Source organism: Streptomyces sp. NBC_00178 (assembly GCF_036206005.1).
In the GTDB taxonomy this organism is placed as follows: domain Bacteria; phylum Actinomycetota; class Actinomycetes; order Streptomycetales; family Streptomycetaceae; genus Streptomyces.
Map to the genome: position 1 here is coordinate 3,105,056 of NZ_CP108143.1, position 56,491 is coordinate 3,161,546.

The 56,491-nt window shown below is 71.3% G+C and carries 52 protein-coding genes, 1 tRNA gene and 1 pseudogene (2 of these 54 cut by a window edge); 24 read left to right on the plus strand and 30 right to left on the minus strand.

Annotated elements, in window-relative coordinates:
• Together OHT61_RS13275 and OHT61_RS13280 are read right to left on the minus strand one after the other, a co-directional pair.
• Positions 1-211: the 5' portion of an SUKH-4 family immunity protein gene (locus OHT61_RS13275; RefSeq protein ID WP_443049427.1), read on the minus strand. It extends 2,177 nt beyond the left edge of the window; the window shows 211 of its 2,388 coding nt (coding positions 1-211); the start codon lies at positions 209-211; its stop codon lies beyond the left edge, outside the window.
• Positions 212-216: 5 nt separating this feature from the next.
• Positions 217-1,194 (minus strand): SMI1/KNR4 family protein, encoded by a 978-nt coding sequence (locus OHT61_RS13280; protein WP_329038091.1) that lies wholly within the window; start codon positions 1,192-1,194, stop codon positions 217-219.
• 239 nt (positions 1,195-1,433) lie between these two features.
• On the opposite strand from OHT61_RS13280, the gene OHT61_RS13285 reads away from it, so the two are divergent.
• The gene (locus tag OHT61_RS13285; protein ID WP_329038093.1) at positions 1,434-1,958 is read left to right on the plus strand and encodes a YwqJ-related putative deaminase; all 525 of its coding nucleotides are present in this window, start codon (positions 1,434-1,436) and stop codon (positions 1,956-1,958) included.
• 10 nt (positions 1,959-1,968) lie between these two features.
• Positions 1,969-2,487 carry an SUKH-3 domain-containing protein gene (locus OHT61_RS13290; RefSeq protein ID WP_329038096.1) on the plus strand — a complete coding sequence of 173 codons (519 nt, stop codon included), beginning with the start codon at positions 1,969-1,971 and terminating at the stop codon, positions 2,485-2,487.
• 48 nt (positions 2,488-2,535) lie between these two features.
• On the opposite strand, the gene OHT61_RS13295 is transcribed toward OHT61_RS13290, so the two are convergent.
• Positions 2,536-3,852: a sensor histidine kinase gene (locus tag OHT61_RS13295; protein ID WP_329038099.1), complete on the minus strand. Its 1,317-nt coding sequence runs from the start codon at positions 3,850-3,852 to the stop codon at positions 2,536-2,538.
• A 155-nt stretch (positions 3,853-4,007) separates the two neighbouring features.
• Between OHT61_RS13295 and OHT61_RS13300 the strand changes: the two genes are divergently transcribed.
• From OHT61_RS13300 to OHT61_RS13330, 7 genes are all read left to right on the plus strand, one after another.
• On the plus strand, positions 4,008-4,889 hold the full coding sequence (locus OHT61_RS13300) for a hypothetical protein (protein WP_329038101.1): 882 nt from the start codon (positions 4,008-4,010) through the stop codon (positions 4,887-4,889).
• 4 nt (positions 4,890-4,893) lie between these two features.
• Positions 4,894-4,964 (plus strand) — tRNA-Gln (locus tag OHT61_RS13305).
• Positions 4,965-5,072: 108 nt separating this feature from the next.
• Positions 5,073-6,518, plus strand: a complete 1,446-nt coding sequence (gene glmU, locus OHT61_RS13310) for a bifunctional UDP-N-acetylglucosamine diphosphorylase/glucosamine-1-phosphate N-acetyltransferase GlmU (protein ID WP_329038103.1) — start codon at positions 5,073-5,075, stop codon at positions 6,516-6,518.
• 120 nt (positions 6,519-6,638) lie between these two features.
• Positions 6,639-7,616 (plus strand): ribose-phosphate diphosphokinase, encoded by a 978-nt coding sequence (locus OHT61_RS13315; RefSeq protein WP_327117747.1) that lies wholly within the window; start codon positions 6,639-6,641, stop codon positions 7,614-7,616.
• Between the two features lie 210 nt (positions 7,617-7,826).
• Positions 7,827-8,414 (plus strand): 50S ribosomal protein L25/general stress protein Ctc, encoded by a 588-nt coding sequence (locus tag OHT61_RS13320; protein WP_329038106.1) that lies wholly within the window; start codon positions 7,827-7,829, stop codon positions 8,412-8,414.
• Between the two features lie 124 nt (positions 8,415-8,538).
• Positions 8,539-9,132 (plus strand): aminoacyl-tRNA hydrolase, encoded by a 594-nt coding sequence (gene pth, locus OHT61_RS13325; RefSeq protein ID WP_329038109.1) that lies wholly within the window; start codon positions 8,539-8,541, stop codon positions 9,130-9,132.
• Positions 9,133-9,207: 75 nt separating this feature from the next.
• Positions 9,208-9,678, plus strand: a complete 471-nt coding sequence (locus OHT61_RS13330) for a hypothetical protein (RefSeq protein ID WP_329038111.1) — start codon at positions 9,208-9,210, stop codon at positions 9,676-9,678.
• 34 nt (positions 9,679-9,712) lie between these two features.
• On the opposite strand, the gene ppc is transcribed toward OHT61_RS13330, so the two are convergent.
• Positions 9,713-12,442 (minus strand): phosphoenolpyruvate carboxylase, encoded by a 2,730-nt coding sequence (gene ppc, locus OHT61_RS13335; protein WP_329038114.1) that lies wholly within the window; start codon positions 12,440-12,442, stop codon positions 9,713-9,715.
• Positions 12,443-12,769: 327 nt separating this feature from the next.
• On the opposite strand from ppc, the gene OHT61_RS13340 reads away from it, so the two are divergent.
• The 3 genes from OHT61_RS13340 (at position 12,770) to OHT61_RS13350 (ending at position 15,144) form a co-directional block, all read left to right on the plus strand.
• Positions 12,770-13,756 carry an acyl-CoA desaturase gene (locus tag OHT61_RS13340; RefSeq protein ID WP_329038117.1) on the plus strand — a complete coding sequence of 329 codons (987 nt, stop codon included), beginning with the start codon at positions 12,770-12,772 and terminating at the stop codon, positions 13,754-13,756.
• Positions 13,753-14,439: a TetR/AcrR family transcriptional regulator gene (locus OHT61_RS13345; RefSeq protein ID WP_329038119.1), complete on the plus strand. Its 687-nt coding sequence runs from the start codon at positions 13,753-13,755 to the stop codon at positions 14,437-14,439. Before OHT61_RS13340 ends, OHT61_RS13345 begins: the two co-directional genes overlap by 4 nt.
• Before the next feature lie 102 nt (positions 14,440-14,541).
• Positions 14,542-15,144 carry a Uma2 family endonuclease gene (locus tag OHT61_RS13350; protein ID WP_329043240.1) on the plus strand — a complete coding sequence of 201 codons (603 nt, stop codon included), beginning with the start codon at positions 14,542-14,544 and terminating at the stop codon, positions 15,142-15,144.
• Positions 15,145-15,160: 16 nt separating this feature from the next.
• Here the strand turns inward: OHT61_RS13350 and OHT61_RS13355 are convergent, their stop codons facing one another.
• Positions 15,161-15,958 carry a trans-aconitate 2-methyltransferase gene (locus tag OHT61_RS13355; RefSeq protein ID WP_329038121.1) on the minus strand — a complete coding sequence of 266 codons (798 nt, stop codon included), beginning with the start codon at positions 15,956-15,958 and terminating at the stop codon, positions 15,161-15,163.
• An 88-nt stretch (positions 15,959-16,046) separates the two neighbouring features.
• On the opposite strand from OHT61_RS13355, the gene OHT61_RS13360 reads away from it, so the two are divergent.
• Positions 16,047-16,544 carry a MarR family winged helix-turn-helix transcriptional regulator gene (locus OHT61_RS13360; RefSeq protein WP_327117731.1) on the plus strand — a complete coding sequence of 166 codons (498 nt, stop codon included), beginning with the start codon at positions 16,047-16,049 and terminating at the stop codon, positions 16,542-16,544.
• Here the strand turns inward: OHT61_RS13360 and OHT61_RS13365 are convergent.
• Positions 16,500-17,291, minus strand: a complete 792-nt coding sequence (locus OHT61_RS13365) for a response regulator transcription factor (protein WP_329038124.1) — start codon at positions 17,289-17,291, stop codon at positions 16,500-16,502. The two genes, OHT61_RS13360 and OHT61_RS13365, sit on opposite strands and share 45 nt — an antisense overlap.
• Before the next feature lie 270 nt (positions 17,292-17,561).
• Between OHT61_RS13365 and OHT61_RS13370 the strand changes: the two are divergent.
• A pseudogene (locus OHT61_RS13370) lies at positions 17,562-17,999 on the plus strand (GNAT family N-acetyltransferase); the annotation flags it as partial.
• Here the strand turns inward: OHT61_RS13370 and galK are convergent.
• The 3 genes from galK to galT are packed head-to-tail and all read right to left on the minus strand — an operon-like array spanning position 17,989 to position 21,199.
• Entirely contained in the window at positions 17,989-19,182 is a 1,194-nt protein-coding gene (galK, locus tag OHT61_RS13375; protein ID WP_329038129.1) for a galactokinase, read from the minus strand. The pseudogene OHT61_RS13370 and the gene galK sit on opposite strands and share 11 nt — an antisense overlap.
• The gene (galE, locus tag OHT61_RS13380; protein ID WP_329038131.1) at positions 19,179-20,159 is read right to left on the minus strand and encodes a UDP-glucose 4-epimerase GalE; all 981 of its coding nucleotides are present in this window, start codon (positions 20,157-20,159) and stop codon (positions 19,179-19,181) included. Before galE ends, galK begins: the two co-directional genes overlap by 4 nt.
• A complete protein-coding gene (galT, locus tag OHT61_RS13385; RefSeq protein WP_329038133.1) occupies positions 20,156-21,199 on the minus strand; it encodes a galactose-1-phosphate uridylyltransferase in 1,044 nt (347 codons plus the stop codon). Before galT ends, galE begins: the two co-directional genes overlap by 4 nt.
• Positions 21,200-21,437: 238 nt before the next feature.
• On the opposite strand from galT, the gene OHT61_RS13390 reads away from it, so the two are divergent.
• Both OHT61_RS13390 and OHT61_RS13395 read left to right on the plus strand, forming a co-directional pair.
• Positions 21,438-23,111, plus strand: a complete 1,674-nt coding sequence (locus tag OHT61_RS13390; protein ID WP_329038135.1) for a sodium:solute symporter family protein — start codon at positions 21,438-21,440, stop codon at positions 23,109-23,111.
• Between the two features lie 15 nt (positions 23,112-23,126).
• Positions 23,127-23,423, plus strand: a complete 297-nt coding sequence (locus OHT61_RS13395) for a hypothetical protein (RefSeq protein ID WP_329038138.1) — start codon at positions 23,127-23,129, stop codon at positions 23,421-23,423.
• Positions 23,424-23,474: 51 nt separating this feature from the next.
• Here OHT61_RS13395 and OHT61_RS13400 read toward each other — a convergent pair whose 3' ends face one another.
• The 4 genes from OHT61_RS13400 to OHT61_RS13415 form a co-directional block, all read right to left on the minus strand.
• Entirely contained in the window at positions 23,475-24,167 is a 693-nt protein-coding gene (locus OHT61_RS13400) for a helix-turn-helix transcriptional regulator (protein WP_329038139.1), read from the minus strand.
• A 234-nt stretch (positions 24,168-24,401) separates the two neighbouring features.
• On the minus strand, positions 24,402-26,300 hold the full coding sequence (locus tag OHT61_RS13405; protein ID WP_329038141.1) for an outer membrane protein assembly factor BamB family protein: 1,899 nt from the start codon (positions 26,298-26,300) through the stop codon (positions 24,402-24,404).
• Positions 26,301-26,358: 58 nt separating this feature from the next.
• Positions 26,359-28,212 (minus strand): outer membrane protein assembly factor BamB family protein, encoded by a 1,854-nt coding sequence (locus OHT61_RS13410; protein ID WP_329038143.1) that lies wholly within the window; start codon positions 28,210-28,212, stop codon positions 26,359-26,361.
• A gap of 620 nt (positions 28,213-28,832) precedes the next feature.
• Positions 28,833-30,650, minus strand: coding sequence for an ABC-F family ATP-binding cassette domain-containing protein (locus tag OHT61_RS13415; RefSeq protein WP_329038145.1), 1,818 nt, complete (start codon positions 30,648-30,650; stop codon positions 28,833-28,835).
• Positions 30,651-30,800: 150 nt separating this feature from the next.
• Here OHT61_RS13415 and OHT61_RS13420 point away from each other — a divergent pair, with 150 nt between their 5' ends.
• A complete protein-coding gene (locus tag OHT61_RS13420; protein ID WP_329038147.1) occupies positions 30,801-31,451 on the plus strand; it encodes a lipoprotein in 651 nt (216 codons plus the stop codon).
• A gap of 21 nt (positions 31,452-31,472) precedes the next feature.
• Positions 31,473-31,733 (plus strand): Txe/YoeB family addiction module toxin, encoded by a 261-nt coding sequence (locus OHT61_RS13425; protein WP_329038149.1) that lies wholly within the window; start codon positions 31,473-31,475, stop codon positions 31,731-31,733.
• Between the two features lie 66 nt (positions 31,734-31,799).
• On the opposite strand, the gene OHT61_RS13430 is transcribed toward OHT61_RS13425, so the two are convergent.
• The 6 genes from OHT61_RS13430 to rsmI form a co-directional block, all read right to left on the minus strand.
• A complete protein-coding gene (locus OHT61_RS13430) occupies positions 31,800-32,708 on the minus strand; it encodes a 4-(cytidine 5'-diphospho)-2-C-methyl-D-erythritol kinase (protein WP_329038152.1) in 909 nt (302 codons plus the stop codon).
• Positions 32,705-33,640, minus strand: a complete 936-nt coding sequence (gene rsmA / locus OHT61_RS13435; RefSeq protein ID WP_329038155.1) for a 16S rRNA (adenine(1518)-N(6)/adenine(1519)-N(6))-dimethyltransferase RsmA — start codon at positions 33,638-33,640, stop codon at positions 32,705-32,707. The genes OHT61_RS13430 and rsmA overlap by 4 nt, the downstream gene beginning before the upstream one ends.
• 9 nt (positions 33,641-33,649) lie before the next feature.
• Positions 33,650-34,231, minus strand: a complete 582-nt coding sequence (locus tag OHT61_RS32515; RefSeq protein WP_443049428.1) for a ubiquitin-like domain-containing protein — start codon at positions 34,229-34,231, stop codon at positions 33,650-33,652.
• Between the two features lie 148 nt (positions 34,232-34,379).
• Entirely contained in the window at positions 34,380-35,246 is an 867-nt protein-coding gene (locus OHT61_RS13445) for a TatD family hydrolase (protein WP_329038157.1), read from the minus strand.
• Between the two features lie 33 nt (positions 35,247-35,279).
• A complete protein-coding gene (locus OHT61_RS13450; protein ID WP_329038161.1) occupies positions 35,280-35,669 on the minus strand; it encodes a hypothetical protein in 390 nt (129 codons plus the stop codon).
• A 170-nt stretch (positions 35,670-35,839) separates the two neighbouring features.
• Positions 35,840-36,736 (minus strand): 16S rRNA (cytidine(1402)-2'-O)-methyltransferase, encoded by an 897-nt coding sequence (gene rsmI, locus OHT61_RS13455; protein WP_329038164.1) that lies wholly within the window; start codon positions 36,734-36,736, stop codon positions 35,840-35,842.
• A 53-nt stretch (positions 36,737-36,789) separates the two neighbouring features.
• On the opposite strand from rsmI, the gene OHT61_RS13460 reads away from it, so the two are divergent.
• Positions 36,790-38,556: a dolichyl-phosphate-mannose--protein mannosyltransferase gene (locus tag OHT61_RS13460; RefSeq protein WP_329038166.1), complete on the plus strand. Its 1,767-nt coding sequence runs from the start codon at positions 36,790-36,792 to the stop codon at positions 38,554-38,556.
• Between the two features lie 159 nt (positions 38,557-38,715).
• Here the strand turns inward: OHT61_RS13460 and OHT61_RS13465 are convergent, their stop codons facing one another.
• On the minus strand, positions 38,716-39,864 hold the full coding sequence (locus OHT61_RS13465) for a glycosyltransferase (protein WP_329038168.1): 1,149 nt from the start codon (positions 39,862-39,864) through the stop codon (positions 38,716-38,718).
• A 240-nt stretch (positions 39,865-40,104) separates the two neighbouring features.
• Here OHT61_RS13465 and OHT61_RS13470 point away from each other — a divergent pair, with 240 nt between their 5' ends.
• From OHT61_RS13470 to OHT61_RS13480, 3 genes are all read left to right on the plus strand, one after another.
• Complete coding sequence (locus tag OHT61_RS13470; protein WP_329038169.1) at positions 40,105-41,730, plus strand: penicillin-binding transpeptidase domain-containing protein; 1,626 nt, start codon at positions 40,105-40,107, stop codon at positions 41,728-41,730.
• Between the two features lie 156 nt (positions 41,731-41,886).
• Positions 41,887-42,396, plus strand: a complete 510-nt coding sequence (locus OHT61_RS13475) for a YbaK/EbsC family protein (RefSeq protein ID WP_329038171.1) — start codon at positions 41,887-41,889, stop codon at positions 42,394-42,396.
• Entirely contained in the window at positions 42,393-43,244 is an 852-nt protein-coding gene (locus tag OHT61_RS13480) for a DMT family transporter (RefSeq protein ID WP_329038173.1), read from the plus strand. The genes OHT61_RS13475 and OHT61_RS13480 overlap by 4 nt, the downstream gene beginning before the upstream one ends.
• 84 nt (positions 43,245-43,328) lie before the next feature.
• Here the strand turns inward: OHT61_RS13480 and OHT61_RS13485 are convergent, their stop codons facing one another.
• The 6 genes from OHT61_RS13485 to OHT61_RS13510 all read right to left on the minus strand — a co-directional run bounded on the left by OHT61_RS13485 (position 43,329) and on the right by OHT61_RS13510 (position 48,478).
• Positions 43,329-43,829: a GNAT family N-acetyltransferase gene (locus tag OHT61_RS13485; protein WP_329038175.1), complete on the minus strand. Its 501-nt coding sequence runs from the start codon at positions 43,827-43,829 to the stop codon at positions 43,329-43,331.
• Positions 43,830-43,869: 40 nt separating this feature from the next.
• Positions 43,870-44,658, minus strand: coding sequence for an SDR family NAD(P)-dependent oxidoreductase (locus OHT61_RS13490; RefSeq protein ID WP_329038177.1), 789 nt, complete (start codon positions 44,656-44,658; stop codon positions 43,870-43,872).
• Positions 44,655-45,815: a serine hydrolase domain-containing protein gene (locus OHT61_RS13495; protein WP_329043241.1), complete on the minus strand. Its 1,161-nt coding sequence runs from the start codon at positions 45,813-45,815 to the stop codon at positions 44,655-44,657. The genes OHT61_RS13490 and OHT61_RS13495 overlap by 4 nt, the downstream gene beginning before the upstream one ends.
• A gap of 77 nt (positions 45,816-45,892) precedes the next feature.
• Complete coding sequence (locus tag OHT61_RS13500) at positions 45,893-46,663, minus strand: energy-coupling factor ABC transporter ATP-binding protein (RefSeq protein ID WP_443049429.1); 771 nt, start codon at positions 46,661-46,663, stop codon at positions 45,893-45,895.
• Complete coding sequence (gene cbiQ / locus OHT61_RS13505; RefSeq protein WP_329038181.1) at positions 46,660-47,421, minus strand: cobalt ECF transporter T component CbiQ; 762 nt, start codon at positions 47,419-47,421, stop codon at positions 46,660-46,662. The genes OHT61_RS13500 and cbiQ overlap by 4 nt, the downstream gene beginning before the upstream one ends.
• Before the next feature lies 1 nt (position 47,422).
• On the minus strand, positions 47,423-48,478 hold the full coding sequence (locus OHT61_RS13510) for an energy-coupling factor ABC transporter permease (protein ID WP_329038183.1): 1,056 nt from the start codon (positions 48,476-48,478) through the stop codon (positions 47,423-47,425).
• 177 nt (positions 48,479-48,655) lie between these two features.
• Between OHT61_RS13510 and OHT61_RS13515 the strand changes: the two genes are divergently transcribed.
• On the plus strand, positions 48,656-49,030 hold the full coding sequence (locus tag OHT61_RS13515) for an SsgA family sporulation/cell division regulator (protein WP_329038185.1): 375 nt from the start codon (positions 48,656-48,658) through the stop codon (positions 49,028-49,030).
• 169 nt (positions 49,031-49,199) lie between these two features.
• On the opposite strand, the gene OHT61_RS13520 is transcribed toward OHT61_RS13515, so the two are convergent.
• Both OHT61_RS13520 and OHT61_RS13525 read right to left on the minus strand, forming a co-directional pair.
• Positions 49,200-51,413 carry an MMPL family transporter gene (locus OHT61_RS13520; RefSeq protein ID WP_329038186.1) on the minus strand — a complete coding sequence of 738 codons (2,214 nt, stop codon included), beginning with the start codon at positions 51,411-51,413 and terminating at the stop codon, positions 49,200-49,202.
• Between the two features lie 119 nt (positions 51,414-51,532).
• Entirely contained in the window at positions 51,533-52,105 is a 573-nt protein-coding gene (locus OHT61_RS13525; protein ID WP_329038187.1) for a TetR/AcrR family transcriptional regulator, read from the minus strand.
• A 180-nt stretch (positions 52,106-52,285) separates the two neighbouring features.
• Here OHT61_RS13525 and OHT61_RS13530 point away from each other — a divergent pair, with 180 nt between their 5' ends.
• Entirely contained in the window at positions 52,286-55,783 is a 3,498-nt protein-coding gene (locus OHT61_RS13530) for a S41 family peptidase (protein ID WP_329038190.1), read from the plus strand.
• 156 nt (positions 55,784-55,939) lie between these two features.
• Here OHT61_RS13530 and OHT61_RS13535 read toward each other — a convergent pair whose 3' ends face one another.
• Complete coding sequence (locus OHT61_RS13535) at positions 55,940-56,152, minus strand: hypothetical protein (protein ID WP_329038192.1); 213 nt, start codon at positions 56,150-56,152, stop codon at positions 55,940-55,942.
• 89 nt (positions 56,153-56,241) lie between these two features.
• Positions 56,242-56,491 carry the 3' portion of an SDR family oxidoreductase gene (locus tag OHT61_RS13540; RefSeq protein WP_329038194.1) on the minus strand. The gene runs 632 nt beyond the window's last position, so 250 of the gene's 882 nt are visible here — the last part of the coding sequence; its start codon lies beyond the right edge, outside the window; it ends in the stop codon at positions 56,242-56,244.

Here is a 56,491-nt window from a genome sequence, read left to right on the forward strand (position 1 = left end):
GCCCCGGCCACAACGTCGCCTCACCACTGTCCCGGGCGATCACCAGCCGCTGACGGCCACCGTCCGACACCGGACCCTCGGCCCGGTCCTCGGCCCACACCACGAAACCCAGCTCGAACTCACGGACCCGGACCTCGCGGTGCTGATACGCGGGCACATCACCGTTGACCCACTCATCCGCACGCTCCTGCGCCTGCGCGAACGTCACCACCGCGCTCACCCCTCCACCGGGACGGACCGCGCGAAGCCGCCGTCCACCATCAGGTTCGCCACCGTCTCCAACTCCGGCGGGCTGCCCGCAAGACGCTGGAGGAAGGCGTCGAAGTCCTCACCGCACGGCAGCAGAAGCCGGTCCACCCGCTCCTGCACACCCCAGCCGTCCCGGTCCCGCGCATCGTCGTACGGACAGAACCACACCGAACCCACGCCGGTGCCACGCACCTTCAGCGCCAGAATGCCGCCCTGCACGAAACCCACGCCCAGGAAATCCTTCGTGAAGTGGTCCCGCAGGCACTTGTTCACGTACACCAGGTCGTTCACGGCCGCCTCCTCGCGCACCGTGAAGAACGGCTGATCCACCAGAAGACCCAGCTCCGCGTCCAGCGCCACCCCCACCGGGGCCGACCCGCCGGCCGCCTTCAGGAACGACCGGTACGCACCCGGAAGCCGGTAGCCCAGATCCTCCTCGACACCCAGGATCTGCTGCTCGCCCACCGCCACCGACCCCTTGGGAAGCCGGAAATGAGCAGGACGCGTCTCCTGCAGCGGCCGCGTACCCCGACGCTCCTGATCCACCGAAGCCGTCGCCAGACCACCGTGATGACGCAGCAGCGCCTTCACCTCGATCGGCACCAGCTCCATCCGCCGGCCACCCGCCACGTGATGCCACGTCCAGCCGTGCGGCGTCGCCACCGACGGAATGGTCTCCCACAACTCGTGACCGCTCGCCGCCGACGCCGCGTTCGCCGACACGTAGTCCGTCAGCCGCAACTCGTCGACACCGAACCCCGGAGGCGGATCCGCGATCTCCGCGGCCGCCCGCGCATAGGGCGAAAGCACCGGATAGCCGTCCCCGTCCACACGAACACCCCTCGGGTGACGGGACGCCCGGACAGGATCCGGGAAATGAACGACCTGCCCCGCATAAGCCGCGTTCGGTGGCGCGGCTTGCTGCCCGAGCCGACCTGTCGTCATGGCGGTTGCCCCCTGCTGCGTCCGGTGTTCCGCACAGCCTATGCCGTGACGCAACAAGGCCCCCCGCCCCCGCATCCCCACTCACCGAACGTCACCACCGCGTGACGGACGCGCGACAACACGGCCACCGGGCCGCGACACGCAGACACGTTTCCCCGCCCCAGCTTCCCCAGCACCCTGCACATTTGGCAGGCTGTCCCCCGCAACTCGGGGGATTGCACGGGAGGGACACGATCGTCATGCACACAGCACAAACAGTCACATCCGGAGATCCGCGACTCAGTTGGAGCACCACCGAACCCAGCCGGACGCCCAGACTCCACCACCGCCGCGACGGAATCCTGCCCGCGGTGGCCGCAGCCCTGTCCGTACGCGGAGAGACCCTCACCTGCACCGCGGGCAAGGGCGACCAGCCACCGGCCCTCCACGCACTCGTACAGGACTTCCTCGACACCCTCACCAGCAACCAGCGCGAACGCTTCACCGGACGCTGCCCCGAGGCCATACTCCTGTCACGGCAACTCAACGCCGCAGACGAGAACCGCTCCAAAAGAGCCCAGCGCAAACCCCTCACCAACGGTGAGGCCCGCCGCGCACTCAAACACGCCCGCCTCACCGCCCGCCACATCCGCGAGGACGGCGACCCCCTCCACGGCAGCTACGCACCCCCCTGCCGCTCCTGCACGGCGATGCTCGCCCACTTCGGCGTGCGCCCCGTCGACCTCGCCGGCACGGGCACGGCGACCACGGCCGAGAAGGGCTGACCACACCACCATGCACGACAGCACCGGACTGCCCGCCCAACAGCACCACACCCCCGCCACCCGCTTCTCGCTCAACGTCGACACGGCACTCCGCAACGCCGGATGGGCACCCGGACGCTGGGACATCCGCCAGGCCGAGGAATGGGCCGACGCCCTCCGCTCCCACGCCTCCCCCGCAGGCCACCAGCACGCCGTCTTCCCCGCCGCCGTCGAAGCCTGGGCCGAATTCGGCGGCCTCCGCATCACCGCCATCGCCCCCGGCCGGCAGATCGCCACCACCACCGTGGCCATCGACCCGCTCGGCGGACTCCACCTCGCCCGCACCCTCGCCGACCTCGGCCGCGCCCTGGACACCGAAGTCGCGCCCCTCGGCGAAGAGGGCGACGGCCAGGCGGTCCTCGCCATCGACAGCGAAGGACGCGTCTACTCCATCGACCACACCGGCGACTGGTACCTCGGCTCCGACATCGACCGGGCCCTCGAAGCCCTCATGACCGGCGCCCAGCCCACCCGGCTCACCTCCGGCTGAACCCCGGACACCCCACCGGGCCCCGGCCCCGCCCCCGCACGACACGCCTCAGACCGCCCCGGCATCCGGCAGCACCGCCGACACCCGGAAACCCCCCGCATCCGTCGGACCCGACACGAACACACCACCGAGCCCCAGCACCCGCTCCCGCATCCCCACCAGGCCGTTGCCCCCGCTCGGCAGCCCCGCATCCGCCGCCGCCCCGTCCGACGGACCGTTCTCCACCTGCATCGCCACCTCCGCGCCCCGATGCGCCAGCCGCACCCACGTCCTCGCACCCGCCGCATGCTTGTGCACGTTCGTCAGCGCCTCCTGCACCACCCGGTACGCCGTCTGCTCCACCTCCGGCGCGTAATCCCGCAGCTCCCCCTCCACCGACAGCTCCACCGTCATCCCCGCCTCACGGGACTGCGCCACCAGCGCCTCCACCTCGCACAGCCGCGGCCCCTCATCCACCACCACGGCCGCGGCGGCCGCCGCCGCCCGCCCCACCGAAGCCAGCGGCACCAGCCCCGCGGGCGGCGCGACCAGCGCGTCACCGCTCCGCAGCACCCCGAGCATCTCCCGCAGCTCCGTCAGCGCCTGCCGGCCCATGTCACCCACCAGCGCCGCGTTCCGCACCGCCTTCGCCGGATCCTTCGGAGCCACCGCCTGCAACGCCGCAGCGTGCACCACCATCAGACTCACCCGGTGCGCCACCACGTCGTGCATCTCCCGGGCGATCCGCGTCCGCTCCTCCGTACGCGCCCACTCCGCCCGCTCCTCGGCCCGGTCCGCCAGCAGCGACAGCTCCCGCTCCAGCGAGTCGGCCCGCTCCCGCAGGCTCTCCATCAGCCTGCGCCGGGCCCCGATGTACAGGCCGAAGAGCACCGACGGCGCCGTCAGCCCCAGCGACATGAAGAGCGAGACGACCGGGACGTACCAGACCCCCGGCCCGAAGTCCGCGTCGGCGTCCACCGTCTGCCGCAGCCGCACGTACGACACGATGAAGGTGCCGACCAGGGTCATCCCCGTCAGCACGACCGTGATCCTCCGCGGTACCTCCGACGCCGCCAGCGTGTAGAGGCCGACGATCGCCATCAGGAAGCCCATCTCGGCGGGCGTCGTCGCGATCGACACCAGCACCACCGCGATCGGCCACCGCCTGCGCAGCACCAGCACCGACCCCGCCAGCAGGCCGAACAGCACGCCGAACGGCACGGGAAGCCCGGTGTTCCCGGCGAACGACACCCCCTCCAGCGCGCACTCCAGCGCCGAGACCAGCGCGAGTCCCACATCCAGGGCGACGCTCCGTCGCCGCCCCCACCACCAGTAACCGCGGGTGGTCGGACCCGCCGCTTCCCGGTCTGCCCCCGTTACGGTCATGGCATCCAGCCTACGGGCGGGCGCACCTCATTTTCCGGTGAGTCCACCAGCACGCAAAGTCACTGGTCACGCCGCGAACATACGCAGATCACACGATCCGGTGAACCGGGCCTCCTTCCATGCCGGACGTCCGCATTCCGGACGAAGCTGTCCGCATGACACATGCCGGTGGCAAGTACGCGGATTTCGAGGCACTGCGGGAGCGAGCCGTCGCGATGCGGCGGGAAGGACTGAGCCGCCGCCAGATCCGGGACCGCCTGCACGTCGGCAACAACGACATCCTCAACCGCCTGCTGGAGGGCGAGCCGGCACCGGAGTGGACGAAGCGGCCGCGCGCGAAGGACGACCTGCGCGCGAAGGCCCGGGAGCTGCGGCTCCAGGGGATGACCTACGACGCGATCCAGGTGGAGCTGGGGTGCTCGAAGAGCTCGATCTCGCTGTGGGTGCGGGACCTGCCGAGGCCCGAACGCAGACGGACACCGGAGCAGGCCTCCGAGATCGCTCGTCGCGGCTGGGAAGCGAGGCTGGAGATGCGCGAGACGGAGCGCGTCCGGACCAGGAGCGCCGCAGAGGCGGAGATCGGCCCGCTCAGCCCACGCGAGCTCTTCCTGGTGGGCGTGGGCCTGTACTGGTCGGAGGGTTCGAAGTCCAAGCCGCACCGCAGGCAGGAGAGGGCCACGTTCGTCAACAGCGACCCCGACATGATCGAGGTCTACCTCGCATGGCTTCGCCTCCTGGGCGTGGGCCCCGAGCACCTGCGGTTCCACGTCCACGTCCACGAGACCGCCGACACCCCGGCCGTCGAGCGGTTCTGGGTCGCCCTCACCGGCGCCCCGCCCGGGAGTTTCGGCAAAACGACCGTCAAGAGGCACTCACCGAAGACGAACAGGAAGAACGTCGGTGAGCACTACCGGGGTTGCCTCATGGTCCGGGTTCTGAGAAGTGCGGACCTGTACCGTCGCATCGAAGGCTGGTGGTACGGCATAGTAGGGGCTGCCAGACAAAGCCGATCAAGAGAATCGGACATAAACGGATAGACCATCCCGGGTCGTCTAATGGCAGGACAAATGGTTTTGGTCCATTGAATGAGGGTTCGATTCCTTCCCCGGGAGCACAGAAGGGCGGGCCCCGACCTCACGGTCGGGGCCCGCCCTCGTTTCGGGCATATACGCCCCCGGTATCCTGCGGGTGTCCACCACCCGAAGCCGAAGGGCACATCCGTGAGCGCCAACAGCCTGGCCGTCGTCGTCCTCGCAGCGGGTGAGGGCACCCGCATGAAGTCGAAGACCCCCAAGGTCCTGCACGAGATCTCCGGACGCTCCCTCGTCGGACACGTCGTCGCCGCCGCCGGCCGGCTGAACCCCGAGCACCTCGTCGTGGTCGTCGGCCACGCGGGCGAGCAGGTCACCGCGCACCTCTCCGCCGGCGACACCCCGGTGCGCACCGCCTACCAGGCGGAGCAGAACGGGACCGGTCACGCGGTCCGCATGGGACTGGAGGAGCTCGGCGGGACCATCGACGGCACCGTGATCGTCCTGTGCGGGGACACCCCGCTGCTCTCGGGCGAGACCCTGTCCGTGCTGGCCGCCACCCATGCCGCGGACGCCAACGCGGTCACCGTGCTGACCGCCGAGGTCCCGGATTCGACGGGGTACGGCCGGATCGTCCGCGACCCGGAGACGGGCGCGGTCAGGGAGATCGTCGAGCACAAGGACGCGACCGACGCGCAGCGTGCGATCCGGGAGATCAACTCCGGTGTCTTCGCGTTCGACGGCCGTCTGCTGAGCGAGGCTCTGGGCAAGGTGCGCACGGACAACAGCCAGGGTGAGGAGTACCTCACCGATGTGCTGTCGATCCTGCGGGAGGCGGGTCACCGGGTGGGGGCCTCGGTCACGGGTGACCACCGGGAGATCCTGGGCATCAACAACCGGCTCCAGCTGGCCGAGGCGCGGCGGCTGCTCAACGAGCGTCTGCTGGAGCGGGCGATGCTGGCGGGTGTGACGGTGGTGGAGCCGGCGTCGACGGTGATCGACGCGACGGTGACGTACGAGCGGGACGCGATCGTGCACCCGGGTACGCAGCTGCTGGGGACGACGCACCTGGCGGAGGATGCCGAGGTGGGTCCGAACTCGCGGCTGAAGGACACGGTCGTGCACGCGGGTGCGCGGGTGGACAACACGGTGGCGGACGGGGCCGAGGTGGGTCCGGGCGCGACGGTGGGTCCGTTCGCCTATCTGCGGCCGGGTACGCGCATGGGTGCGAAGTCCAAGGCGGGTACGTACGTCGAGATGAAGAACGCGACGATCGGTGAGGGCACGAAGGTGCCGCACCTGAGTTACGTCGGTGACGCGACGATCGGTGACCACACCAACATCGGTGCGGCGAGCGTGTTCGTGAACTACGACGGGGTGGCGAAGCACCACACCACGATCGGGTCCCATTGCCGGACCGGGTCGGACAATATGTTTGTGGCGCCGGTCACGGTCGGGGACGGCGTTTACACGGCGGCGGGTTCGGTCATCACCAAGGACGTGCCGTCCGGTTCGCTGGCCGTCGCCCGGGGCCAGCAGCGGAATATCGAGGGCTGGGTCGCCCGGAAGCGTCCCGGGAGCGCGGCTGCCAGGGCGGCTCAGGCGGCTGCGCCGGAGTCCGACGACGAAAGCTGACCGGAAACAGCCGCACCTGCGGCTGGCGTACCGTGATAGATGCTCACCCATTTCGGCTGGCTCGTCGCACATCGGGACACATGCGCGCGGAGCCGGATACACGTCTGAGGAGACTGTGCTGTGACCGGGATCAAGACGACCGGCGAGAAGAAGCTGATGCTCTTCTCCGGCCGCGCCCACCCCGAGCTGGCCGAGGAGGTCGCACATCAACTGGGTGTCGGTCTCGTGCCGACGAAGGCCTTCGATTTCGCCAACGGTGAGATCTATGTGCGTTTCCAGGAGTCGGCCCGTGGGGCCGACTGCTTCCTGATCCAGAGCCACACGGCTCCGATCAACAAGTGGATCATGGAGCAGCTGATCATGCTGGACGCGCTGAAGCGCGCGTCGGCCCGGTCGGTCACGGTGATCGTGCCGTTCTACGGGTACGCCCGTCAGGACAAGAAGCACCGCGGTCGCGAGCCGATCTCGGCGCGTATGGTCGCGGACCTGATGAAGACGGCGGGTGCGGACCGCATCCTCACCGTCGATCTGCACACGGACCAGATCCAGGGCTTCTTCGACGGCCCGGTGGACCATCTGTTCGCGCTGCCGATCCTCGCGGACTACGTGGGTGCGAAGGTGGACCGGTCGAAGCTGACGATCGTGTCGCCGGACGCCGGACGCGTGCGGGTCGCGGACCGCTGGTGCGACCGGCTGGACGCGCCGCTGGCGATCGTGCACAAGCGCCGCGACAAGGACGTGCCGAACCAGGTCAGCGTCCACGAGGTCGTGGGCAACGTCGAGGGCCGGGTGTGTGTGCTGGTCGACGACATGATCGACACGGGTGGCACGATCTGTGCGGCGGCGGACGCGCTGTTCGCTCACGGTGCGGAGGACGTCATAGTGACGGCGACGCACGGTGTGCTGTCGGGTCCGGCCGCGGACCGTCTGAAGAACTCGAAGGTCAGCGAGTTCGTGTTCACGGACACGCTGCCGACTCCGGGTGAGCTGGAGATCGACAAGATCACGGTGCTGTCGATCGCGCCGACGATCGCGCGTGCGGTGCGTGAGGTGTTCGAGGACGGTTCGGTGACGAGCCTTTTCGAGGAGAACGAGTGACCGCCTCCGAGTGACCGCCTCCGGGTGACCACTTGATCCACTTTGGGTACGGCCTCCCGGCCGGGTAGACTCTTGGAGTTGCTCGGCGAGGGAGGCCGTTCTCATGTCTCGGACATGGGCCGGTGGTCCGTTATCGACGCGCTCTTCGTAGCAGGCCTGTCGTGGGCCGGGTGACCATCGGTTTCTTTCGTCACCTACGAGGAGTGCAGCATGGCTGAGATCAAGCTCGACGCAACGGTCCGTACGGAGTTCGGCAAGGGCGCTGCCCGTCGTACCCGTCGCGCCAACCTGGTTCCCGGGGTCGTCTACGGCCACGGTGCTGAGCCGGTTCACATCAACCTGCCGGGCCACGAGCTGCTTCTCGCGCTGCGTACCGCCAACGTCCTGATCGGTCTGGAGATCGACGGCAAGGACGCCCTGGTGATCCCGAAGGCCGTGCAGCGCAACGCCATCAAGGGCAACATCGAGCACGTCGACCTGCTGACCGTGAAGCGCGGCGAGAAGGTCAACGTCGAGATCGCGGTGCACGCCGACGGCGAGCTCGCCCCGGGCGCCAACCTCCTCGAGTTCGTGCAGAACACGCTGCTCGTCGAGGCCGAGGCCACCCACATCCCGGAGTCGGTCACGGTCTCCGTGGCGGGCCTGGACGCCGGTGACTCGATCCTCGCGAAGGACATCCCGCTCCCCAAGGGTTCGGTGCTGGCCGGCGACGAGGACGCTGTCGTCCTTCAGGTCGTCGCGGCGCAGGCCGAGGAGCCGGCCGCCGACGCCACCGAGGAAGCGGCTGCCGAGGCCTGAGCCTCGCCCCACCTGTTGGGCTGAGTGACGGGGTGGCGGTTCCCTTCCGGGGTACCGCCACCCCGTTTCCCTGTATCGAAGCCGTGCAGACCGGCTGTCGGCACCGCGAGGAGAGCGAGCTGTGATGTCCGATCCCACCGACCCGTGGCTGATCGTGGGCCTGGGCAATCCGGGTCCCGAGTACGCGGCGAATCGTCACAATGTCGGTTTCATGGTGGCCGATCTGCTGGCGGAGCGGATCGGCGGGAAGTTCAAGCGGGCGCAGAAGGCGCAGGCGCAGGTGCTGGAGGGGCGGATCGGTCCGCCGGGTCCCGCGAGCCGGCGGGTGGTGCTGGCGAAGCCGATGTCGTACATGAACCTGTCGGGTGGGCCGGTGTCGGCGTTGCGTGATTTCTACAAGGTGCCGCTGGATCACGTGGTGGCGGTGCATGACGAGCTGGACGTCGATTTCGGGATGCTGCGGCTGAAGCTGGGTGGTGGCGACAACGGTCACAACGGGCTGAAGTCGATGACGAAGTCGATGGGCGCGGACTATCACCGGGTGCGGTTCGGGATCGGCCGGCCGCCGGGGCGGATGCAGGTGGCGGACTTCGTGCTGAAGGACTTCTCGTCGTCGGAGCGCAAGGAGCTGGCGTTCCTGGTGGACCGGTCGGCGGATGCGGTGGAGTCGTTGCTGGCGGAGGGGCTGGAACGGGCCCAGTCCGCGTACAACTCCTGACATTCGTGGTGCTACCCGGTCCTTTTCCGGCCGCAGGTTGACCTTGGGCAGGGCTCTGCCCAAGGATCTGCCTCCATGAAGCGGAAGTCCTCCCCCCGGGTGCTGGCCCATGGCCGTTCGTTCGCCGCGGGCTGTGTCGTCCTGTTGCTGCTGGTCGCGGGCGTGTGGTCGTCGTGGAACAGCGCGCACCACATCGTGCTGGCGAAGGGCCGTGAGCACGGGACCGTGGTGGTGACGGGGTGCGGTGAGGACACGTGCACGGGGTCGTTCTCGCCGGACGCGGATTCGCGGCGGCGGGGCGGGGTGACGATCGAGAAGTCGGTGGCGGTGCGCAAGGGCGACCGTTTTCCCGTGGTGGTGAAGCCGGGCTCGGATGCCGTCGTGCGGACGGGTGTGCCCGGCTTTCTGCATGCCTGGCTGCCGTTCGGCGGCGCGTTGTTGCTGTCGGCCCTGTTGATCGGCGGCGGTCTGCGGATGACGCGGACGGCCTGGGTCACCGGGATCGCGGGTGCGGCCCTGCTGACGGCGACGTTCGTCGCCCTCTGAGGGGCCGCACCCGCTCGGTTCTCCGGGTGCGGGGTCAGCCGGTGTTGCGCAGGCCCGCGGCGACACCGTTGACGGTGAGCAGCAGGGCGCGGGAGAGCAGCGGGTCGGCTTCCTCGCCGCGTTCGGCTGCCTGGCGCTGGCGGGCGAGGAGCGATACCTGGAGGTAGGAGATCGGGTCCAGGTAGGCGTCGCGGATGGCGAAGGTCTGCTGGAGCACCGGGTTGGTGCCGAGGAGTTCCTTGCCGCCGGTGACCTTGAGGACTTCCTGCACGGTGAGTTCGTGTTCGGCCTGGATGACGTCGAAGACGTGCTTGAGCTCGTCGGGCACGAGGGAGTCGACGTAGTGCCGGGCGATGCGCAGGTCGGTCTTGGCGAGGGTCATCTCGACGTTGGAGAGGAAGTTCTGGAAGAAGTGCCACTGTTCGTGCATCTCGTCCAGGACGGTGTCGAGGCCGGCTTCGCGCAGTGCCTTGAGGCCGGAGCCGACACCGAACCAGCCGGGGACGATCTGGCGTGACTGGGTCCAGCCGAAGACCCAGGGGATGGCGCGCAGGCCGTCGAGCGAGACGCCGGAGCCGGGCCGGCGGGAGGGCCGCGAGCCGAGGTGCAGGTCGGCGAGCTGGTCCACCGGGGTGGAGGCGAGGAAGTACGCGGGGAGGTCCGGGTCCTCGACGAGCTTGCGGTAGGCCTGGTGGGCGGCGTCGGAGACGGTGTCCATGGCCGCGTCCCAGCGGGCGAGCGCCTCGTCGGACTGGCGGGGTGCCGTGTGGAGTGCGGAGGCCTGGAGGGTGGCCGCGACGGTCAGCTCCAGGTTCTCGCGGGCGAGGGCGGGGATGAGGTACTTGTCGGAGATGACCTCGCCCTGCTCGGTGACCTTGATCTCGCCTTCGAGGGTGCCCCAGGGCTGGGCGAGGATCGCGTCGTGGGAGGGCCCGCCGCCTCGGCCGACGGTGCCGCCGCGGCCGTGGAAGAGGCGCAGGCGTACGCCGTAGCGGTGGGCGACGTCGCGGAGGCGGCGCTGGGCGCGGTGGATCTCCCACTGGGAGGTGGTGATGCCGCCGAACTTGGAGGAGTCGGAGTAGCCGAGCATGACCTCCTGCACGTCGCCGCGGAGTGAGACGAGGCGGCGGTAGGAGGGGTCGGCGAGCATCTCGTCGAGGATGACGTCGGCTGCCTTGAGCTCGTCGGTGGTCTCCAGGAGCGGCACGATGCCGATCTTGGCCCAGCCGCCGTGGAGGTCGAGGAGGCCGGCCTCGCGGGCGAGGACGGCTGCGGCGAAGACGTCGTCGGCGCCCTGGCACATCGAGATGATGTAGGACTCGATGACCTCGGGGCCGAAGCGTTCGAAGGCCTGGCTGATGGTGTGGAAGACGCCGAGGGTCTTCTCGCCGGCGGCGTCGAGCGGGGCCGGGGTGGGGGCGAGGGGGCGGCGGGAGCGGAGTTCCTTGGCGAGGAGCTTCTGCCGGTAGTCGCGGGGCATGTCGGTGTAGCGCCAGGACTCCTCGCCGAGCCGGTCGAAGAGCTGGCCGAGCGCGTGGTGGTGGGCGTCGGCGTGTTCGCGGACGTCCATGGTGGCGAGCTGGAGGCCGAACGCGGTGAGCGTGCGGATGGTGCGGTCCATGCGGCCGTCGGCGACGATGCCGCCCTTGTGCTTGCGCAGCGACGTCTGGATGAGGGCCAGGTCGGCGATGAGTTCGGCGGTGCCGAGGTAGTCGCAGCCGGGGCGGTGCGGGGTGCCGGAGGCGAGGCGCTCTCGGGTGTTGACGAGCTTCTGCCGGACGCAGGTGGCCTTGAGCCGGTAGGGCTCCTCGGCGTTCAGCCGCTTGTAGCGGGGGCTGATCTCGGGGAGGCGCTCCAGGTCGGTCTGGAGGGAGGTGAGGAGCTCGTCGGTGGCTCCGGTGTAGCGGATGGAGTTGGAGAGCAGGCCGCGCAGCTGGTCGACGAGTTCGAGGGCGTCGGTGATGCCGTGCTCGTGCTGGAGGATCAGGACGTCCCAGGTGACGGTGGGCGTGACGTTCGGGTTGCCGTCGCGGTCGCCTCCGATCCAGGTGCCGAAGGTGAGGGGGCGGGTGCCGGCGGGCAGTTCGACGCCGACGCGCTCCAGTTCCGCGGCCAGGTCCTCCAGGACGTCGCCCACCGCGTTGGCGTGCAGTTCGTCGAGGTAGTAGATGGCGTTGCGGGCTTCGTCGGCGGGCTCCGGGCGGACCACGCGGAGTTCGTCGGTCTGCCAGATGAGGTCGATGTTCTCGGCCAGCCGGATGTCCTGGCGGCGCCGGTCGGCCTCGATGACCGGGGTCTCCAGGAGTTCGGCGATGCGGCGGAGCTTGTTGAGCACGGAGCGGCGGGCGGCTTCGGTGGGGTGTGCGGTGAAGACGGGCCGTACGTTGAGGTTCTTGACCGTCTGGCGCAGGTGCTCGGGGTCGGCGTCCTTGAGGCGGTCGGCGGTGCGGGCGAGGAGCCCGCCCTCGGCGGCCCGGCGGTCGCGCATCTCGTGGGCGCGGTGGACCTGCTCGGTGACGTTGGCGAGGTGGAAGTAGGTGGAGAAGGCGCGCACGAGTTGTGCGGCGGTCTCCAGGTCCGTGTCGCCGAGGAGTTCGGCCGCGGCCTCGCCGTCGGTGCGGGTCAGGGCGCGGACGCGCTCGACGAGGTCGAGGAGTTCCTGGCCCTCCTGGCGTACGAGGGCTTCGCCCAGCAGGTCTCCGAGGCGGCGGATGTCCGCGCGCAGCTCGGTGTTGGCGGCAGGGGTCTGGTCGGCACTGCTCACAGTGTGCGGCTCCTTGCAGTGGTTGAGCACGTCTGTCAGGGGGTCCGGGACGCTCGCGGTGCTGACGGCTCGCCCCGGGTATGCAGAGTGCGGACCGCGCTGTCCGACGCACCCAGGATAGGTGTCCGGGGGTCCGGCGTGCTCGCTGCCCTGCGGGGTGGTCGCGATCGGGGGTACACGAGTGCGGGGGGCCCTGTCGCACAAGGGTTGCCACGGTGGCGCTCTCGTGTCGCGGGCCTGTTCGCTGCCATACTTACGTTGCCGTAGGTTACGGAAGCGTAGCCCGCTCATTCCGTCATATTTCCTCACCTCACGGGGGACTCCCCAATGCCCACCAGCCCCGATGTGATCGACGACGGCCTGCCGACGGCGGCAGGCGACACCGCGATCCCCTCCGCCACGCTCGGCGGCGACAAGAAGCGTTCCGTCGAGCAGATCGCGCTGCTCCTGTTCATCGTGGTGCCGTTCGCCGCCCTGGTCGCGGCGGTGCCGCTGGCCTGGGGGCGCGGTGTCAGCTGGCTCGACCTCGGTCTGCTGGTCGCCATGTACTACTGGGGCTGCCACGGTGTGACGATCGGTTTCCACCGCTACTTCACGCACGGGTCGTTCAAGGCGAAGCGTCCGCTCGTCATCGCCATGGCCGTCGCCGGCTCGATGGCGGTGGAGGGCCCGCTCGTGCGCTGGGTGGCCGACCACCGCAAGCACCACCGGTTCTCCGACGCCGAGGGCGACCCGCACTCGCCGTGGAGGTTCGGCGAGAACCTGCCCGCGCTGATGAAGGGCCTGTGGTGGGCCCACATCGGCTGGATGTTCAACGAGGAGCAGACCCCGCAGCAGAAGTACGCCCCCGACCTCGTCCGGGACCCGGCGCTCCGCGCGATCTCGCGTCACTTCCTCAGCTTCACGATCCTGTCGCTGGCGATCCCGCCGCTGGTGGGCGGCCTGGTCACCATGTCGTGGTGGGGCGCGTTCACGGCGTTCTTCTGGGGTTCGCTGGTCCGGGTCGCGCTGCTGCACCACGTGACGTGGTCGATCAACTCGATCTGCCACGCGGTCGGCAAGCGGCCGTTCAAGTCCCGCGACCGGTCGGGGAACGTGTGGTGGCTGGCCGTCCTGTCGTGCGGCGAGTCGTGGCACAACCTGCACCACGCGGACCCGACGAGCGCGCGTCACGGGGTGCTGCGCGGCCAGATCGACTCCAGTGCACGGCTGATCCGCTGGTTCGAGCAGCTGGGCTGGGCGCGCGACGTGCGCTGGCCGGATGCCTCACGTATCGCCGCCCGGCGCAAGGCCGTGGCCACCGACCCGGCATGATTGACGACGTGGCGACCGACTCAAGCACCAGCGGCGAGAAGAGCATGCCTGCCCCCACCCGGCGGACCCGCAGGGTCCGGATGACGGGGAAGGAGCGCCGCGAGCAACTTCTGGACATCGGCCGCACCCTGTTCGCCGACAAGGGCTTCGAGGGCACTTCGGTGGAGGAGATCGCGGCGCGCGCGGGGGTCTCCAAGCCGGTGGTGTACGAGCACTTCGGCGGCAAGGAGGGCCTGTACGCCGTCGTGGTCGACCGCGAGATGCGCCAGTTGCTGGACCTGGTGACGGGGGCGCTCACGGCCGGTCACCCGCGGGAGCTGCTGGAGCAGGCGGCGTTCGCGCTGCTCGACTACATCGAGAAGTACACGGACGGATTCCGGATCCTGGTCCGCGACTCCCCGGTCGCGCAGTCCACGGGCACGTTCGCGTCGCTGATCAGTGACATCGCCACGCAGGTCGAGGACATCCTGGGCCTGGAGTTCAAGGCCCGGGGCTTCGACCCGAAGCTCGCTCCGCTGTACGCGCAGGCCCTGGTCGGGATGGTGGCGCTGACCGGGCAGTGGTGGCTGGACGTGCGGAAGCCGAAGAAGGCCGAGGTCGCCGCCCATCTGGTGAATCTGGCGTGGCACGGGCTGGAGAACCTGGAGTCGAAGCCGCGGCTGATAGGGCACCGGAAGAGCTGAGCCGCCTCCGCGTGCGTGCGATCACTCGTTGTGATGACGACGCCGCGGAGCGGACCTTACTGTGGTGGTTGCAGGACCAGAATCCCGTCCATGGGAGGAACCATGACCGCCGAGCCGATCACCGGGTGCAGCAGCCGCTGGCCGGTGCCGCCCCAGGACGGATACACGGTGGACGATCTGTTCACCTTGCCCGATCTCCCGCCGCACACGGAATTGCTCGACGGGAGCCTGGTTTTTGTGAGTCCGCAGCGAGATTTCCACAGCACGATGATCGACCTCCTGACGACCGGCCTCCGTCACAGCGCTCCGCCGGAGATGAAGGCGCGCCGCGAGATGACCGTCGTCCTCGACCGGCGCAACGCCCCCGAGCCGGATGTCTGTGTCGTGCGGGCCGAGGCGGTCACCGGGCGGGAGCTGACCCGTTTCGAGGCGGCGGACGTGCTCCTCGCCGTCGAGGTGGTCTCGCCCGACTCCGAGGCCCGCGACCGTGACACCAAGCCACAGAAGTACGCCGCGGCCGGCATCCCGAACTTCTGGCTGGTCGGCACGGCCGGGAGCGACCGGCATCCGGTGGTGCGGGTCTATGAGCTGGACCCCGTGAACAAGGCGTACGCCCTGACCGGAATCCATCACGACCGGCTCAAGACGGGTGTTCCGTTCTCGGTCGACCTCGACATCTCGGCGGAGGCGCTGGACGCCCTGTGACGTCCTGCCGGGTCACTCACCCGGCGGTGCGGGCGACGGCGAAGATCCGGCGGAACGGGAAGACCGTGCCGTGCGGGCCCGCCGGGTAGGCGGTGCGCAGCAGGTCGCGGTATGCGCCGGTGAAGGCGTCCTGTGCCTCGGGGTCGTCGGCGAGGGCGTCGAGGACGGGCCGCAGGCCGGTGCCCTTGACCCAGTCGAGGACGGGGTCCTCGCCCTGGAGGAGGTGCAGGTAGGTGGTCTCCCAGACGTCGACGGTGCGGCCGGGTGCGGCGAGGTGTGCCAGGTAGTCCGCGGGGGTGAGCACGGCGTCGGCGTGGCGCAGGAGCCCGCCGAGGCGGCCGGCCCACCGCGGGGATGCGGCGAGTTCGCGCATGAGGGTGTGGCTGGGGGCGTCGAAGTTGCCGGGGACCTGGAAGGCGAGGGTGCCGCCGGGGGCGAGGGCGCCGAGCCAGTGGGGGAAGCGGCCGGTGTGGCCGGGGACCCATTGGAGGAGGGCGTTGGAGACGATGAGGCCGTACGTCGCGTCGGGTGTCCAGGTGGCGGCGTCGGCCTCGGCGAAGTCGAGGAGGGGGCTCGTGCGGTCGCGGGCGCGTTCGAGCATGTGGGGCGAGCTGTCGTAGCCCGTGATGCGGGCGCCGGGCCAGCGTTCGGCCAGGAGTGCGGTGACGTTGCCGGCGCCGCATCCGAGGTCGGCGATGCGGGGTGACGGTTCGTGCGGCAGGGGTCCGATGCGGGCCAGGAGGTCGTGGAAGGGGCGGGTGCGGTGGTCCGCGTGCCGGAGGTACTGCCGCGGGTCCCAGGTCGGCGAGGTCATGGTGTCAGGATCACAAGCTCAATATCTTGATGTCAAGATACTTGAATTCAAGAGACTTCATGTCGAGGGACCCTCTACACTGATCGACATGGAGGACGAGGTCGACCGGCTGGTCGCTGCATGGCGCCGCGAGCGCCCGGACCTCGACGTGGAACCGCTCGAGGTGCTGAGCCGCGTCTCCCGCCTGGCCCGCCATCTGGACCGGGCCCGCAGGATCGCCTTCGCCGAGCACCAGCTGGAACCCTGGGAGTTCGACGTCCTGACGTCCCTGCGCCGCGCGGGCGCCCCGTATCAGCTCTCCCCCGGCCAGCTCCTCACCCAGACCCTCGTCACCTCGGGCACGATGACGAACCGCATCGACCGGCTGACCAAGAAGAACCTCGTGGAGCGGCTGCCGGACCCGAGCGACCGCCGGGGCGTCCTCGTCCGGCTCACCGACCGCGGCCGCGACAAGGCGGATCAGTCGCTGGCCGGGCTGCTCGACCAGGAGCGGGCGATCCTGGGCGAGCTCTCCCGTCAGCAGCGGTCCGAACTGGCCGGACTACTGCGCCAGTTGACCGCCCCGTTCGACAACATCCCCGGTTAGCGCGGCAGGACCGACCCCGGCCCGTCTCGCCAGTGCCACGGCGGCCAGCGTCGAGTGCACCCCGAGTTTTCCCAGCACGTTCTGCATGTGCGTGCGCACCGTGTGCGGGGACAGGAAGAGCCGCTCCGCCACGGCCTTGCGGCCCAGGCCCGCCACCATGCAGCGCAGCACCTCGCGTTCGCGCGGTGTCAGCGACTCCACCAGCTGCTCGGACTCCGTCCGGTGCTTGCGCGCCGCGGTGAGCTCGCGCAGGACGCCGGTCAGCAGCGCGGCCGGCAGATGCGTCTCGTCCCGCAGCACGCCGCGTATGACCGTCAGCAGACGCTGCAGGGAGCAGTCCTTGGCCACCCAGCCCGAGGCGCCGGCCTGCAGCGCCGCCGCGGCGCGGCGCGGGTCGTCCTTCTCGGCGAGCACGACCGTGCGGATGTGCGGATGCGACGAGCGGACCCCGCCGACCAGCGATATACCGTCTCCGCCGCCGCTGCCCCCGTCGCCCTCGGCGCGTGGCGCGGGGATGGTCCGGACGCCGCCGGGGGCGAGTATGCCCAGCTCGGCGTCGACCAGCATCACGTCGTAGCGGCGGCTCTCGGCGGCCGCGCGTTCCAGACAGCGCAGCGCGGCGGGGCCACTGCCCGCCGCGGACACGTCGACGTCCGGTTCGGCCGCGAGCGCCGCGGCGAGGGACTCGGCAAAGATGCGGTGGTCGTCGACCACCAGAACCCGGATACGCGCCACAGACACCCCCATGCTGTGTGAGCTCCTGGGGCGCCCCCGTCCATGGCCGGCCCCGACGGGGACGGACCGCTTCGGATGCGGCGCCCGGAGCACTCCGGTGACCGCAGGCCCACGGCCGCCGCCGTGTGCCGGCCGCCACCCGCCCCGGGCGTCGCATCCGACCGTCTCGTCCCCTGAAACGACACCGGCCCCCACCGGTGCTGAGCATCAGCGTACGGGGGGCGGTGGGCGGGGGTAGGAGATTCGCGGAACTGATCGCTCAAGGTGTTTAGGGTGTGATTCATGTTCCGTCTTGAGACAGAAGTAGACAAGGAACGTCGCATATTGCTGGGCCGTCGGCTGCACGACGACAACTGGGACGGCTCACCGGAGCTGCGTGCCCTGCACACGACCCCCGCCGAACACGAAGTGCCCCTGGAGGTCTGGCTCCTGGACGAGGAAGGAGACCTGGCCGGTGGACTGAGCGGACGGACCTGGGCCTACTGGCTCCACGTGGACCTGCTCTGGGTGGACGGCCGCCACCGCGGTCTCGGCCTCGGCTCGCAGCTGCTCGCCGAGGCGGAACGCCTGGCCCACGACGACCGGGCGTGCACCCGCTCCCGGCTGGAGACCTGGGACTTCCAGGCCCCCGCCTTCTACCGGAAGCAGGGGTACGAGGTGGTCGGGGAGATCCCCGACTACCCGCCCGGTGTCGCCGAGTTCATCCTGGTCAAGCAGCTGGAGCGACCCGCCGGCCCCCCGCGGAGGGAACGGCGGGGAAGATTCCCGGGGTGGCGTAGGCGGCGGCACTGAAGGCCTCCGACACCGCCTTGGCGACGGTGTCCGCCATCGCCTCCTCCACCAGCACGATCGCGGAGCCGCCGAAGCCTCCCCCGGTCATCCGGGCCCCGAGCGCGCCGGCCGCGTTCGCCGAGGAGACGACGAGGTCGAGCTCCGGGCAGGAGACCCGCAGGTCGTCGCGGAGCGAGACGTGGCCCGCGTTGAGCACCGGTCCCGCCGCGCGCACGTCCCCGGCGTCGAGCAGCGCGATGACCTGCTCCACGCGGTGGTTGTCGCCGACGACGTGGCGGACGTAGCGCACGACCGACTCGTCCTCGCCGGCCGCCAGGGTGGCGAGCGCCTCGTCCAGGTCCTCGTACGGGAGGTCGCGCAGGGTCTCGATGCCGAGCGCCCTGGCACCCGCCTCGCAGCCTGCCCGGCGCTCCGCGTACGCCCCGTCGCCGAGGGCGTGCTTGACGCGGGTGTCGACGACCAGCAGCTGGAGACCGTGCGCGGCCAGGTCGAAGGGGACCTGGCGCATGCTGAGGTCTCGGGTGTCCAGGTGCAGCGCGTGGCCCTCGGTGCAGCAGGCCGAGGCCATCTGGTCCATGACGCCGCAGGGCACGCCGACGAAGTCGTTCTCGGCGCGCTGGCCGAGGACCGCGATCTCCGGTCCGCTCAGGCCCAGTTCGAAGAGGTCGTTCAGGGCGAGGGCGGTGACGACCTCCAGGGCGGCGGAGGAGGACAGCCCCGCGCCGACGGGGACCGTGGAGGTGAGCTGGATGTCCGCGCCGGTGATCCGGTGTCCCGCCTGGCGCAGCGCCCAGACGACACCGGCCGGGTAGGCGGCCCAGCCGTGGCCGGAGTGCGGGGCGAGTTCGTCGACGCGCAGGGACACGACTCCGCCCGGTACGTCGGTGGAGTGCAGGCGCAGTCGTCCGTCGGTGCGGCGGGCGACCGCGGCGCGGGCGTGGTGCGGGAGGGCGAGCGGCATGACGAAGCCGCCGTTGAAGTCGGTGTACTCACCGATCAGGTTCACTCGTCCGGGTGCCGCCCAGACGCCGTCGGGGGCGGTCCCGTACAGCTCGGTGAAGGAGGCCGTCAGCTCGGTGAAGGAGGCGGTCGGCTCGGCGTTGTCGGTCATGGTGCGGTGGGCTCCTCTCGGCGGGCGAACGTCCACGCGTCGGCGACGATGGCGGCCAGGTCGGCGCGCGACGGCTGCCAGCCGAGCCGCTCCCTGGCGGTTGCGGCGGAGGCGACCAGGACGGCCGGGTCGCCGGCGCGCCGGGGCGCGGGGGTCTCGGGTACCGGGTGGCCGGTGACCTTGCGGACGGTCTCGACGACTTCGCGTACGGAGAAGCCGTTGCCGTTGCCGAGGTTGCAGATCAGGTGCTCGCCCGCGGTGGCCGCTCCGAGGGCCAGCAGGTGGGCCTCGGCGAGGTCGGCGACGTGGATGTAGTCGCGGATGCAGGTGCCGTCCGGGGTCGGGTAGTCGTCGCCGTAGACGGAGATCGACTCGCGCTGCCCGAGGGCGACCTGGAGGACCAGCGGGATGAGGTGGGACTCCGGGGCGTGGCGCTCGCCGCAGCTGCCGTAGGCGCCCGCGACGTTGAAGTACCTCAGGGAGACGGCGGCGAGTCCGTGGGCCCGTGCCTCACCGCTGATCATGTGGTCGACGGCGAGCTTGGATGCGCCGTAGGGGTTGGTGGGGGCGGTCGGGTCGGTCTCCGTGATGGGGCTGGAGACGGGCTCGCCGTAGGTCGCCGCGGTGGAGGAGAAGACGAGCGTCCGCACTCCCGCGTCGCGCATGGCGGCGAGCAGGGCGATGGTCCCGCCGACGTTGTTGACCCAGTACTTCTCGGGGTCGACGACGGACTCGCCGACCTGGGAGAAGGCGGCGAAGTGCAGCACACCGTCGTAGGAGGCGTCCAGCCACTTGGCGGCGTCCTGGATGCGGCCTTCGATGAACTCGGCGCCCTCGGGGACGCCCTCGCGGAAGCCGGTCGACAGGTCGTCGAGGACGGTGACGGCGTGTCCCGCCTCCAGCAGGTGTGCCGTCACGACACTGCCGACGTATCCCGCGCCGCCCGTCACCAGGTACTTCTTGCCGGTGTTGCTCACTCGCTCGCTACCTCTCGCAGTCGCAGGGCCGCGGCCTCCGGCGGCACGTCGTTGATGAACACGTTCATGCCGGACTCCGAGCCCGCGAGGAACTTCAGTTTGCCGGAGGTGCGCCGGATGGTGAAAAGCTCGAGGTGCAGCGCGAACTCCTCACGGCCGGGGGCCCGGAAGGGTGCCTGGTGCCAGGCCGAGATGTACGGCGTCGGCGGCTCCCCGGGGCCGAAGATCCGGTCGAACCGCCTCAGGAGTTCCAGATAGACCCGCGGGAACTCCGCGCGCGCCGCGTCGTCGAGTTCCCGCAGGTCGGGGACGCGGCGGCGCGGGTGCAGGTGGACCTCGTAGGGCCAGTGCGCGGCGTACGGCACGAAGGCGACCCAGTGCTCGCCCTCCAGGACCACGCGCTCCCCGTCGGCCAGCTCGCGGGCGACGACGTCGTCGAAGAGGTTGCGGCCGGTCCCGGCGCGGTGGGTCTCCATCGAGCGCAGCATCAGCTCGGTGCGCGGGGTGACGAAGGGGTAGCCGTAGATCTGGCCGTGCGGGTGCCCGAGGGTCACGCCGATCTCGGCGCCCCGGTTCTCGAAGCAGAAGACCTGGGCGACCTGGGGGAGCTCGGCGAGGTCGGCGGTCCGGTCGGTCCAGGCGTCGAGGACGAGGGCTGCCTGGTCCTCGGTGAGGCCGGCGAAGGACACGTCGTGGTCGGAGGTGAAGCAGACGACCTCGCAGCGGCCGGAGTCCCCGGCGAGGGAGGGGAAGCGGTTCTCGAACACGGCGACGTCGTAGTCGGTGTCGGGGATCTCGCTGTGGCGGCCGTCGCGCGAGGGGCAGAGCGGGCACTCGTCCGCCGGCGGGTGGTAGGTGCGCCCCTGCCGGTGCGAGGCGATGGCCACCGAGTCGCCGAGGAGCGGATCGCGGCGGATCTCGGAGGACGTCGACACGGCGTCCAGCGGCCGCGGGTCGACGGCGTCGCGGACGACGTCGTCCGCCGAGTCGTAGTAGATCAGCTCACGGCCGTCGGCGAGGGTCGTAACCGTCTTCTTCACCAGGCTCCTCCATGTAACGCCCTCCAAACAGAACCGCACATAACAAAGCACAAATAAACATGCCGCGTCAATGTCTCCAGAACCTGTGAATCTTCCGGGTTCGCGTCGGGGCCAAGTGGGACATTTCAACTCTTCCGATCACGATCAAACAAAGAACGGCAACCGAACTGTTCATTTTCTGAACACAAAGGCGTAGGTTCCGACGGGTTCAGTTCGCGCAACGAAGCGAGTACCCCCCATGCACCACTATCTGGCCGACGGGCTCCGGCTCCCCACGAACGGGCTCGACTACACAATCCTGGCGATCTACTTCGTCGTGGTGCTCGGTATCGGCTTCGCCGCCCGGGCCAGCGTGAAGACGAGCCTCGACTTCTTCCTGTCCGGAAGGTCGCTGCCCGCCTGGGTGACCGGCCTGGCCTTCGTCGCGGCGAATCTCGGCGCCACCGAGATCCTCGGCATGGCGGCGACCGGCGCGCAGTACGGCGTCGCGGTCGTCCACTGGTACTGGATCGGCGCCATCCCCGCCATGGTCTTCCTCGGCCTGGTGATGATGCCCTTCTACTACCGGTCGAAGGTCCGCTCCGTACCGGAGTTCCTGCTGCACCGCTTCGACAGGTCGGCGCACCTGCTGAGCTCCATACTCTTCGCCTTCTCGGCGATCCTGATCGCGGGCGTGAACCTCTACGCCCTCTCGATCGTCGTGGAGGCGCTCCTGGGCTGGCCGCAGTGGGTGGCGATCGTCGTCGCGGGACTCTTCGTCCTCGTCTACATCACCATCGGCGGCCTCTCCTCGGCGATCTACAACGAGGTGCTGCAGTTCTTCGTCATCCTCGCCGCGCTGATCCCGCTGACCCTGCTGGGCCTCAAGCGCGTCGGCGGCTGGGACGGGCTGAGCGGGTCCCTGGAGAAGCAGCACGGTGCGGACTTCATGACCGCCTGGGGCGGCACCGGCATCGGTGACGCCAACCCGCTGGGCGCCAACTGGCTGACGATCATCCTCGGCCTGGGCTTCGTCCTCTCCTTCGGCTACTGGACCACCAACTTCGCCGAGGTGCAGCGCGCCCTGTCCGCGAAGAACCTCTCGGCCGCCCAGCGCACCCCGCTGATCGCCGCGTTCCCGAAGATCTTCATCGTCTTCGTCGTGATGATCCCGGGCCTCGTCGCGGCCGTGCTGGTGCCGAAGATCGGGACGCCCGGCTCCGACCTCACGTACAACGACGCCATCCCGCTGCTGATGCAGGAGCTCCTGCCCAACGGTGTGCTCGGCATCGCGGTGACGGGTCTGCTGGCCGCGTTCATGGCCGGCATGGCCGCCAACGTGTCCTCGTTCAACACGGTGTTCACCACGGACATCTGGCAGCGCTACGTCAAGAAGAACCAGCCGGACGCGTACTACCTGCGCTTCGGGCGGCTGATCACCGCGGTGGGCGTGCTGGCCTCGATCGGCACCGCGTTCATCGCCGCCAGCTTCTCCAACATCATGACGTACCTGCAGACGCTGTTCTCGTTCTTCAACGTCCCGCTCTTCGTCGTCTTCATCATCGGCATGTTCTGGAAGCGCGCCTCGATGAAGTCCGGTGTCTGGGGCCTGCTGGCGGGCACCACGGCGGCGATGGTCAACTACTTCGTCGTCTACAAGCAGGGCATCATCGACATCCCGTCCGACCAGGGCGCCAACTTCGTCTCCGCGATCGTCGGATTCGTCGCAGGCGCGGTCGTCATGGTCGCCGTCACCCTGTTCACCGCCCCCAAGCCGGAGGCCGAACTCGCCGGTCTGGTCTACGGAACGGAGTCCCCGGACGCCGACGAGGCCCCCGAGGCGGGCGACGACGCCTGGTACCGCAAGCCCGCCCTGCTCGGCTGGGGCGCCATCGTCCTCGCCACCCTGTGCTACCTGCCCTACTCGCTCTGATCGGAGGCACTCACCATGTCCGACGCACACGAAGCACACAAGGAAGTCTCCGAGCTGGAGCGCACGTCCGCGACCGCGGCCCGGCTCTTCGACATCCGGCGGATCATCGGCGGCCTCTTCGTGATCTACGGAGTGATCGTCACCATCGCCGGCATCAGCCCGTCGGAGGCCGACCTGAAGAAGGCCGAGGGCGTCCACATCAACCTCTGGACCGGCCTGGCCATGCTGGCGCTCGGCCTGTTCTTCCTCATCTGGATGAAGCTGCGCCCGGCGCAGGTGCCGGACGAGGTCCCCGGTACGCCGGAGAGCTGACCGGCGGGCCGCGGAACCGGCCGACACCGCGGGGGCCGGACCGTCACGCGATCACGCGAGGCCGTCCGGCCCCTGCGGTGTTCCCGCCGCCCGGTCCAGCAGTCCCGTGCGCGCCGCGAGCGCCGCGGCCTCCAGCCGGGACCCGACCCCCAGCTTCATCAGCACCCGCTGCACGTGGGTGCGCGCGGTGCTCGGGGCGATGCCCATGCCTGCCGCGATCAGCCGCGTGTCCTCGCCCTCGGCGACCCGCACCAGCACCTCGACCTCGCGCGGGGTGAGCATCCGCAGCAGCCGCTGGCCCTCGTCGTCCGGCTGGACCGCGGGGTGCAGCAGTTCGGCGAACGCGCCGCGCAGCAGCTGCGGGGCGATCGCGGCCTCGCCCGCGCGGGCCTTGACCATCGCGCGTTCCACGCCCTCTATGCGTTCGTCGTGGCGGACGTAGCCGGCGGCACCGGCGGCGAAGGCCGCCGCGATGCCCCGCGGGCTGGGCACCGGGCCGAGCACCACCACGGCCACCTGCGGGCGCTCGCGTCCGATGCGGACGATCGGGTCGAACGCGCCGGGTTCGGCGGGCGCCGCCGTGCCGAACAGGCAGACCTCGGGCGCCCTGCTGACGACCAGTTCGGCGGCTCCGGCCGTCGGCGCGGCCGCCGCGAGCACCCGGTGCCCGCGCAGTTTCAAGGCGGAGGCGAGTGCCTCGGCCAGCAGCCGGTGGTCATCGACCACCATGAGCCGAACGCCCATCGAGTTCTGCCCCCATGTGTACAGCGCGTACCGCTGTGTAGCCCTTGACCAGGCCCCCCGGCCCTCTGACCCGGCAAGTTACACGCTTGTTCGACGCCGCGCCCCCTCTACCGGGCAGAAGCCCCCCAGAATGCCGAATTCTGAGTCATTATGGGCTACTTGCCGGTCGGAAAACGACCGGCCCTGCCGGTCGAATGATCAACCGGCAGGGCCGTCACCGCTCACCCGGGTGGGTCAGACGGTGCTGAACGACACGACGAGGTACTGCTTGTCGTCCGCGCTCGCGTTCTTGCTGGGCTCACTGATCATCTTCTCGGAGATGAACAGCCGGCCCTTCTCGTAGAGGAACTCGGAGTAGTCGCTGGAGAAGCTGGTCTCCGCGTCGCGTACCGCCTCGTCGTCCGGGTTGACCATCAGCACCGTCTCCTTGAAGGTCGAGCCGTCGATGGAGACGATCTGGCCGCCCTTGTCGTAGGGGGGCTTCTTGTACGCGATGACGTTCGAACCGTCCATGCGCAGCGGGGTCAGCGTGTAGCTGTCGCCCGCGTCCGCCCTGCCGCCGACGAGCTTGCCGGTGGTCAGGTCGAAGGCGACGATCTCGTTCGTGTCGCCGTACTCCCCGCCGCCCTCGTGCTCCTCGGTCGGCACGTACAGCCGGTTGTCGCCGACGGCCAGCGAGTGGCACGTCTCGACCTCGGTGGAACCGCACTCGGCGGCGTACCTGTCCGCGTCGGCGGAGATCCGGACGATGAGCTTTCCGGTCGCCGCGTCGATCGAGAAGAAGTCCGAGATGCCGCTGCCGTCACCGGCGGTGTCGCCGACGTCGGCCGCGACGACGAGCGGCTTCGTGGAGACGATGCTCGCGTAGTCCACGCCGGCCGGCATCTGGTAGGAGGAGAGAGGGGCGCCCGTGGCCGGGTTCAGGGCCTGGATCGTCAGCTGCGCCTCGTCGTAACCGCCGCACCGGCGGACGACGGCGAGGGCCTCGCCGCCGGCGTAACCCCGGTCGGAGCAGTTGTTCGCGTCGGTCTTCGGCTTCCAGAGCTCGGCACCGTCGGCGAGGTTGAACGCGGCTCCGCCACTGGTGCCGCCGGCCGCCACCGTCGTACCGCTCAGGGTGACCTCGTTGAAGCGGATGGGCTCGTCACCGTTGGAGTCCGAGGTGACGGACTTGTTCCACACCATCTTTCCGCCGGCCAGGTCGAGCGCGCCGATCTGGTTGCAGGACGGGTACTTGTCCGCGGCGGAGGGCTTGCCCTCCTGGAAGGCGATCGCGGTCCTGAAGTCCTTGCTCATGTGCCGCGAGGCGGCGCAGACCTGCCCCGGCAGCGGGATCGACCAGAGCTTGGTGCCCTTGTCCAGGTCGTAGCCGACGACCTCGTACACGCCGGTCTTCACGTACACCTTGTCGGTGACCCACGATCCGTCGACGACCGTGGTGTCCGTGACCTTGGGGTGGGGAAGCTGGAAGCCGATCCTGGACTTGGTGTCCGAGGGGGCCTTCTCCGTGCCGCCGGCCAGACCGTCGCCGCCCTTGGCCTCACCGCCGTCGGGGCCCGCCGAGGCGGGGGCGTCCTTGCCGCCGCCCTCGTCACCGCCGCTGGAGGCGTAGATGGCCCCGCCGCCGACGATCAGTGCCACGGCGACGACGGCCGCGACGATGATCTGCATCCGGACGTTGAACTTCTTGCCGCCGCCCTGCTGCGGAGCCGCGTACTGCGGGTGCATCGGCGCGGTCGGGTAGCCGTACCCCTGCTGCGGGGGCATGCCGGGCTGTCCGGGCGGTCCCTGCGGGAAGCCGTACCCGGGCTGCGTCGGCGGCTGTCCGGGGGGCGGTGCCTGCGGGTAGCCGTACGCCGGGTTCTGCGGCGGCTGCGGTGCGCCGAAACCACCGGCGGGCGGGGGTGTCTGCGGTGCCCCGTGGCCGCCGGGGGGCGGGGGCGGGGGGCTGCCGTAGCCACCGGCCGGCGGGGGTGGGGTGGCGGGGGGGCCGGGGGGCGCCGACGGCGGCTGCTTGGTGAGGCCGTCGGAGGGGGGCGGGGCGGGCGCGCCGAAGCCGCCGGGAGGCGGGTCCTGCGGGGCGCCGAACCCGCCCTGGGGCGGGTCGTCGGAGGGCTGGGGCGGCTGGGTCATGGCGTACGTACCTCGGGGGAGTCCGTGGGGAAGGTGCTGCGGTGGCCGGTGCCGGCCGTCACTTGCCGAAGGCCATCATGGTCGTCTGCGCCTTCTCCTCCTCGTCGTTGCTCGCACTCACGCGGTCGCTGACGACGAACGAGCGGCCGCCGGCGTAGACGACCTTCGAGGTGAAGAAGTTCTCGATCCGGGTGGTCGAGTCCGGGTGCTGGAGCACGACCTCGGGCGCGCCGCCGGCGGGCGCGATCGTGGCGATCGCCCCGCCCTTGTCGTAGGAGGGCTCCAGGTAGACCAGCACCCGGCCGCCCTCCATGCGCAGCGGCTTCATGGTGCGCTCCGCGGGGGCGGCGGCCTTCCACTTGGGCTTGCCGGTGTTCAGGTCGAACGCGACGACCTTGTTCGTGCGGCCGGTGCCGCTCGTGTCGTCCTCGGTCATCATGTAGAAGGTGTTGGCGTCGGCGGCGAGGCCGGAGCACCCTTCGAGCTGTTCACCGAAGATCGCGAAGTCGTGACCGCAGTCGACGGAGAACTTGTCCTCCTTGTCGCCGACCAGCTGGGAGCGGAGTGTCCCGTTCTCCTTCAGCGCGAGGATGGACCACTTCTTCTCCTCCCGCTGGGTCAGCGAGACCACGAGAGGGCTCACCGAGTACACCTTGTCGACCTGCCAGCCTCGCTTGGGCTGGTAGGTCCACTTGGGCTTACCGGTGGCCGGGTCGACCTCCTGGATCTGCTGCTGCGGGTTGTCGGCGTCGGAGGTGCGGCAGGCGGACGCGGCGATCAGCTTGGGGCCGCCGGCGAAGGCGAACGGCTGGCAGTTGCCCGAGGGCTTGCCGAACAGCTGCGAACCGTCGCTCACCCGGTAGCCGTTGGAGTTGCTGGTGCGGCCGACGGTGACCGTGTCACCGCTGATCGCCAGACCGATGTCGGACATCAGGTCCCAGGTGCCGTTCTTCTTGACGGTCTTCTTCCAGCCCGCCTTGCCCGTGTTGAGGTCGATCATCTGGAGCTCGGAGCAGTCGGCCTTGTCCGTGGTGCCGTTCTTCACCCCGATGACGATCCTGCCGTCGGCGGTGGCCGTCGCGGGAGCCGCGCACAGGTCGGCGGGCAGCGGGAGGGTCCACTTCTCCTTGCCGTCGGCCACCGAGTAGCCGACGACCGAGCGGTACATGCCCTTGACGAGGGTGTCCCCCACGATCCACGGCCCGTACACGTCCGCCCCGTTGCGCGGCAGGTCGATGCCGTTCACGGTGGTCCACAGGACCTTGGCCTCCCCCGGCTTGCGCCCGGCGTTGAGGTCGTCGTCCGTCTCCCGGCCGTCGCCCTTGCCGTCGCCCTGGTCGACACTCGGCGAGGCGCTCGGGCCGACGGGGGAGTCGCTGGGTCCCGCGACGGGCTTCTTCTCCTCCCCGTCGTCACCCGTGGCGAGGAAGACGCCGCCGGCGACGACGAGCAGCACGGCGACCGCCGCACCGACGATCACCGCGGTCCTGCGCTTGAAGGGGCCGCCGCCCGGGCCGCCGGGGGCGGGCGCGCCGGGGTACTGCTGCGGATAGCCGTAACCGACGGTCGGCTGCTGGCCGTACGGGCCGGGCTGCTGGGCGTACGGTCCGGCCGGCGCGCCGTAGGGGCCGGGCTGCTGGGCGTACGGGCCCGGGGCCTGGCCGGGAGCCTGCGGGTAGCCGTATCCGGGCTGCGCGCCCGGTGCCTGCGGGTAGCCGTATCCGGGCTGTCCGGCCGGCGGGGCGGGAGGCGGCGGCGTCTGGGGCGCGGCGGCCGGGGGCGGCGTCTGCGGCGGGGCGGGAGGCATCGGCGGCGGGGCCGCGGGGGGTGTGGGCGGCTGGGGAGTGTCCTGCGGCTCCTGCGGAGCCCCGAAGCCTCCCGGCGGCGGTTGCTGGCTGGGCGGCTGCGTCATCAGCACGTCCCCCTTCGTGCGGTCCGGTGCCCGGTTCGTTCTCCCCCGCGATTCCGCTGGGATGGATTCCCGTCGGAAAGGAGCGAATCGGGCATGGATCCCGCGGCGTCACGACAGTCGGGCGGGGGGTTCTTTGTACCACCCGGTCGATATCGAACAGCGGAACGGTCCAGCCCCGTTCCCAAGGGAGAACCGGCCCGTGATGCCGCCGTTACGCGCGGGCGGGCGGGCTCCGGACTCCCGTTCGACTGACGCCTGATCAACTTCACATGGTGCACGTCGATTTCACGGAACCACCGCAGGCGACTCGGCCGCATTGCCGCCGTACGTGACGCTATCGCCCGTATTCGGAGGGGGTGTTCATCCACCGAGGGCGAGAAGGGCCGTCGTGGCCGGGTACGTCGCCGGCGCCGCGCGGGCCCCGCCGGGTGCGCCCGCCCTCACGGACCGGCTCCGCCCCCCTGACCACGTCGGCGGCCGACGGGCGGGGGACGGGTGACAAGGCGGCCGGCGGCCGACGGCGCGAGACGGGTGACGGGGCGGCGCCCGGACCGGGCGGGGGCATCTCGCACCGACCGCGCCCCGCCCGTCCTCCGGCACCGCCGGTCACACCGCCGGGATCACGCGTCCTCGGCCAGCTCCAGCCAGCGCATCTCCAACACATCCCGCTCCGCCACGAGTTCACGCAGTTCGGCGTCGAGCTGGGCGACCTTCCCGAAGTCCGTGGCGTTGTCGGCGATCTGCGCGTGAAGCGACGTCTCCTTCGTCGACATCTTCTCGAGCTGCCGCTCGACCTTCTGCAGTTCCTTCTTCGCGGCGCGCGCGGCCTGCGGCGAGACGGTCTCGGCCGGGGCAGCCTTCGGAGCCGGGAACCCCGCGGCGGAGGCCGGCGTGGCGGTCTCCTCCATGCGCTGCCTGCGCTCGATGTACTCGTCGATGCCGCGCGGGAGCATCCGCAGCGCCCGGTCACCGAGGAGGGCCATCACCTTGTCCGTGGTCCGCTCGATGAAGAAGCGGTCGTGGGAGATCACGATCATCGACCCGGGCCAGCCGTCGAGGAGGTCCTCCAGCTGGGTCAGGGTCTCGATGTCCAGGTCGTTGGTGGGCTCGTCGAGGAAGAGGACGTTGGGCTCGTCCATCAGCAGCCGCAGGATCTGAAGCCGCCGCCGCTCACCACCGGACAGGTCGCCGACCGGCGTCCACTGCTTCTCCTTGGCGAAGCCGAACTGCTCGCAGAGCTGCCCGGCCGTCATCTCGCGGCCCTTGCCGAGGTCGACGCGGTCGCGCACCTGCTGGACGGCTTCGAGCACCCGGAGCTTCGGGTCGAGCTCCGCGACCTCCTGCGAGAGGTAGGCCAGCCTGACCGTCTTGCCGACGACGATCTTCCCGTCGGCGGGCTGGACGTCGCCCTGGCTGCGGGACGCCTCCGCGAGCGCCCTGAGCAGGGACGTCTTGCCCGCGCCGTTGACGCCGACCAGGCCGACGCGGTCGCCGGGGCCGAGCTGCCAGGTGAGGTGGGTGAGCAGGGTCTTGGGTCCGGCCTGGACGGTCACGTCCTCCAGATCGAAGACGGTCTTGCCGAGGCGGGCGTTGGCGAACTTCATCAGCTCGCTGGTGTCGCGCGGGGGCGGCACGTCGGCGATCAGCTCGTTGGCGGCCTCGATGCGGTAGCGCGGCTTCGAGGTGCGGGCCGGGGCGCCCCGGCGCAGCCAGGCCAGCTCCTTGCGCATCAGGTTCTGCCGCTTGGACTCCTCGGTCGCGGCGATGCGCTCCCGCTCGGCCCGCGCGAACACGTAGTCGCTGTAACCGCCCTCGTACTCGTGGACGGAGCCCCGCTGGACGTCCCACATGCGGGTGCAGACCTGGTCCAGGAACCACCGGTCGTGGGTGACGCAGACGAGCGCGGAGCGCCGGGCCCGCAGGTGTCCGGCCAGCCAGGAGATGCCCTCGACGTCGAGGTGGTTGGTGGGCTCGTCGAGGACGATCAGGTCCGGCTCGCCGATGAGCAGCTTGGCCAGCGCGATCCGGCGGCGCTCGCCACCGGAGAGCGGGGCGATGACCGTGTCCAGACCGTGCTCGAAGCCGGGGAGCGCGAGGCCGCCGAAGAGACCGGTCAGCACGTCCCGGATCTTGGCGCTGCCCGCCCACTCGTGGTCGGCGAGGTCGCCGATCACCTCGTGCCGGATGGTGGCCTTCGGGTCGAGGGAGTCGTGCTGGGTGAGGACACCGAGGCGCAGCCCGCCGTTGTGGGTGACCCGGCCGCTGTCCGCGTCCTCGAGCTTGGCGAGCATCCGGATGAGCGTCGTCTTGCCGTCGCCGTTGCGGCCGACGACGCCGATCCGGTCGCCCTCGGACACCCCGAGGGATACACCGTCGAGCAGGGCACGGGTGCCGTACACCTTGCTGACCTGCTCGACATTGACCAGATTGACGGCCATTTCACTCCTGCCTGGGGGGTCCCTGCGTCGGGGACCGCTCGACGTCCCAGAGTAGTCGCCGCGCGAGGTGCGATAGCGTGCGGCGATCGATCATGGGGTGTAAGCCCAGGTCGGAGCCGTACGGAACATCTCTGGGGTGGGGACTTCACGATGCGCGACACGATGCGGACCTGGATACCGGCAGTCCTCGCGGCGACGGTGCTGGCCGGCTGTTCCTCACCGTCGGACGGCGGTAGCCACGCGGGTCCGGGCGCCGGCAAGAACGGGGACAGCGCGCCCGCCCGGGCCGCGGAGAGCGCACCCGCGAAGAAGGGCGGCTCCCTCGGCGGCGCGGGCACCGCGTGTGAGCTGCCCGTCACCTTCGACCTGGCCGTGGACTGGAAGCCCCAGGCGGTGGAGGTGGAGCCCGGCTCCGACCTGGCCGCCCTCGGGCAGCAGGGCGCGGCCACGATGGTCTGCGAGATCGACGCCAAGCCGGCCGGGAACATCGGCTACCTCCGGGTCTGGCAGGGCAAGGGCGCCTCCACCACCCCCCGCGCGGCGCTGGAGGACTTCGTGTCCGGTGAGGAGAACGCGACCGGGGCCTCCTACAAGGAGACCGAGGCGGGCGCGGTGCCCGCCGTGGAGGTCACCTACATCGTCGGGGCCGAGCTGCTGGACGAGCGGAAGACGGAGCGGGCCTTCGCGGTCGCCACCCCGAAGGGCCCGGTCGTGGTGCACCTGGGCGGTCTGGACTCCACGGAGCACCGGGAGATGCTCCCGGCGTACGAGCTGGCGAGGAGCACGTTGAAGCTGGGCTGACGGGCGGCCGCCTGGCCCGGAGTGACGTTCGTCTGGGACGAGTCGGCCTGGGAGGACGACGTCCGGTGGCAGGCCCAGGACCGGAAGATCCTCAGGCGGATCGACAGCCTGCTCCAGGATGTCGCCCGGAACGGCAACGAAGGCATCGGCAAGCCCGAGCCCCTGGAACACGGCTTCCAGGGATTCCGGTTCCGCCGCATCACCGCGGAACACCGCCTGATCTACAAGGTGGTCGACGACGAGGTCCGCATCGCCGCCTGCCGCCACCACTACGGCTCCTGACCACAGCCCGGGCGCTGGTGTGCACGGCGGTCGGCAGTGCGGGTGCGGCACTCCGGTGAACAGGGTTCAGGCGGCACCGGCCCCGACGACCGTGGCTCCGGGGGCCGGCGACAGCGCCACCCGGGCACTGCGGCACGTGCCCGACGCCAGCAGTGCGTCGGCCACCTTGTGCGCCGACTCCTCGTCCGCGACGAGGAACGCCGTGGTCGGACCGGAGCCCGAGACCAGGGCGGCCAGGGCGCCCGCCCCCATGCCGGCGGCGAGGGTGTCGGCCAGCGAGGGGCGCAGGGAGAGCGCCGCGGCCTGGAGGTCGTTGCCGAGGGCGTCCGCCAGCGCGGTGGCGTCACCCGTGCGCAGGGCGTCGAGCAGCGCGGCCGACGCGGCGGGTTCGGGGACGCCGGTGCCCGCGGTGAGGCGGTCGAACTCGCCGTACACGGCCGGGGTGGAGAGCCCGCCGTCGGCGACGGCGAACACCCAGTGGAACGTGCCGCCGACCTCGACGGGGGTCAGCCGTTCGCCCCGGCCGACCCCGAGGGCCGCTCCGCCGATCAGGCTGAACGGCACGTCGCTGCCCAGTTCGGCGCAGATCTCCAGGAGCTCCTGCCGGGACGCGCCGGTGGACCACAGGGCGTCGCAGGCCAGCAGTGCGGCGGCACCGTCGGCGCTGCCGCCCGCCATACCGCCCGCGACGGGGATGTCCTTGGCGATGTGGATGTGCACGTCCGGCGCGATGCCGTGCCGGGCCGCCAGCGCGATCGCGGCGCGCGCCGCGAGGTTGGTGGCGTCGAGCGGTACCTGCGCGGCGTCCGGCCCGGAGCAGGTGACGCGCAGCGCGTCGGCGGGGGTGACGGTGACCTCGTCGTAGAGGCCGACGGCGAGGAAGACGTTCGCCAGGTCGTGGAAGCCGTCGGGCCTGGGGGCGCCGACGGCGAGCTGGGCGTTGACCTTGGCGGCCACGCGGACGGTGACGCTCACTCGCTGCTCCCGGAGGTCCCGGCGTCCGGCTGCCCGGCGCCCGACGGTGCGCCGTCCGACGGTGCGCCGCCCGACGGCTTGTTCTCGGCGATGGCGGCGAACTCCTCGACGGTGAGCGACTCGCCCCGGGCCTGCGGTGAGACGCCCGCCGCGACCAGGGCCTCCTCGGCCGCCGGGGCGGAGCCCGCCCAGCCGGCGAGGGCGGCGCGCAGTGTCTTGCGGCGCTGGGCGAAGGCCGCGTCGACCACGGCGAACACCTCGGCCCTGCTCGCGGTGGTACGGACGGGCTCGGCGCGGCGCACCAGGGACACGAGCCCGGAGTCGACGTTCGGCGCGGGCCAGAACACCGTGCGGCCGATCGACCCGGCGCGCTTGACGTCGGCGTACCAGTTCGCCTTCACCGAGGGGACGCCGTAGACCTTGTTGCCCGGCCGGGCGGCCAGCCGGTCCGCGACCTCGGCCTGCACCATCACGAGCGTCCGCTCGATCGTGGGGAAGCGCTCCAGCATGGTGAGCAGCACCGGCACGGCGACGTTGTAGGGCAGGTTCGCGACGAGTGCGGTCGGCGCCGGGCCGGGCAGTTCCGTCACGAGCATCGCGTCCGAGTGGACCAGGTCGAACCGGCCGGCCCGCTCCGGCAGGCGCGCGGCGACGGTGGCCGGCAGGGCGCCCGCGAGCACGTCGTCGATCTCGACGGCGACGACCCGGTCGGCCGCCTCCAGGAGGGCCAGGGTCAGCGAACCCAGGCCGGGCCCGACCTCGACCACCACGTCGTCGGGCCGCACCTCGGCGGTCCGTACGATCCTGCGGACCGTGTTGGCGTCGATGACGAAGTTCTGGCCGCGCTGCTTCGTGGGGCGTACGCCCAGCGCTGCGGCCAGCTCGCGGATGTCTGCGGGGCCCAGGAGGGCGTCGGGCTCTGTGGTGCTCACCCGTTAAGCCTACGGCCGCCGCGGGGCCCGGGGACCGCCACCCGGCCCCGGCCCGCGCGCCTCCCGCCGGACGACGACCTCGTCCCCGTCGTCCAGTCCGGTGCCCGGTGCGGGGGCGACGACGTCACGGGTGCCGACGACGACGCCCTCGGAGTCGAGGAGTTCCCCGACGTCGTCGGCGAAGGTGTGCAGGGTGCGCGACGAGCCGTCGACGCTGACCTGGACGGCCTTGTCCTGGGCGAGGAACGCGGCGGTGCCGCCGGTCAGGACGGCGACGACCAGGGCCCGGGGGACGAGCCGCCGCAGGCTCTCCGGGGCGCCCCGCCGGGCGGCCCGGTGCCCGCCGCGCCGGCGTCGCGGGGCCGGTTCGTCCCGGGGTGCCGCGGGGCGGGGCACCAGCGGCGTGTCCAGCATCGTCGGGACGTGCACCTGCGAACGGGCCGGCCACAGGGCGGCGACGATCGTCCGCTCCTCGTGGAAGGACAGCGACGGGGCGGGCCGCGGCGGCGCGGGGGCCGGGACCCTGACAGGGGCCTGGACCGTGCGCCGACTGCCGCGCGGTGCGCGGTGACTGCCCTGCGAATGGCCCACGACGCTCCAGAAGCTCCGGCCTGCCGACCCCGTTGCGCGGGCACGATAACCGAGGAGAGGTCACCCTCCAAAGTCGTACGATTACCCAACGTGTCGGGAGCGGACCTCCCGGCGGGCCGCGAGGGGCAGGCCGGGTCCGGAGCCGGGGTCAGAAGTCGAACGCCCGCGCGGTGTTGTCGTAGACGGCGGCGGCCAGGGCGTCCTCGTCGGTGCCCCGCACCTCGGCCATCGCGCGCAAGGTGACCGGAATGAGGTAGGGCGCGTTGGGCCGGCCGCGGTACGGCGCGGGCGTGAGGAACGGCGCGTCGGTCTCGACGAGCACCAGCTCGGCCGGAGCGACGGCCAGCGCGTCCCGCAGCGGCTGCGCGTTCTTGAAGGTCACGTTGCCGGCGAACGACATGAAGTAGCCGGCCGCCGCGCAGATCCGGGCCATCTCGGCGTCCCCGGAGTAGCAGTGGAAGACGGTCCGCTCCGGTGCCCCCGCGTCGGCGAGGATGCGCAGCACGTCCGCGTGGGCCTCCCGGTCGTGGATGACCAGGGCCTTCCCGTGCCGCTTCGCGATCTCGATGTGCGCCCGGAAGGACTCCTCCTGGGCGGCCATGCCCTCGGGGCCCGTACGGAAGTAGTCCAGGCCGGTCTCGCCGACGGCGCGGACGTACGCGAGTGCGGCCAGCGCGTCGATCTCGGCGAGCGCCTCGTCGAGTGCGGCCCTGCCGCCGGGCTCCCGCGCACCCTGGCGGGCCGACCCCTCGGGGTCCCCGTGGACGATGCGGGGCGCCTCGTTGGGGTGGAGGGCCACCGAGGCGTGGACGGACGGGTGGACGGCGGCGGTCTCGGCGGCCCATTGCGAGCCCTTCACGTCGCAGCCCACCTGGACGACGGCGGTGACGTTGACCGCCGCGGCGCGGGCCAGGCCCTCCTCGACGGTTCCGTCCTGCATGTCCAGGTGGGTGTGCGAATCGGCGACCGGAACCCTGAGGGGTTCGGGCAGCGGCGGGGCTTCGGTACGGCTCATGCCCCGACTCTACGAGGGCACGGGCCGTCCCTCTCACCGGCGGTGGAAGGGGCGCAGCAGGTCGGACAGGTGCCAGTGGTGCGCACCGGGCGCGGGGGTCCGCACGGCCGCGACGGCCATCTCCTCCTCGGCCTCGCCGCCGCTCTCGGGCGGAAGCGGCGCCTGCGGGGGCCGGAGCAGCTGCTGGACCGAGGAGACCCGGCCGGCGCGCATGATCCGGACCACATGGCCGCCGCAGTTGGCGCAGGAGGGAGTGGACAGCGGCGAGGGCACGCGCTCCCCGTCCGCCTTGTAGACCACGAAGGCGTTGCCCGAGCCGTCGACGTGGTGCTCTATCTGGTAGGCCTGCTCCCAGCCGTGCCCGCACCTCATGCAGGCGAACGCGTACGCCTCGTGCACGGTGGTTGCTGCGATCTCACTCATGCCTGCTCCCTTGTCAGCGGAGAAGCACTCCGGACAAGCACTCCGGATGGTGCGTTCCACCCTCAAGTGGACGCCTCCACGACCGGCGACGCACCAGGTCTGCCGAGTGTTGGAACGGTTTTGGCCGATCCATGGACAAAGGGGCCGGAACGCGGTTCGGGCTTTACATTTCAGGCTAGTCCCTTGCCCTCCGCCTGGCCGGTCCGAGCCGCGTTCTTTGCCGCGACCACCGCATCGAACACCTCGCGCTTGGGCAGCCCCGCATCGGCGGCGACCGCCGCGATGGCCTCCTTGCGCCGCTCCCCCGCCTCCTCGCGCACCTGCACCCTGCGCACCAGCTCGGCGGCGTCCAGTCCCTCGTTCCCCGAGTCCGTCGCGCCCTCGACCACGACGGTGATCTCACCACGCACGCCTTCCGCCGCCCAGACGGCCAGGTCGCCGAGGGAGCCGCGCTTCACTTCCTCGTACGTCTTGGTCAGCTCGCGGCACACGGCCGCCCTGCGGTCCGCGCCGAACACCTCGGCCATCGCGGCCAGGGTGTCGTCCAGCCGGTGCGGGGCCTCGAAGAAGACCATCGTGCGGCGCTCGTCCGCGACCTCGCGCAGCTTCCCGAGCCGCTCCCCCGCCTTGCGCGGCAGGAATCCCTCGAAGCAGAAGCGGTCCACGGGCAGGGCCGACAGGGCGAGCGCGGTCAGCACCGCCGACGGGCCCGGTACGGCGGTGACCTTGATGTCCCGCTCCACGGCGGCGGCCACGAGCCGGTAGCCGGGGTCGGAGACGGACGGCATGCCCGCGTCGGTGACCAGCAGGACGCGCGCGCCGCCGGCCAGAGCCTCGACGAGCTCCGGCGTACGCGCCGACTCGTTGCCCTCGAAGTAGGAGACGACACGTCCCGTCGTGTGGATGCCCAGCGCCTGGGTCAGCCGGCGCAGCCGCCGGGTGTCCTCGGCGGCCACGACGTCGGCCGTCTCCAGCTCGGCGGCGAGCCGTGGCGGGGCGTCCGCCACGTCGCCGATGGGGGTCCCTGCGAGTACGAGCGTTCCAGTCGATCCAGTCACATCGGCCATCCTCCCAGCACGGGCGGCACCACTCGCACAGAAGCGTTCCCTACGATGGCGCGGTGACGAGTACTGCGCCCGAAGCCCAGCAGGGCAACGACGCCGGGGATCACACCGGCGACCAGCCGCCTTCCTGGCAGCAGCGGCTGCGCCGCTTCGGCCATTCCCCACGGCCGGAGACGGGGCTGCGCGAGCGCCTGGTCCCGCCGTACGCCCGCCCGGGCGACCGGTTCTGGAGCGTCCTCGCGGTGCCCGCGGACCGGGCGGACCGCCTGGTGCGCTGGTCCGCCTGGGGAGGTCCGCTGCTGGTGGCGCTGGTCGCCGGCGTGCTGCGGTTCTGGAACCTGGGCAGCCCCAAGGCGGTGATATTCGACGAGACGTACTACGCCAAGGACGCGTGGGCGCTCATCAACCAGGGGTACGAGGGCGCCTGGCCCAAGGACATCGACAAGAAGATCCTCGCGGACCCGTCCTCGGTCGCCGTCCCGGTGGACCCGGGCTACGTCGTCCATCCCCCGGTCGGCAAGTGGATCATCGGGATCGGCGAGCAGCTCTTCGGCTTCACCCCGTTCGGCTGGCGCTTCATGGTGGCGCTGCTCGGCACCCTCTCGGTCCTGATGCTGTGCCGCATCGGCCGGCGCCTGTTCCGCTCGACGTTCCTGGGCTGTCTCGCCGGCACGCTGCTGGCCGTGGACGGGCTGCACTTCGTGATGAGCCGCACCGCGCTGCTCGACCTGGTGCTGATGTTCTTCGTGCTGGCCGCCTTCGGCTGCCTCCTCGCCGACCGGGACTGGTCCCGCCGCAGACTGGCCGCCGCGCTCCCGGTGGACGAGGACGGAATCCTGCGGCCGGACACCCACGTAGCCGAAACGCTCCGCCTGGGCTGGCGTCCGTGGCGGCTCGCGGCCGGGCTGATGCTCGGCCTGGCCTTCGGCACGAAGTGGAACGGGCTGTACATCCTGGCCGCGTTCGCGGTGATGGCGGTGCTCTGGGACGTCGGCGCACGGCGCACGGCGGGCGCGGTACAGCCGTACCGGGCCGTGGTCCTCCACGACCTGCTCCCGGCCTTCGTCTCCACGGTGCCGGTCGCGATCGGCACGTACGTCCTGTCCTGGACGGGCTGGATCGTCACGGGCAAGGGCTACTACCGCAACTGGGCGGCCACCCAGGGCAAGGGCGGAAGCTGGACGTGGCTCCCCGACTGGCTGCGCAGCCTGTGGCACTACGAGTACCAGGTCTACGAGTTCCACATCGGCCTCACGTCCGGCCACACCTACCAGTCCAACCCGTGGAGCTGGCTCGTGCTGGGCCGCCCCGTCTCGTACTTCTACGAGGAGGAGCCGGGCTGCACCGCCTCGGCGACCGGCAAGTGTGCCCGCGAGGTCCTGGCACTGGGCACCCCGGTCCTGTGGTGGGCGGCGTGCGTGGCGCTGCTGTACGTCCTGTGGCGCTGGTTCTTCCGCCGCGACTGGCGGGCGGGCGCGATCGCGTGCGGCGTGGCGGTGGGCTGGCTGCCCTGGCTCCACTACCAGGAGCGGACGATCTTCCTCTTCTACGCGGTCGTGTTCGTCCCGTTCCTCTGCCTCGCGGTCACGATGATGATCGGCGCCCTGCTGGGCCCGGCGGCCGGCACCGGCACGAGGCACCGCCTGGGCCTCACCAAGGCGGACCCCACGGGCGAACACAGACGCATGCTGGGCGCGATCGCGGCGGGCGTGCTGGTGCTGCTGATCATCTGGAACTTCATCTACTTCTGGCCGATCTACACGGGCACGTCGATCCCTGACGACGCCTGGCGCGACCGGATGTGGCTGGACACCTGGGTGTAGCCGCGGAGACACACGCGAAAGGCCCGGCGCCCCCTCAGGTGCCGGGCCTTCGTCATATGTGGTGGCGGACCCTCTCGGCCCGGGACGCTCCCCGACGGCCCGCGAACGGCCCGTGCGCAAGCGCGCCCGGGGCCCGGGGCCCTCGGACCGCGCCGCCCGTCAGCCGGCCGCGGCGACGAGCTGTGCCGCCACCTCCGCCGGAGTGGGCATCGCGGCGATCTCGTCCCTCAGACGCTGTGCCGCGACGGTGAATCCGGGGTCCGACAACAGCCGCTCGACAGCCGCCGCGACCTCCTCGGGGGACACCTGGTCGCCCACGGGCAGGACCAGTCCCGCTCCGGCGGCCTCGAGTCGCTGTGCCCAGCCCTGCTGAGTCGGCCTGTCCGGCACCACGACGGCGGGGATACCACGCGCCGCCGCACCGAACGTGGTGCCTGAGCCACCGTGGTGCACGACGACCGAGACACCGTCGAGCAGTTCCGCGGCGGGCACGAACACCACCAGTTCCAGCCGGTCCGGATCCAGCCCGAACCCCTCCGGCGGCGCCGGGTTGCCCGAAGTCGTCGCCACCAGGTCCACGTCAAGGGTGCTGAGCGACCTGAGCAGCGAGCCGAGTCGCTCCATCTCGTTCGATCCGGTGCTGAAGCTGACCAGCACCCGGGGCCGGCCGGTGAGCGCGGCCCGCTTCACGGGAGGCACCCCTTCGGGGGCCTGATGGGGCTCGGGCCGCAGCACCTTGCGCTCCACACCCGGTACCTCGGCGGCGCCGTGCAGGCTGGGCGGGCAGAGGTCCAGCAGCCATCGACCGGACAGCGCGTCGACCGGCGCCTCCAGGCCACGCACGAGAAAGCGTGAGCCTACCGAGGTGGCCAGCGCCTCGAGCAGGTCCGGCTCCAGTGCCGGATCGGTGGCGATGACAGCGGACGGCAGCTTGAGCGTGGCGGCGACCATCGGCCCCAGGAAATCGCAGCGCTCCGACACGATCATGTCGGGCGCCCAGGAGCGCGCGGCGACGAGGGCGTCGTCCGCGCCGAGGTCGAGTCGCACCCCGGCGAAGAACTCGGCGACGAACTGGGGAGACTCGCTCGTCAGCCCCTCCGCGCCGATCCGCTTGATCGCCTCGGTGAGCATCTCCACCTTGTCCGGGCCGACGGCAATCAGGTCAAGGCCCTCGGACTCCACGGCACTTGCCATCGGCGCGGCCGAAGCGAACGCGACGACATGACCTTGCTTCCGGAACTCCCGCGCCAGCGGCAGCATCGGTAAAAAGTGCCCCAGAAGGGGGGTGGTGAACATGAGAATACGCATGTGCGCACGCTACAACATTACTTGTTATGTCAATTACATGCTCACACAGACGAGTTGGGCGACACGGCCGGACCCGCGTCCGCCGAGCGGTGGCCACGGAACCGCCCACCGGAAAGCGCTCTCAGGCACCGCGTCGCGGTCCTGTAACAACCACCTCAGGCTTCACTTCCGTCACGTAGGGTGGCTATGACAGCTCTCTTGAACGTGTTCAAGGGAGGCTCCTGGGGAGGGGATCACGCAATGCGCAGTGGAGCGAAAGTCGCCGTCATCGGCGGGGTGTTCGTGCTCGTGAGCGGAGGGCTCGGCTACGGCGTGTACAGCGTGGTCCTGGGCGGCGGGGGCATCGGGACCGCTTCCGCGTCGTCCGAGGTCAAGACCGGCCCCCCGGGGCAGGAAGAGATACGGGCGACCGCCAAGGACTTCCTCGCGGCGTGGGCGTCCGGCGACGGGGCCGCCGCCTCGCTGCTCACGAACAACGAGGCCGCCTCCGAGCCGCTCCTGACCGGCTTCGCCGAGGACGCCCACGTCACGAAGGCCGTCATCACACCCGGCCCGCCCGTCGGCGCGAAGGTGCCGTACACGGTGAAGGCGACGGTGTCCTACGACGGGAAGACCAAGCCCTGGTCGTACGCCTCCGAACTGACCGTGGTGCGGGGGCTGACCACCGGCAAGGCGCTCGTCGACTGGAAGCCCACGGTGATCCATCCGCAGCTCACCGAGGGCGCGACCCTGAAGACGGGCGAGTCGGAGACCGCGGCGATCGAGGCGGTGGACCACAACGGCAAGGTGCTGGACAAGGAGACGTACCCGTCGCTCGGGCCGATCCTGGACACCCTGCGTGAGAAGTACGGCGACAGCACCGGGGGTTCCCCGGGCATCGAGACCTGGATCGAGCCCGAGGGCGGGTCCGCGGCGAACACCACGCTCCTGACGCTCGCCGAGGGGAAGCCGGGCAAGCTGCAGACCACGCTCGACGCCGGCGCCCAGGCCGCGGCGGAGAAGGCGGTCAAGAAGTTCAGCCAGGCCTCCGTGGTCGCCGTGCGGCCCTCGACGGGCTCGATCCGCGCGGTCGCCAACAACCCGGCGACCGGCTTCAACGCCGCGATGCAGGGCACCCAGGCGCCCGGCTCGACGCTGAAGATCGTCACCGCCGCGATGCTCCTGGAGAAGGGTCTCGTCTCGGCGAACCGGCCGACGGAGTGCCCCAAGGAAGCGCTGTACCAGGGCCGCACCTTCCACAACCTGAAGTACTTCGAGCTTCCCGCCTCCACCAACTTCACCACCAGCTTCGCCCGTTCCTGCAACACCGCCTTCATCAAGCTGATCGACGACACCAAGGATGACGCGGCCCTCCCCAAGGAGGCCCGGGACGTCTTCGGGATCGGGCTGGACTGGAAGACGGGCATCGCCTCCTTCGACGGCAAGGTGCCGGACGAGACCGGCGGTGAGGCCGCGGCCCAGTACATCGGCCAGGGCACCGTCCAGATGAACGCGCTCAACATCGCGTCCATCACCGCCACCGCCCGCACCGGCACCTTCCACCAGCCGGTGATCGTCCCGCAGTCCGTGGACGACCGGCAGATCGCCACCGCGTCCCGTTCGCTGCCGCAGAACGTCACCCGGCAGCTGAACGACATGATGCGGGCCACCGCGTCCTGGGGCACCGGCCAGGCGGCCATGGCCTCCGTGGGCGGCGACAAGGGCGCCAAGACGGGATCGGCGGAGGTCGACGGACAGGGCACGTCCAACAGCTGGTTCACCGGCTTCAGCAACGACCTCGCCGCCGCCGCGGTCGTCCAGTCCGGCGGTCACGGCGGTGACGCCGCAGGCCCCGTCGTCGCCTCCGTGCTGCGCGCCGGGTCGTAGCCCGGGCGGGATACGACCCTGCGCGCCGGGTCGTAACCCGGGCGGGGGCGGCGGGGTACGACGACGGAAGAGGCCGCCCGGAAGCGGGGTGACGATCCGCACAGCCGCCGGAATCGCTGTGGTGTGCACGCGGTCCCGTTCAGTAGCGTGCGGGTCATGAGCACTCCCGACCCGACCCCGGCGACCACCTCGACCCTCGCCCACCCCCTGTTCGCCGATGCCCTGCGGGAACTCGGCCTCGACGTGGAGGTGCGCCGCTTCCCCGAAGCCACGCGCACCGCGGCCGAGGCCGCCGACGCCGTGGGCTGCGAGCTCAGCCAGATCGTCAAGTCCCTGATCTTCGAGGCGGACGGCGTTCCCGTCCTGGTGCTGATGGACGGCTCCTCGCGGGTGGACGTGGAGCTCGTGCGGGCCGAGCTGGGGGCCGGAAAGGTCGAGCGGGCCCGCGCCGCCCTCGTCCGGGAGACCACCGGCTACGCGATCGGCGGCGTACCGCCCTTCGGCCACCGCACGAAGACCCGCGTGCTGGCCGACCGGGGGCTGCTGGGCCACCCGGCGGTGTGGGCGGCGGCGGGCACCCCGCACACCGTCTTCCGGCTCGACCCCGCCACCCTGGTCGAACTGGCGGGCGGCTCCCTGGTGGACGTGCGCGAGCGGACCGCGTGACCCCCTGGGTGGCGGCGGCGGTGCTGGCCGCCGCGATCACGCACGCGAGCTGGAACGCCATCGCCCATGCCATACGCGACCAGTTGCTCTCCTTCACCCTGATCTCCGGCGGCGGCGCGCTGATCGGGGCCGTGCTGGTCTGCTTCGCACCGCTGCCCGCCGCAGCCGCCTGGCCGTACCTGCTCGTCTCCGCCGGTCTGCACGTGGCGTACATGCTGCTGCTGATGCGCTCGTTCACCCTGGGCGACTTCGGCCAGATGTACCCGATCGCCCGGGGCACTGCCCCGCTGGTCGTGACGGTGCTCGCGGCCGTGTTCGTCGGCGAACGTCCCGACGGCTGGGCGACGGCGGGCGTGGCGGTGGCCTCGGCGGGGCTCGTGGGGCTGGCGCTGTGGGGGATCCGCGGATCCGGCAGCCGCCCCCACTGGCCCGCCGTCCTTGCGGCCCTCGCCACCGGTCTGGCCATCGCGGGCTACACGACGGTCGACGGGGTCGGGGTGCGCGCGTCGGGGACACCGATCGGCTACATCGGCTGGCTCATGATCGCCGAGGGCGTGGCCATCCCGGTGTACGCCGCTCTGCGCCGGCGGAGCGAACTCCTGCCGAGCCTGCGGCCGTTCGTGGCGCGCGGACTGCTGGGCGCGGCGCTCTCGGTCGCCGCGTACGGGCTCGTCCTGTGGGCGCAGACGAAGGCACCGCTCGCCCCGATCGCCGCGCTCCGCGAGTCCTCGATCATCGTGGGTGCCGCGATAGGGACGCTGTTCTTCAAGGAGAAGTTCGGCGGCCCCCGGATCGCGGCGGCCGGACTGATGGTGGTCGGCATCGGGCTGATGCTCCACACGAGTTGACCCCGGCCTCACCGGGGCCTGTGCCTCGCTCCGCCCCGGCCCTCCCCCGGCATCCGTCACCCGTCACCCGTCACCCGTCACCCGTCACCCGGATGCGGCGGCGGACACGGCAGCAGAGGCGGCCAGTTCCACGACCACCTCGTCGTCCTCGACGGCGTCCGTCGGCAGGTAGCCGAGCGACGTCCAGAGCGCCGCCGCAGCCGTGTTGGCCGGGTCGTACGACAGCCGGATGACCTCGCAGCCGTCCCGGCCCGCCAGCCACGCGGCGAGCGTGCGCGCGGCGGCGCATCCGATGCCCGTGCCCTGCTCGGGGCCGTCGACCAGCACGCCGCCGATCCAGTACGAGCCGTCCTCGTCCCGCGCCCACATGACGTGGCCCAGCGCGAGTTCACCGGCGTACACGGCGAAGGAGTGCCAGGTGTCCTCGCGTGAGCTGAGGAGCAGGTAGCGGGCGGCGAGGGCGGGGGCGAAGTCCCTCTGGGTGTCGAGCGGGGCGACGTCGGCGACCGCGCGCCAGTTGCCGTCGGTCACCTCGCGCAGGGTGACGCCCCGTCCGGTCCGGTCGGTGAAGCCGTGGTCGATCATCCCGGGAGAGTAAGGCGCGGGCCGCCCCGCCGCCAGCGGTTTACTCCTCGCCCGTCATCGCCTTGCGGAAGCCCGTGTTGACGCCGAGGAGGCCGCCGTCGACGCGGAGCGTCGTTCCGGTGATCCACGCCGCGTCCCGGGAGGCGAGGAAGGCGACGGCGGACGCGATGTCGTCCGGCTCGCCGATCCGTCCGAGCGGGTAGAGCGCGGAGGCCCGCTTCAGTTCGGCGTCGCGGCCCGCCCAGGCGTCGGTACGGACCGTCCCCGGCGCGACGAGGTTGACGCGGACGCCCCGCGGTCCCGCGTGGCCCGCGAGGGTGCGGGTCAGGCTCGCCAGGCCCGCCTTGGCCGCGCTGTAGGCGTGACCGCCGAAGTCCTGCTCGCCGTTGACGGAGCCGATGGTGACGATCGCCCCGCGGCCGGACGAGACCAGGTGCGGCAGCGCCGCACGGGAGCAGCGGTAGGGGCCGCTGAGGGTGATGTCGAGGGTGTGGTTCCAGGACGCGTCGTCCTCGTCCTCGAAGAGCGCGGCGTCGTCGTGGTTGGCGTAGGCGTTGTTGACCAGGACGTCGAGCCGGCCGAAGGCGGCGACCGCGTGCGCGACGGCGGCCTCGACCGCCGTGCGGTCGCCGACGTCGCAGGCCAGGGATTCGGCGGTGCCGCCCGCCTCGCGTATCCCGTCCGCCGTGCGTGCGGCGCGGTCCGCGTCCAGGTCGGTGACCAGGACGGCCGCGCCCTCGGAGGCGAGCCGGCGTGCGGTGGCGGCTCCGATGCCCTGTCCCGCGCCGGTGAGGAGAGCGGCGTACCCGTGGAAGCGTGGTGGTGTCATAGCGCCGACCGTACTGCCCTGACCAGGGCCTGGGCACGGGGGTCGGCGGTGACTCCCTTCTGCAGACCGTTCGTCACATATCCCAGCGCGATGCCCGATTCGGGATCGGCGAAGCCGAGCGAACCGCCGCGGCCGGGGTGGCCGAACGAGCCGGGGCCCAGGAGCGGTGCGGCCGGGCCGTGGAGCATGTAGCCGAGTCCGAAGCGGGTGCTGACGACGAGCACCCGGTCGGGTCCGGCCGACTCCTCGGTACGGGCCAGGGTGAGGGTGGCGGGGGCGAACAGCCGCTGTCCGTCGACCTCGCCGATCATCGCGGCGTAGCAGCGGGCGAGGCCGCGCGCGGTGGCGACGCCGTTGGAGGCGGGGAGTTCGGCCGCGCGGTAGGCGGGGTCGTTCTCGTCGGGGAAGGGGTCGATCGCCCCGAAGGCGCGGCGGGTGAGCGAGGAGGGATCGGCGTAGGCGTCGACGACCGAGCGTTTGGGGCGTACGCGCAGGGTTCCGCCGCCTTCCGCGGGCGGGGCCTCGACGGGGCCGATGCGCCCGATCCGGTGTGCCTCGTCCGCGGGGAGTCCGAACCAGAAGTCGAGGCCGAGCGGGCGGGCGATCTCCTCGGCGACCCAGCGTCCGATGGTGCGCCCGGTGACCCTGCGGACCAGTTCGGCGACGAGCCAGCTGAACGTCTGCGCGTGGTAGCCGTGGTCGGCGCCGGGCTCCCAGAAGGGCTCCTGTGCTGCGACGGCGCGCGGCCCGGACGCCTGGTCGGCCGCCTGCGCGGGTGTCAGCGTCACGTCGAGCGCGGCGAGCCCGGCGCGGTGGGCGAGGAGATGGCGTACGAGGACGCGTTCCTTGCCCTTCGCCTTGAACTCGGGCCAGTAGGTGCCGACGGGGGCGTCCAGGTCCACCTGGCCGCGCTGGTGCAGCATCAGCGGTACGGCGGCGGCGACACCCTTGCCCGCCGAGCGGACGATCTGGACGGTGTCCACGGCCCAGGGTTCGTTGCCGTCCACATCCCTCGTGCCGGCCCACAGGTCGACGACCTTGCGGCCGTGGCGGTAGACGGCGACGGCCGCTCCCCGCTCCCCGCGCTGCTCGAAGTTACGGACGAAAGCGTCCCGTACCGCCTCGAATCCCGGCGCCACAGTGCCCCGTACGTCCACGCCTGCTCCCGCGCTCCCGCTCATCCCCCCATGGTGCATCCCGCCGCAGGTGGCGTGGGGGGCGGGTCACCCTCTGTTCACGCATGCGGAACGGACACGGAACGCGGGTCGAAGCCGAAGGGCAGCTCCAGCCGGTGCCGTCGCATGAGCGCGTCGTCGCCCAGCAGGTCCTGCGTGCGGTCGTCGGCGGTGATCACCCCGTCGCTGAGGATCACGGCCCGGGGGCAGAGTTCGAGGGCGTACGGCAGGTCGTGGGTGACCATGAGGACGGTGACGTCCAGGGCGCGCAGGATGTCGGCGAGTTCACGCCGGGAGGCGGGGTCCAGGTTGGAGGACGGCTCGTCCAGGACGAGGATCTCCGGCTCCATCGCCAGCACGGTGGCGACCGCGACCCGGCGGCGCTGGCCGAAGGAGAGGTGGTGCGGGGGCCGTGCCGCGAAGTCCTCCATGCCGACCCGCTTCAGGGCGGTCATGACCCGGTCCTCCAGCTCGGGTCCGCGCAGCCCGGCCGCTGCCGGACCGAAGGCGACGTCCTCGCGCACGGTCGGCATGAACAGCTGGTCGTCGGGGTCCTGGAAGACGATGCCGACGCGGCGCCTGATCTCCGCCAGGTTCTTCTTCTCCACGGGCATCCCGGCGACCCGGACGGTTCCGGCGCCCGCGTCGAGGATGCCGTTGAGGTGGAGGACGAGGGTGGTCTTGCCCGCGCCGTTGGGGCCGAGCAGCGCGACGCGCTCGCCGCGTGCGACGGTCAGGTCGACGCCGAACAGGGCCTGGTGGCCGTCCGGGTAGGCGTAGGCGAGGCCGCTGACCTCGAGGGACGGGGCGGGCGTGGTGGTCGGGCTCATACGGTCCATCCCAGCAGACACACGACGAGGGCGAGCAGGGGGAGTGCCGCCGCGTGCGCCCACTGGGCCCGGGAGGCGGTCACCTCGTCGATGACGGGCATGCTGCCGGTGTAGCCGCGGCTGACCATCGCGAGGTGGACGCGCTCGCCCCGCTCGTACGACCTGATGAACAGGGCGCCCGCGGTCTTGGCGAGGACACCCCAGTGGCGTACCCCTCGCGCCTCGAAGCCGCGGGAGCGCCGGGCGATCGACATCCGGCGCAGCTCGTCGGTGATGACGTCGCCGTACCGGATCATGAAGGACGCGATCTGGACGAGCATGGGGGGCAGCCGCAGCCGCTGGAGGCCGAGCAGCAGGGCGCGCAGTTCGGTGGTGGAGGCCAGGATCACCGAGGCGGCGACGCCCAGGGTGCCCTTCGCGAGGACGTTCCAGGCGCCCCAGAGTCCGGGCACGCTGACGGAGACGCCGAGGAGTTCGGCCTGCTCGCCGGGTACGACGAAGGGCATGAGCAGCGCGAACGCCACGAACGGCACCTCGATGACCAGCCGCCGCAGCAGGAAGCCCGCGGGGATCCGGGCCACCGCGGCGACGGCGGCGAGCAGCGCGGCGTAGAGCGCGAAGGCCCAGACGGCCTCGCGCGGCGTCGATACGACGACCACGACGAAGCCGACGACCGCGGCGAGCTTGCAGTGCGGGGGGAGACCGTGCACGGGCGAGTGACCGTGCCGGTAGAGCTTGTGCGCGTGCCCGGCTCCCATGTCAGACGGACTCGGCGGTGCGGGCCACGGGCGCGTCGGGCGTGCTGCGACGGCGTACCGCCCAGAACACCCCGCTGCCTACGGCGACGGTGACGCCGACGCCGATCACTCCGGCGAGACCTCCGGAGATCCGGGCGTTGCCGACGTCCTTGACGCCGTAGTCGGCGAGCGGGGAGCCGGCGGCGTCGTGCTCCTGGACCTTCCGGTCGATGCCCTTGTCGGCGGCGACCTTCTCCAGGCCGTCGGGGCTGGCGGAGGCGTAGAAGGAGACGAAACCGGCGAGGACGAGCGCGGCGGCCAGCCCGGCGGCCCAGACCTTGCGCGTCGACCGGGTGGCGGGGGCGGGCACGGGGGCGGCGGCCGGGGCGTCGACGAGTTCGCCGTCGACCCGGAGCTTCAGCGGGGCCGAGAGGCCGCGGGCCCCGTGCACCAGGTCGGGGCGGACGGCGAGCACGGCGCCGACGGTCAGAGCGGTGATCACCGCCTCACCGATGCCGATCAGGACGTGGACGCCGACCATGGCCGTCAGGACCTTGCTCACGGGCACGTCGGTGGTGCCTCCGATCGCGTAGATCAGGGTGAAGACGACGGCCGCGGCGGGCACCGAGACCAGCGCGGCGACGAAGGAGGCGGTGGTCGTCGAGCGCCGGGTGCGGGGCAGCACGCGGGTCAGCCCGCGGAAGAGGGCGTAGGCCACGACGGTGGTGACGACACCCATCACCGTGATGTTGACGCCGAGCGCGGTGAGCCCGCCGTCGGCGAAGAGGACGCCCTGCATGAGCAGGACGACGGCTATGCAGAGCACCCCTGTGTAGGGGCCGACCAGGATCGCGGCGAGCGCTCCCCCGAGGAGGTGTCCACTGGTCCCGGCGGCGACCGGGAAGTTCAGCATCTGCACGGCGAAGATGAACGCGGCGACGAGTCCGGCGAGCGGGGCCGTGCGCTCTCCCCCGAGTTCACGACGGGCGCCGCGGAGACTGACGGCGACCGCACCCGCGGCGACGACGCCCGCGACGGCGGAGACGGGTGCGTTGATGAATCCGTCGGGTACATGCATGGAGTGGCTCCGCTTCGGGCGTGACATCGGGCGGGGTCGGGAACCGCTCAATGATAGGGCCCTGTTGCAAAGTGTTCGCAAGAGCGCAGGGACGACAACTCATCCACTCCCGAAATGCCCAAATGGGAAAATATGGGACATTAGGGAGAGAGATCTTCACACAGGAGGAGCCGGCCCATGTCCCTCGTGATCCAGCAACACATACGTGCCCGGCTCATCACGGACGGCCCCGACCCGCGGCCGGTCCCGCTCGACCTGCGCTACGACTCCGACGACCCGAAGCACGTCCGGGTGCGCCTCCCCGGCGGCGTCGACTGGACCTTCGGCATCGATCTCCTGGAACGCGGGCTGCGCGCCCCCGTCACCCGCGGGGACGTCCGCACCTGGCCGTGCGGCCGGGCCCAGCTGGTCCTGGAGCTGCACTCGGCCGACGGCGTCGCCGTCTTCCAGCTCGACAACGCCCCGCTGATCCGCTTCCTGGCCCGCACCCGCGCCCGCACCACCGGGACGCGCAAGACGGCCGCCCCCGCCGCCACCCGCGCCCGCGCCTGACCTCGTCCGCGTCCGCGCACGACGAGAGCCCCCGCGCCGCGTGCACGGGGGCTCTCTGTCGCTCCGGTCACCCGTCCCCACAGGTGACCGGCGCACCGGGGCCCGCGTTCCGCTCGGACGCGGACCCCGGGGTCCGTGAGGCCCGGCCCCTCGAGGCCCGGCCCGCCCGTCAGACGCCCACCAGCTCCCGCTGCCCGCCGCCCTCGGACGGGCCGCCGGAGACGTCCTTGCGCAGACCCTCGCCCTCCACGTCGACGTTGGGCAGGATCCGGTCCAACCAGCGCGGCAGCCACCAGGCGCGCCTGCCGAGCAGGGCGAGCACCGCGGGCACGATGGCCATCCTGACCACGAAGGCGTCGAAGAAGACGGCGATGGCGAGCGAGAAGCCGATCATCTTGATCATCGACTCACTGGAGCCGATGAAGCCGGCGAAGACCGCCATCATGATCACTGCCGCGGCGGTGACGACCCTGGCCCCGTGACGGAAGCCCGTCACGATCGCCTGGCCCGGCGACTCGCCGTGGACGTACGCCTCGCGCATGCGCGTGACCAGGAAGACCTCGTAGTCCATCGCCAGTCCGAAGACCACGCCGACCATGAAGATCGGCATCATGCTCATGATCGGACCGGTCTGCTCGACGCCGAGGAGCGAGCCGAACCAGCCCCACTGGAAGACCGCGACGACCGCGCCCAGCGCCGCGACGACCGAGAGCAGGAAGCCCAGAGCCGCCTTCAGCGGGACGAGCAGCGAGCGGAAGACCACCATCAGGAGCAGGAAGGCCAGTCCGACGACGAGCGCCAGGTAGGGCAGCAGGGCGGCGTTCATCTTCTCGGAGAAGTCGATGTTCATCGCGGTGGCGCCGGTGACCAGCACCTCGGCACCCGTGTCGTCCTTGATCCCATCGCCCGCGTCACGGATGGCGTGGACGAGGTCCTCGGTCTCCGTGGAGCTCGGCCGGTCCTTCGGGATGACCGTGATGGTGGCGGCGTCACCGGCCTTGTTGAAGGTGGCCGGGGTGACGGCGGCGACGTGGCCGATGCCTTCGATCTCCTGGGAGACCCGGTCGACGGCGGTCCTGCCGTCCGAGGCGCCCTTCGTGTCCACCACGACCAGCAGCGGACCGTTGAAGCCCGGACCGAAGCCGTCCGACAGCATGTCGTACGCCTGGCGCTGCGTGGTGCTCTTCGGCTGCGAGCCGTCGTCCGGCAGACCCATCTCCAGCGAGGTGGCCGGCAGGGCGACGGCACCGAGGCCGATGACACCCACCAGCAGCACCCACACCGGCCGGCGCAGCACGAACCGCGCCCAGCGGGTGCCCATGTTCGGCTTCGCCTCGGGCTTGTTCTCCGCCTCGGCGGCCCTGCGCGCCCTGCGTCCCATGACCCGCTTGCCCGCGAAGCCCAGCAGCGCCGGGACGAGCGTCAGCGCGATGAGTACGGCGATCGCGACGGTGCCGGCCGCGGCGAAGCCCATCTTCGACAGCATCGGGATGTTGACGACGGCCAGGCCGACCAGGGCGATGACGACCGTCAGACCGGCGAAGACCACGGCGGACCCGGCGGTGCCCACGGCCCGCCCGGCGGCCTCCTCCCGCTCCCGTCCCTCGGCCAGTTCGGCGCGGTAGCGGGAGACGATGAAGAGCGCGTAGTCGATGCCGACCGCGAGGCCGATCATCATGGCGAGCGTGGAGGTGGTGGAGCCCAGGTCGAGCACGTTCGCCAGGGCGGTGATGAGCGAGACGCCGATCCCGACGCCGATGAGCGCGGTGAGCAGCGGCAGCCCCGCAGCGATCAGCGAACCGAAGGTGATCACCAGCACCACGGCGGCGATGGCGACGCCGATGATCTCGGTGGCGCCGGTCTCCGGCATCACCTGGAGCGCGTCACCGCCGATCTCCACGGTCATCCCGCCGCTCTGCGCGGCCTCGCCCGCGTCCTCCAGCGCCTCCCGCGTCCCGTCGGTCAGCTCCATCGAACTGACCTTGTAGGACACGGAGATGTAGGCGGTGGAGCCGTCCTGGCTCACGGCCTTGGCGGCGAAGGGGTCGGCGACCGAGGCGATCTGGTCCGAACCGGACTTCAGTTCGCCGACGATCTCCTTGATCTCGGCCTTGTTGGCCGACGCGGTCACCTTCTCGCCCTCGGGGGCCTTGAAGACGACACGGGCGGTCGCACCGTCGGCGCTGCCGCCGGGGAAACGTTTCTCCAGTAGATCGAACGCCCGCTGGGCCTCCGTGCCGGGGATCGAGAAGGAGCTGGAGGTGGCGGTGGACGCGGAGGCGGCGCCGAAACCGGCAAGCGCCAGCAGCGCCACCCAGACCAGTGCGACGTAACGGCGTCGCCGGAAGGCGATTCGTCCTAGTTTATACAGGAATGTGGCCACGGGGGTGTACTCCCGGTCGGGTCGTTGAGTGGAAAAGGGCGTGAGGAACCAGCCCGACGACGAGAGCGGCGTGTCAGGTGGAGCGTCGGGGAGAGGGCCGTACGGGAGGAGCGGGGACGTCAGACGCCGAGGGCGGGGAACACCACGGATTCGACGTAGTCGGTGAGGAACGCCTGGTCGACGGGCTGGTGGTCGACCAGCTCCCGAGCGGCGAACGCGCCGATCATCATGTGGGGCACGTAGGGAAGCGCCGGATTGTCCGCACGCACTTCCCCTCTGTCCACGGCTCGCTGGAGCAGCGCCCCGAGACCGGTCATCTCCGGCTCGATCAGCAGTTCCCGCAGCGCCTGGAACAGATCGGGGTTGTTGTGGATGGCATGGCTCAGACCCCGCAGCAGTGCGGAGTTCTTCTCCATCTGGCAGTCGTCCGTGCGCGTCATCACGGCGAGGAAGTCACCGCGCAGCGATCCGGTGTCGACATCGGCGAGGTGCACCGGCTTGTCGTTGCGGAGGGCTTTGACGACCAGCTCGGGCTTGCTCCCCCACTGGCGGTAGAGGGTGGCCTTGCTGGAACGGGTGCGGGAGGCGATGGCGTCCATGGTCAGGGCTTCGTAGCCGACCTCGCCGAGCAGGTCGAGCACGGCGGTGTACAGCTCGCTCTCGCGTTCCGGCGTGAGCCTGCTGCCTGCCATGTGACGGCCTCCTCCCCTGTGTGTGCCTGCTGGATCGTACGTCAGTCGATGATCAACAAGGCGAACGAAACTGTTTCGTACACCTTGAAGATACTCCCCCCTCCTAGCGAAACGAAACAGTTTCGCTTGTGCGCTGCACCACAAGTTGCCGGGGGCCACTCGCGCGGAAAGCATGGGAGGGTGAGTGACGATGCCGCGTATCTCCGCTTCCCGCACCTCCACGAGGACATGCTCTGCTTCGCGGCGGAGGACGATCTCTGGGTCGCCCCTCTGGCCCCGGAGGGGCGGAGACCGGGCCGGGCGTGGCGACTGACCGTCGACCGGACGAGGGTCAGCCATCCCCGTTTCTCGCCCGACGGCAGCCGTATCGCCTACACGACCTGGCGCACGCTCGATCCGGAGATCCACCTCGTGCCCGTCGGCGGCGGGCCCGCCCGCAGACTCACCTACTGGGGGTCGACCGACGCGCGCGTGTGCGGTTGGAGCCCCGACCCCGGGGACGACTCCTGCCAGATCCTCGCGGTGTCCTCGCACGGCCAGCCGTTCTCGTACTTCTCGTGGGCCTACAGCGTCCCCACCGACGGCAGCCCCGGCGGCAAACTCCCCTGGGGGCCGGTGTCCGACATCGCGGTCGCCGACGTCGACGGCGAGCGGCGCACCCTGCTGCTCACCGGCAAGCCCCCGCACGAGCCGGCGGCCTGGAAGCGGTACCGGGGCGGCGCGACGGGCCGGCTGTGGCTGCACGGCGAGCGGCTGCTGCCCGGCATCGGCGGACATCTGGAGGCGCCCATGTTCGTCGGGCGCCGCATCGCCTTCCTCTCCGACCACGAGGGCGTGGGCAACCTGTACTCGTGCCTGATGGACGGCACCGGCCTGCGCCGGCACACCGACCACGACGCGTTCTACGCCCGGCACGCGTCCAGCGACGGCCGTCGTGTCGTCTACCAGTGCGCGGGCGATCTGTGGCTGGTCGACGACCTGGAGTCGCCGGACGCGAGGCCGCGCAAGCTGGAGGTCCGGCTCGGCGGGCCGCGCACCGGGCGGCGGCCCTACCAGGTGCCCGCCGCCGCCCACGTCGACGCGCTGTCCGTGGACGAGACGGGCCGGGCGAGCGCCGTCTCCGTGCGCGGCAGCCTGTACTGGCTCACGCACCGCGACGGCCCGGCCCGCACCATCACGGACACCCCGGGGGTACGCGCCCGGCTGCCCGAGATGCTCGGCAGCAGCGGCCAGGTCGCGTACGTCACCGACGCCGAGGGAGAGGACGCCGTCGAGATCGCCTCGCTCCCCCGGGCGACCGGCGACCGTCCGCACCGACGGCTCGCCGCTGGGCGCCTGGGCAGGGTCCTGGAGCTCATCTCGGACCCGGAGGGCGAGCGGCTGGCCATCGCCTCGAACGACGGCAGACTCCTGCTGCTGGACACCGCGGACGACTCCCTGGACACGGGGGGCGACTCCCTGGACGCCGGGGTCGGCCCCCCGGACCCGGCCGAACCGGAGGACAGGCCCCGTCTCAGGCTTGCATCGGGCGGGGCGGCAGGAGCGGCAGCGGCGGCCGATGAGGTGCGGGAGGCCGAGGACTCCGGGGCGGCCGGGGAGGCGCGGGAACCCGGGGAAGCGGAGGAACCGGCGCCGGCCGAGGAGGCCGAGGGAGACCTCACCGAGCTGATCCGGTCCGTGAACGGACCCGTGCGCGACCTGGCGTTCTCCCCCGACGGCAACTGGCTGACCTGGTCGCACCCCGGCGTCGGCCGCTCGCTCCGGCAGATCAAACTGGCGCGGATCACCGGCCCCGGAGCCCCGGTGATCGTGGACGTCACCAACGGCCGCTTCGAGGACGAGAACCCGGTCTTCACCGGCGACGGCCGGTACCTCGCCTTCCTCTCCTGGCGCGGATTCGACCCGGTGTACGACGTCCACACCGGCGACCTGTCCTTCCCGCTGGGCTGCCGCCCCTATCTGGTCCCGCTCTCCTCGGCCACCCCCTCGCCCTTCGCGCTGCTGCCCGACGGCCGGCCCGCGGCCGGCGGCCTGGACCCGGTGGACATCGCCGAGGGCGCGGTCGAAGGGCCCACGGTCACCGTGGAGTTCGAGGGCCTGGAGAGCCGGGTGACCCCCTTCCCCGTCTCCGCGTCGAAGTACTCCGCGCTGGAGGCCGTGAGCGGCGGCGGCCTCGTCTGGCTGCGCTGGCCGATCTCCGGCGCGCTCGGCGAGACCTTCGCCAACCCGGCCGACATGTCGGGCCGCCCGACGCTGGAGCACTTCAACATCGCCAAGGCCCGCAGGACCGAACTCGTGGGCCATCTCGACTGGTTCGCGATCAGCGGTGACGCGTCACGGCTGGTCGTCATGGACGACGGCGAGCTGCGGGCCGTTCCGTCCAACGAACCCGGGGACAACGACTCGACGGTCTACATCGACCTGCGCCGCATCCTGCACGAGGTGGACCCGGCGGCGGAGTGGCGCCAGGCCTACGGCGAGGCCGGGCGGCTCACCCGGGCCTACTTCTGGGAACCGGACATGTGCGGCATCGACTGGGACGGCGTGCTGGACCAGTACCGGCCGCTGCTCGAACGGGTCTCCTCCCCCGACGAGTTCGCCGATCTGCTGCGCGAGGTCCTGGGCGAGCTGGGCACCTCGCACGCCTACGTCTCGCCCGCCCGCCGCAACGAGGGACCCCCGCACTACCAGCGGGCGATCGGCCTGCTGGGCGCCAACCTCGCGTGCCGGGACGGCGACTGGACGGTGCTGCGGATCCTGCCCGGCGACTCGTCCGACTCCAAGGCGCGTTCACCGCTCGCCGGCACGGGCATCCGCGAGGGCTTCGTCCTCACGCACGTCGACGGCCGGCCGGTCGACCCCGTGGCCGGCCCGTACCCACTGCTCACGGCGGCGGGCGGCACCACGGTGGAGCTGACGTTCCGCCCGCCGGACGGCGAGTGCGGGGGCCGGCCCCGCCGCATCGCGATCGTCCCCCTCGTCGACGAACGCCCCCTGCGCTACCAGGACTGGGTGGCCAAGCGGCGCGAGGTCGTACGGGACCTGAGCCACGGCAAGTGCGGGTACCTGCACATCCCCGACCTGGGTGGATCGGGCTGGGCCCAGTTCAACCGGGACCTGCGGCTGGAGGTCTCGCGTCCCGCCCTGATCGTGGACGTGCGGGGCAACGCGGGCGGCAACATCAGCGAGCTGGTGCTGGAGAAGCTCACCCGCACGATCCTCGGCTGGGACCTGACCCGCAACGCCCAGGCGGTGTCGTACGCGTCCAACGCCCCCCGCGGGCCGGTCGTCGCCCTCGCCGACGAGGCGACGTCCTCCGACGGGGACATGATCACGGCCGCCTTCCGCCTGCTGAAGCTGGGGCCGGTGGTCGGTCAGCGCACCTGGGGCGGCGTGGTCGGCATGACCGGACGCCACCGTCTCGGCGACGGCACGGTGATCACGGTTCCGATGAACGCGGCCTGGTTCGACACCTACGGCTGGTCCGTCGAGAACTACGGCGTCGAGCCGGACCTGGAGGCCCTGCGCACCCCGCTGGACTGGGCGGAGGGACGCCACGCGGTGCTGGACGACGCGGTCAGGGTGGCGCTGGACCTGCTGGCCGCACACCCGGCGGCCACCCCGCCCACCTACGGGTCCGTCCCGGACCTGCGCCGCCCGCCCCTCCCCCCGAGGTGACGCGGGCCGGCCGGTGCCCCGGGAACCGGCCGCCTGAACCGCGGCCACGGAACCGGCTCCACCGCGGCCACGGAACCGGCCCGTACGCACGAGAAGGGGTGCACCCGGCACCCGGGTGCACCCCTACCAACCGCAGACGCTCAGCGGCGTCGGCCGTCAGCGCTCAGAACGCTCACGCGCCTGGTCCGTCGCATCCTGCGCCCGGTTCCGGTCGCCGGGCCGACGGCCCTGCGCCTGATCCGCGGCGCGGCCCGGGGCGTTGGACGAGCGCTCGCGCGCCGCGTCACGCTTGCCGCCGCCGGCCTTCTGCTGCTTGGCCTGGTCGGCGAGCTCCTGGGCCTTGTCCTTGAACTGGTCTGCGATGCCCATGCTGTTCACTCCTATGTGGGTGCGTGGGGTTGACCCCGGTGGGGCCTCGCTCAGACTTACACACCCGGACATTCATCGCATTTCGATCATCATCGCCGTACGCGGGCCTGCTGATCGGCCTCTCCGCCGGCCCCGACGAGCCCCTTGCCCACCCCGTCGAGCCGGGGCCCGAACCGCTTCATCTCGCGCTGTCCGACCGTCCCTATGAGCGTCGGGAGGTAGCCGCGGACCGACTGCATACCGCGCAGCCACCACTGGGCGTACACGTGCGCGGAGCGCCGCTCGATCCCGGCGACGATCCGGTCGACGGCCGGCCCCAGCGGATACGTGCGGTTCGTC

Bases quoted from the DNA above. Each gene is read 5' to 3' on its own strand.
- OHT61_RS13285 (WP_329038093.1), top strand. From the start codon at position 1,434: ATGCACACAGCACAAACAGTCACATCCGGAGATCCGCGACTCAGTTGG.
- OHT61_RS13350 (WP_329043240.1), top strand. From the start codon at position 14,542: ATGACCGCCGAGCCGATCACCGGGTGCAGCAGCCGCTGGCCGGTGCCG.
- OHT61_RS13470 (WP_329038169.1), top strand. From the start codon at position 40,105: ATGCGCAGTGGAGCGAAAGTCGCCGTCATCGGCGGGGTGTTCGTGCTC.
- OHT61_RS13420 (WP_329038147.1), top strand. From the start codon at position 30,801: ATGCGCGACACGATGCGGACCTGGATACCGGCAGTCCTCGCGGCGACG.
- OHT61_RS13280 (WP_329038091.1), bottom strand. From the start codon at position 1,194: ATGACGACAGGTCGGCTCGGGCAGCAAGCCGCGCCACCGAACGCGGCT.
- galK (WP_329038129.1), bottom strand. From the start codon at position 19,182: ATGACCGACAACGCCGAGCCGACCGCCTCCTTCACCGAGCTGACGGCC.
- OHT61_RS13450 (WP_329038161.1), bottom strand. From the start codon at position 35,669: ATGAGTGAGATCGCAGCAACCACCGTGCACGAGGCGTACGCGTTCGCC.
- OHT61_RS13295 (WP_329038099.1), bottom strand. From the start codon at position 3,852: ATGACCGTAACGGGGGCAGACCGGGAAGCGGCGGGTCCGACCACCCGC.
- OHT61_RS13415 (WP_329038145.1), bottom strand. From the start codon at position 30,650: ATGGCCGTCAATCTGGTCAATGTCGAGCAGGTCAGCAAGGTGTACGGC.
- OHT61_RS13400 (WP_329038139.1), bottom strand. From the start codon at position 24,167: ATGGGCGTTCGGCTCATGGTGGTCGATGACCACCGGCTGCTGGCCGAG.
- OHT61_RS13340 (WP_329038117.1), top strand. From the start codon at position 12,770: ATGCCCACCAGCCCCGATGTGATCGACGACGGCCTGCCGACGGCGGCA.
- cbiQ (WP_329038181.1), bottom strand. From the start codon at position 47,421: ATGGGAGCCGGGCACGCGCACAAGCTCTACCGGCACGGTCACTCGCCC.
- OHT61_RS13525 (WP_329038187.1), bottom strand. From the start codon at position 52,105: ATGGCAGGCAGCAGGCTCACGCCGGAACGCGAGAGCGAGCTGTACACC.
- OHT61_RS13465 (WP_329038168.1), bottom strand. From the start codon at position 39,864: ATGCGTATTCTCATGTTCACCACCCCCCTTCTGGGGCACTTTTTACCG.
- OHT61_RS13395 (WP_329038138.1), top strand. From the start codon at position 23,127: ATGTCCGACGCACACGAAGCACACAAGGAAGTCTCCGAGCTGGAGCGC.
- OHT61_RS13345 (WP_329038119.1), top strand. From the start codon at position 13,753: ATGATTGACGACGTGGCGACCGACTCAAGCACCAGCGGCGAGAAGAGC.
- OHT61_RS13365 (WP_329038124.1), bottom strand. From the start codon at position 17,291: ATGGGGGTGTCTGTGGCGCGTATCCGGGTTCTGGTGGTCGACGACCAC.
- OHT61_RS13445 (WP_329038157.1), bottom strand. From the start codon at position 35,246: ATGAGCCGTACCGAAGCCCCGCCGCTGCCCGAACCCCTCAGGGTTCCG.
- OHT61_RS13510 (WP_329038183.1), bottom strand. From the start codon at position 48,478: ATGCATGTACCCGACGGATTCATCAACGCACCCGTCTCCGCCGTCGCG.
- OHT61_RS13475 (WP_329038171.1), top strand. From the start codon at position 41,887: ATGAGCACTCCCGACCCGACCCCGGCGACCACCTCGACCCTCGCCCAC.
- OHT61_RS13320 (WP_329038106.1), top strand. From the start codon at position 7,827: ATGGCTGAGATCAAGCTCGACGCAACGGTCCGTACGGAGTTCGGCAAG.
- OHT61_RS13300 (WP_329038101.1), top strand. From the start codon at position 4,008: ATGACACATGCCGGTGGCAAGTACGCGGATTTCGAGGCACTGCGGGAG.
- OHT61_RS13485 (WP_329038175.1), bottom strand. From the start codon at position 43,829: ATGATCGACCACGGCTTCACCGACCGGACCGGACGGGGCGTCACCCTG.
- OHT61_RS13405 (WP_329038141.1), bottom strand. From the start codon at position 26,300: ATGACCCAGCCGCCCCAGCCCTCCGACGACCCGCCCCAGGGCGGGTTC.
- OHT61_RS13290 (WP_329038096.1), top strand. From the start codon at position 1,969: ATGCACGACAGCACCGGACTGCCCGCCCAACAGCACCACACCCCCGCC.
- OHT61_RS13535 (WP_329038192.1), bottom strand. From the start codon at position 56,152: ATGGGCATCGCAGACCAGTTCAAGGACAAGGCCCAGGAGCTCGCCGAC.
- OHT61_RS13410 (WP_329038143.1), bottom strand. From the start codon at position 28,212: ATGACGCAGCCGCCCAGCCAGCAACCGCCGCCGGGAGGCTTCGGGGCT.
- OHT61_RS13490 (WP_329038177.1), bottom strand. From the start codon at position 44,658: ATGACACCACCACGCTTCCACGGGTACGCCGCTCTCCTCACCGGCGCG.
- OHT61_RS13355 (WP_329038121.1), bottom strand. From the start codon at position 15,958: ATGACCTCGCCGACCTGGGACCCGCGGCAGTACCTCCGGCACGCGGAC.
- OHT61_RS13500 (WP_443049429.1), bottom strand. From the start codon at position 46,663: ATGAGCCCGACCACCACGCCCGCCCCGTCCCTCGAGGTCAGCGGCCTC.
- pth (WP_329038109.1), top strand. From the start codon at position 8,539: ATGTCCGATCCCACCGACCCGTGGCTGATCGTGGGCCTGGGCAATCCG.
- OHT61_RS13515 (WP_329038185.1), top strand. From the start codon at position 48,656: ATGTCCCTCGTGATCCAGCAACACATACGTGCCCGGCTCATCACGGAC.
- OHT61_RS13330 (WP_329038111.1), top strand. From the start codon at position 9,208: ATGAAGCGGAAGTCCTCCCCCCGGGTGCTGGCCCATGGCCGTTCGTTC.
- OHT61_RS13390 (WP_329038135.1), top strand. From the start codon at position 21,438: ATGCACCACTATCTGGCCGACGGGCTCCGGCTCCCCACGAACGGGCTC.
- rsmI (WP_329038164.1), bottom strand. From the start codon at position 36,736: ATGGCCGATGTGACTGGATCGACTGGAACGCTCGTACTCGCAGGGACC.
- OHT61_RS13360 (WP_327117731.1), top strand. From the start codon at position 16,047: ATGGAGGACGAGGTCGACCGGCTGGTCGCTGCATGGCGCCGCGAGCGC.